Origin of the sequence: Pseudomonas sp. 13B_2.1_Bac1 (assembly GCF_025466155.1) — a bacterium.
Classification (GTDB): domain Bacteria; phylum Pseudomonadota; class Gammaproteobacteria; order Pseudomonadales; family Pseudomonadaceae; genus Aquipseudomonas; species Aquipseudomonas aylmerensis.
Window position 1 is genome coordinate 115344 of record NZ_JANLOH010000109.1, and the last position, 56866, is coordinate 172209.

Here is a 56866-nt window from a genome sequence, read left to right on the forward strand (position 1 = left end):
GAACCAGTTCTTCCCGTCGTCGGACCGCCCGGAAATCCTCGTCGACCTCAACCTGCCGCAAAACGCCTCGATCAACGAGACGCGCAAGGCCGTCGACCGCCTCGAAGCGATCATCAAGGACGACCCGGACATCGCGCGTTGGAGCACCTACATCGGCCAGGGCGCGATCCGTTTCTACCTGCCGCTGGACCAGCAATTGGAAAACCCCTACTACGCGCAGTTGGTCATCGTCAGCAAGGGCCTGGAAGAGCGCGGGGCGTTGATTGCGCGTCTGCAAAAACGCCTGCGTGATGACTTTGTCGGCGTCGGCAGCTTTGTGCAGCCGCTGGAAATGGGCCCGCCGGTGGGACGCCCGATCCAGTATCGGGTTTCGGGCAAAGACACCGACCAGGTACGCAAGCACGCCATCGAGCTGGCGACCCTGCTGGATAAAAACACCCACCTGGGCGAGATCATCTACGACTGGAACGAGCCGGGCAAAGTCCTGCGGGTGGACATCGCCCAGGACAAGGCGCGGCAATTGGGGCTGTCGTCGGAAGACGTCGCGCAGCTGATGAACAGCGTGGTCAGTGGTGCTTCGGTGACCCAGGTGCATGACGATATCTACCTGATCAACGTGGTCGGCCGCGCCGAAGACGCCGAGCGCGGCACCCCGGAAACCTTGCAGAACCTGCAGATCGTCACGCCTAACGGCACCTCGATTCCGCTGCTGGCGTTTGCCACCGTACGATACGAACTGGAACAGCCGCTGGTGTGGCGCCGCGACCGCAAGCCGACCATCACGATCAAAGCGTCGGTGCGCGATGAGATGCAGCCGACCGACCTGGTCAAGCAGCTCAAGCCTGAGATCGACAAGTTCAGCGCCGGCCTGCCGGTGGGCTACAAGGTCGCCACCGGCGGTACCGTGGAAGAAAGCGGCAAGGCCCAGGGCCCGATTGCCAGCGTGGTGCCGCTGATGCTGTTCTTGATGGCCACCTTCCTGATGATCCAGCTGCACAGCGTGCAGAAGATGTTCCTGGTGGCGAGTGTCGCGCCGCTGGGGCTGATCGGCGTGGTGCTGGCGCTGATTCCCACGGGCACGCCGATGGGCTTTGTGGCGATCCTCGGGATTCTGGCGCTGATCGGCATCATCATCCGCAACTCGGTGATCCTGGTGACCCAGATCGATGCCTACGAGCGCGACGGCTACACGCCGTGGGACGCCGTGGTGGAAGCCACCGAACACCGGCGCCGGCCGATCCTGCTGACGGCGGCGGCGGCCAGCCTGGGCATGATCCCCATCGCCCGCGAGGTGTTCTGGGGCCCGATGGCCTACGCGATGATCGGCGGGATCATCATCGCCACGTTGCTGACACTGCTGTTCCTGCCGGCGCTGTATGTGGCTTGGTACAAGATTCGCGAGCCGAAGCCAGAGCAACAGGAAAAACGCGGTTGAAAATGTCCAGGCTTGCTGTGGTGGGCAAGCTTGCTTGCGTTGGGGTGTGGAGCGCCGCCTGAAAAGCCGGGGGCGCGCTGCGCAGTCAGTGGGAGCAAGCTCCCGTGCCACGCGTGGATCTCACCGGCCTTGAGGCATGTATGAAACTTCCCGAATTAGCGTGTACAGCTCTTGCACGCCATCGAGTGGTTTACCCTGCCGACTTCCACTTCGTCCGGGCCGAATCCCATGCGCTACCTGCGTTCAATAACATTGCTCTGCGGTCTCCTGCTCTCGCCGCTGACATTCGCCACCGTCCTGGAAAACGCCCTGTGGCGGGTCGAAATCGAGCCGGCCACTCTAGCCATCCGTGCTACACCGAACGGTCAACCGGGCGTAGAAGCCTCCAGCGGCGTAGCGGCCCGTGCTGTCAGCCAGCTTGAACAGCGCGATCAGCAAGCGAGCTGGCATTGGGACGACGGCGCCTTTCAGTTGAGCGCCAGCCTTGAGCAGCGTGACCTGAAGTTGACCCTTCGCGCGCGTTCGCCGGGCAAGTTGACCATTCTTCAGCAACCCGCCAGTGCCCTGGGCAAAGGGCTGATGTGGCCGTTGGCCGAAGGGCATTACGTGCCGGCCGATAATGCTGTGTGGAAAGCGTTTTTGCTGGAGCAAGGTGATTTCAACACGACCCAGGACCTCAGCCTGCCTCTGTGGGGGTTGGACCACGGGCGGTTCACCTTGAACTGGTTGCTGACCAATCCCTACAACAATCGCCTGCGCTGGCAGGCAGGATTGGCGCTGTCAGTGGCCCATGAATTCACCGCGCTCGACCCGGACGCACCGATGACCCTGCTGCTGCACCTGGGGGAAGCCGATCCCTTGGCCGGCGCCAAGCGCTACCGTCAATGGTTGGTGGAGCAGGGCCGTTATGAACCCTTGGCGGACAAACTGCGAAGCACGCCCGAAGCCGAAAAGCTGCTGGGCGCCAGTCATGTCTACCTGTGGGGCAATGACCTGCTGGGGTCGGAGGATGTGCGTGACTGGCCGCTGCTGGTGAAGGTGCTGCGCGGTCATGAGCTCAAGGGCAGATTGGACAAAGAGGCCGCACAGGTGCTGGCCCAAACCGGCACGTTGGATCGCTATCAAAAGTCCGTGCTGCTGCGCGGCTTCAACGCGGCGATCAACCAAAAGGCCCGGCAAACCTGGCTGGCCACCGACGAGCCGGACATGCTCAAACTGGCCGAAGGTTATGGCGTCTTGCGCCGTGAATTGGCGATGGCGTTCGCGGGCGCCTTGAGGGATAGCCCCGAGACCTGGGGCAGCACGCTGTCGGCCAAGACCGTCCAGGCGCTGCAAGATGCTGGGCTAAAGCGCCTGCTGCTGACCCTGGGTGAAGGCTGGGAGGGCGGCCTCTGGCACCCGGAAGCGATTCAGGCGGGCGTCAACGCCGGTTACCTGATGGCCCCGTACGACTCCTATGAAACCGCGTTATCCACCACCGAAAATCCGGACTGGACCACCGCCCACCTGGGCAGCAAGGCCTATCGCGACTGTGCCATTGTGCTGAAAGACGGCACGTTCAAGACCGGCTTCCAGCAATCCGGCCATTACACCGACCCGCGCTGCGTACGGCCGCTGCTGGAAGCGCGGGTGAGGGCGGTGCAAGCCAAGGCGGGTTTCAACGCCTGGTTCCTCGATGCCTACGCCACCAGCATGCTGTTTGACAGCTACCGTGACGGCGCGCCAATGACCCAGGCGCAAAATGCCGAAGGCAATGTTGACGCGTCCCGCTGGCTGAATACTGCGCTGAAGCTGCCTGCCGGTTCCGAGGATGGCAACGCTGTCACCGCCCAGGGCATTCTGTTCGCCCACGGTATGCAGACGCCGGTGATCGGTTGGGGCGATCGCCAGATGACCCAGGACAAGCAGTCGCCCTATTACGTCGGCAACTGGTACCCGCCTGAGCAGCCGACGGTGTTCTTCAAGGCGGTCCCGCTGAATGAGCCGTTTCGTACCGTGTATTTCGCGCCGACCATGCGCCTGCCGCTGTACCAGGCGGTGTTCCACGGCTCGGTCATCACCACTCACCATTGGCTGTTCGACAGCCTGAAGCTGACCAATGTGCAGGCTGAGAATGAGCTGACCCAACTGCTGTACAACGTGCCGCCGTTGTATCACCTGAGTGCTTCGACGATTGAGCAGCGGCTGCCGCTGATACAGCGCCAGGATCGGTTTTTCCGGCCGTTGCACCAGCGGCTGGCAACCCAGGCGATGACGGGGTTTCGTTGGCTGACGGCGGACAGGCAAGTGCAGGAAACCACCTTTGCCGATGGCGCGCGGTTGGTCGCGGATTTTGCCGCGCGGAGTGTGACGGCGTTAGTCGAGGGGCAGCCGCCCCAGGTCTATCAGGTGGGCTCCTACTGAGGTTTGCGCCACACACTCGCCAGCCACGGTTGCTGCTCCCGAGGTAACCCGGCCGGCCGATAGTAATGCTCCAACTCCACGAACCCTGCCGCCGTCAGCAAGGCCTGCCACGCTTGCAGGTCGTGATAAGACCCATAGCGCGGCCCATTCCAGCCCTCGCGATTTTCACCACGGGGATTGGAGCTGAACAACACACCACCAGGCTTCAGCGCGCCATGCAGCTGTTTGAGCACGCGCGGCAATTCCTGCTTGGGAATATGAAACAGCACCGCATTGGCGAATATTCCGTCGAAGCGCTCGACCGGCAGGTCCAGCTTGAGGAAGTCCTGCTGCAACACCTCACAACCACTGTCCTCGCGCGCCATCTGCGCAAAGCGCTCGGAGCCGTCGAGGCCGACAGCGATGTGACCCAGGCGGGTAAACGTCTGCAAATCCCGGCCCGGCCCGCAGCCCAAATCCAGCACGGTGAACGGCGCCGTCCCCTGGATATGCCGCAGCAGCGCGTCGATGTTCTGGCTCACATCGTGGTCGCGGGTACCTTCGCGGAAAGACTCGGCCACGCTGTTGTAGTGGCCGAGGGTGGTGGACGTGATCTGGTCGAGGTCGTCGGGCTTGAGAGGCATGGTGAGCAATACCGGGCACTGAGAGGGCCCGACTATACCCCAATCGGTCGACCCACCCTGTGGCGAGCGGGCTTGCCACGCGCCCGGCTGTACAGCAGCCCCCAATACTCAGCGCTTGTTCAGCACCCGCGCCAACCGGTCGCCACCCAACTGAATCACCGCCACCAGAATCACCAGCAGCACGATGACCGTGAGCATGATCTGCGTGTCAAAGCGCTGGTAACCATAGCGGTACGCAATGTCACCCAGGCCACCCGCACCAATCGCGCCCGCCATGGCCGACGAGTTGATCATGGTCACCAGGGTAATCGTGAAACCGCCGACAATCCCCGGCAGCGCCTCCGGCAACAGCACATGCCAGATGATGTGCCAGCGCCGGCAGCCCATGGCCTGCGCCGCTTCGATCAGGCCGTGGTCGACCTCACGCAGGCTCACCTCGGCGATGCGCGCAAAGAACGGCGTAGCGGCGATGGTCAGCGGCACGACCGCTGCCCATACGCCATAGGTGGTGCCGACGATCAGCCGGGTGAACGGGATCAGCGCCACCATCAGGATCAGGAACGGAATCGAGCGGAACAGATTGACGAACGCCCCCAGCACGCGGTTCAGCGCCGGGGCCTGATAGATCCCGCCCTTGTCGCTGGTGACCAGGAACACCGCCAGCGGAATCCCCACCAGCAACGCGATCAACGAAGACACGCCGACCATCAACAGGGTGTCGATGGCGCCTTGTACTAAACGATCAAACCACATAACCCAGCACCTCCACCTGTTGTGCCCAGTTACCGGCGCGGCTGCGCAGCACGTCGGCGTCGTGCGGTGAACCATTCACCGCCAGCAGCAATTGCCCCAGCGCGTGGCCCTGGATGCGTTCCACGCCGCCCTGCAGCAAGCGCACACGCCCGCCGAGGGCCGCGAACAAGGCGGCCAGGTCCGGCTCGTCGGTGTCGTTGCCGGTGAACTGCAAGCGCAGCACGACTGCCGCGTCCGCCTGGCCGGGCGTGGGCTGCAGACGGTTTTGCAGCTCTTGCGGCAGCCCGTGTTGCAGCGGCGCCAGCAGGGTCTTGCTGACCTCATGCTGCGGGTTGCCAAACACTTCCCAGACCGGGCCTTGCTCGACGATGTGCCCGTACTCGAGCACCACCACGCGGTCGCAGATTTCGCGGATCACCGCCATCTCATGGGTGATCAATACGATGGTCAGGCCCAGGCGCTGGTTGATCTCGCGCAGCAGGCCGAGGATCGACTGGGTGGTCTCCGGATCGAGGGCCGAAGTGGCCTCGTCGCACAGCAGGATCTCGGGGTCGTGCACCAGCGAACGGGCGATGCCCACGCGCTGTTTCTGCCCGCCGGAAAGCTGCGCCGGGTAGGCCTTGTGTTTGTCCTGCAGGCCGACCAGTTCGAGCAGCTCGCGCACCTTCTGCTCACGCTGGGGCTTGGGCACGCCGGCGACCTTGAGGGGCAGCTCGACGTTCTGCCACACGGTCTTGGCCGACATCAGGTTGAAGTGCTGGAAGATCATGCCGATGCGCCGCCGCAGCGCCACCAGGCGGTCTTCATCGAAGTCGCCGATGTCCACCTGATCGATCAGCACCCGCCCGCTGCTCGGTTGCTCCAGGCGATTGATGGTGCGGATCAGCGAGGATTTACCGGCGCCGCTGCGGCCGATGATGCCGAATACTTCACCGCGCTGGATTGCCAGGTCGATGCCTTGCAGGGCATGCACGTTGCCGTCATAGGTCTTGCCCAGGTTGATAAAGCGCACGTGCGCGCGGTTCAGGTCAGGGTGCAGTTCTGTCTGCTCGGCGTCCCTGGGCGGCAAGCCCAGGTCGCGCAGTTGAGAGTGGGCGGCGGTCATTTTTTATCTTCCCAGCCCACTTGGTAGAGCTTGCCAAGGGATTTATCCAGCGCGGCGCGCACCACCGGCGAGTGCTGGTAGATGTCGACGAACTTGATCACACGCGGGTCGGTTTTGCTCTTGGGCTGGATCACGAACTGGATCACGTATTCCGGGTGGTCGAGGCCGTCGAACAGCAGCGCCGACTCGGCATCGAAGGTCTTGGACAGGCGGATATACGCCGGGTAGCCCTGCACCAGGTCGGCGTCGTCATAGGCGCGCACCAGTTGCACGGCCTCGACTTGCAGGATCTTGATCTTCTTCGGGTTGGCGACGATGTCTTCTTCAGTGGCCTTGTAGCCCACGCCCGGCTTGAGCGTGATCAAGCCGGCCTTGGCCAGCAGTTGCAGGCCGCGACCGCTGTTGATCGGGTCGTTGGCAATCGCCACGCTGGCGCCCTGGGGCAGGTCGTTGATGCTCTTGTACTTCTTCGAATACAGCCCGACGTTGTTGATGATGCCTGGCGCGTACGGCACCAGGTCAAAGCCGGCGGCTGCCTTGGCATTTTCCAGGAACGGGATGTGCTGGAAGTAGTTCACGTCGATGTCGCCGGCGGCCAGGCTGACGTTGGGCGCGATCCAGTCGGTGAACTCCACCAGTTCGACTTTCAGGCCTTGCTTGCCGGCTTCGGCCACGGCGGCTTCGAGCGGAATCGCGAAGGCGGCGGTAGTGCCGATTTTCAACGGCGCATCGGCCGCGAACACCGCCGAGCTGAACAAGCCGAAGGCCAGGACCAGTGCTTTGACTGGGTGAGTGAAGAGCGTCTTTTTCATAGTGGTTTTCCAGTCATAAGGTGTCGATGTTAATAACGCGATCAACTGTAGGAGCCGGCTCCTCCAGGGTTCAGTGGCGGTAGGTGGAGCCGGTGTGCTGTCCGGGCAGGCGGGCAGTGCCGCGGAAGACTTTTTCCCGCAGCGTCCCTTGCGCATATTCGGTTTTGTACGACCCGCGCTTCTGCAACTCCGGCACCACCAGGTCGATGAAGTCGACGTAGCTTTCCGGGGTGACGATGCGCGTGAGGTTGAACCCATCCAGGCCGGTTTCGCTGATCCACGATTCCAGCTCGTCGGCGACTTGTTCGGGCGAGCCGACCAAGGTGATGTAGCGACCGCCCAAGGCGTGTTGCTCAAGCAATTTGCGCCGGGTCCAGTCGTTGTTTTGCAGATTCTTGGTGGCGGATTGGATCGCGTTGCTCTTCACGTACTGGATCGGTTCGTCGAGTTCGTACTGGGCAAAATCAATCGCGGTGGACGCCGAGAAATGCGCCACGCCCGCCTCCGGGCTGGCGTAGCTCAGGTACTCGGCGTGCTTCTTCCAGGCGAGTTCCTCGGTCGCGCCCACGATCACATTGAGGCCCATGAACACCTTGATGGCGTCCGGGTCGCGCCCGGCCTCGACCGCGCTGGCGCGCACCTTGTCCACCTGGACCTTGGTCGCGGCCTTGTTCTGCCCGCTGATGAACACGCACTCGGCGTGGCGCCCGGCGAACAGCAAGCCACGCTCCGAACTGCCGGCCTGGAACAGCACCGGCGTGCGTTGTGGCGAAGGCTCGCAGAGGTGATAACCCTCCACCTGGTAGAACTCGCCATGGTGCTCGACCTTGTGCACCTTGCCCGGCTGCGCATACACCCGCGCCTGTGGGTCGTTGAGCACCGCGTCGTCTTCCCAACTGCCTTCCCAGAGTTTGTAGAGCACCTCCAGGTACTCATCGGCCTGGTCGTAGCGCCGGTCATGCTCGACCTGCTCGGTAAGGCCCATGGCCTTGGCGGCGCTGTCGAGGTAGCCGGTGACGATGTTCCAGCCGACCCGGCCACGGCTCAGGTGGTCGAGGGTGGACATGCGCCGGGCGAACAGATACGGCGGCTCGTAGGTGAGGTTGGCAGTCAGGCCGAAACCGAGGTTCCGGGTGACCGCCGCCATCGCCGAGACCAGCAGCAGCGGGTCATTCACCGGCAGTTGGATCGACTCCTTGAGCGGCACATCGATGGAGTTCTGGTACACGTCGTACACGCCGACGATGTCGGCGATGAACAAACCGTCGAACAGCCCGCGCTCCAGGGTTTGCGCGAGGTCGGTCCAGTACTCGAGGGTTTTGTATTGGGTCGAGGTGTCCCGTGGATGGGTCCACAGGCCGTGGTTGATATGCCCGATGCAGTTCATGTTGAAGGCATTGAGCAGGATCTTTTTCTTCGCCATCAGAGGGTCCCCCGCAGTGGCGGGTTTTCATCGTTGAGGTAGTAGTTGCCGACCGCGTGGTACTTCCAGCGCACCGGATCGTGCAGGGTGTGCACGCGGGCGTTGCGCCAGTGCCGGTCGAGGCCATGCTCGGCGAGGGTGGCCTGGCTGCCGGCGAGTTCAAACAGCGTGCTGCCAGCGGCCAGGGAAATCTCGGTGCTCAGGGCGCGCACTTCAGCGACGGCGATGGAGGCTGCCGCCACGGTCTCGGCGTTGCTGTCGGCCTGGGCGCGGTCGAGGAATTCGCCAGAGCGCTCCAGCAATGCCTCGGTGGCGTGCAGGCGAATACTCAGGTGGCCGAAGCTCTTGAGGGTCAGCGGGTCTTCGGTGGCCTTGTCGTTACCGGAGTCAATCCACGGGCGGGTCTTGGTGCGCACAAAGTGCAGCGCATCCTCGAAGGCGGCGCGGGCGATGCCGGTGTCGATGGCGGCGTGGAGGATCTGCGCCAGCGGGCCGACGGTGGTCGGGCGCTCGAAGGCGCTCTGGAACGGGATCACGTCTTGCGCGGCGACCCAGACGTTATCGAACACCACCGAACCGCTGCCGGTGGTGCGCTGGCCGAAGCCGCTCCAGTCGTCGATCACGCTCAGGCCTTCGCTGTCGCGGGGGACAAACGCCAGTTGCTGCACGCCGTGTTCATCCACCACTGAGGTGGGGATGCGCTGGGCGTAGATCGCGCCGGTGGAGTAGAACTTGCGACCGGTGATGCGAAAGCCGTCGCCGTCGCGGGTAATTCTGGTGACGCGGTCATGGGCGGTCTTGGTGCCCAGTTCCGCCAGGGCATTGCCGAAACGCTGGCCCGCGAGCACTTCGGCGTACAGGCGGCGTTGCTGCGCCGGCGTGCCGTTTACGCGCAGCACTTCCAGGGCATAGAAATGGTTTTGCGGAATCTGGCCCAGCGAGGCGTCGGCCTGGGCGATCAGTGCGATGACCTTGGCCAGCGTGACGTTGGACACACCGGCGCCGCCGTATTCCTTGGGCACGCTGATGCCCCACAGGCCGGAGCGCGAAAACACGTCCAGTTCAGGCAGCGGCAGGCGGCGCTCGCGGTCGCGCTGGGCGCTGTCGCGGCGGAAGTCTTCGGCCAGGTCGTTGGCGACAATAAGGGCTTGTTCGTCGCTGGTGATAACCGCGACGTGATGAGAAAGGGTCATGCGTATTCTCCAGAGGTCTGGTCGGTTAAATCCAGGAGTGACGAGCCGGCAAGGTGCCGTTCAGGCGATAAGCGCCCACCGCGTGATACTTCCAGCGCACCGGGTCGTGCAGCGTATGCACGCGGGCATTGCGCCAGTGACGGTCGAGGTTGAATTCGGCGAGGGTGGCGCGGCTGCCGGCCAGTTCGAAGAGCTTTTCGCTGACCAGCAGCGACACTTCAGTGGTCAGCACCTTGGCTTCGGCGACGGCAATCGACGCACGGGCGGCGGACTGCGCGGTGATCGGCGCGGCACTGACCTGGTCCAGCACCTGGCCGGCCTTGCGCAGCAGCGCTTCGGCGGCGTGCAGTTCGATTTTCAGCTTGCCGATATCGGCGATCACGTACAGGTCATCGCTGGCCCGTTCGACCTTGGCGTCGATCCACGGGCGCGAGCGCTCACGCACGAAGGCAATGGTGTCATCCAGCGCGCCACGGGCGATGCCGGCATCGATGGCGGCTTGGATCAGTTGCGACACGGCGCCCTGGATGGTCGGGGTTTCGCCGAGGCGCCAGTTCTCGACCACCAGCTCGGCGTCCACCGGTACCCGGTCCAGCAGCACGGTGCCGCTGGCGGTGGTGCGTTGGCCAAAGCCGGACCAGTCGTCGACGATGCGCAGCCCCTCGGTTCCACGGCGCACGAACGCCATGACTTGCTTGCCGTCATCGTTGAGCGCCTTTACCGCAACCCAATGCGCAAACAGCGCGCCGGTGGAGTAGAACTTCTGGCCGCTGATCACGTAGCCGTCACCCTCGCCGGTGATGCGGGCCTTGAGTTCCAGGGTGTTCTTGGTGCCGCGCTCCGGGCCGGCGTTGCCGATGCGCCAGCCGTCGAGCACGCTCTGGAACAGCTGTTTTTTCTGGCGTTCGGTGGCGGCGCCCTGCAACACGTGGAGGATGCCGAAATGGTTCTGCGGGATCTGCCCGAGGGCCGGGTCGGCCGCGCTGATGATCGCGAACACGTCGGCCAGGGTGGTGAATGACACCTGTGGGCCGCCGTATTCGCGGGGAATGGAAATACTGCCCAGCCCACTGCGGGTGAACTGCTCGATCTGTGCCCACGGCAACTTGCGTTGCTGGTCGCGCTTGGCGGCTTGCAGGCGCGCAGCCTGGGCCAGCTCATGGGCGGCGTTCAGCGCCTCTGCATCGTTGCGCAGCACGACGGCCGGCAACAACAGAGGGGCTACGTCCAGATCACTCTGGGGGGGTGTTAGAGCCAAGTTAGACATCAGCGCCGCTCCTTGGCTGCACGTAATGCCCTGGCGTTATGCACCGGGGTAATTCTGACCATACCGACCTCGCATTCAATGAAATAACAACAGGAAAATCAGGAATGTCCGGTGGTCCGGTGCATATACCCTAAGCGTGTTAAATATTTAAATAAACTAACTTTTGGGAATATGCATAGAAGGTCTGTCACCCAGGTTCGCAGGGTGAACCGAGGGGGCGTGGCTGATAGCTCTGCGCGGCCCCGCCGGCGCGGGCGGGTACCCAGGCGGCGATCCTCAACGTGCGGGCGGGTGCCCAGCGGGAATTGTTGCCGACGCGGTCAAGAATGCAGTACGTCACCTCCAGCCGGCAGTCGTCGCCGGCTTCGACAATCACCGTCGACGGCACCCAGACCTGCACGGCCAGGCCGACGGCCTTGGCCTGGATGCTTGGCAGGTCCATGCGCACATCGCCCCAGCGCAGGGTGATGGCATCGCCGGTGGTCATGTGCTGGTAGGGTTCGATGGTCAGCGGAATTCCGCGCCGCACCTGGCTGCTGTTGACGCCGTAGCGGCGGATCGTCTCGGGCAGGCCGACGGGGGCGAGGTTGTGGTTTTCGTCGCTGTACAGCTGTGCAGGCTGCCCGCCCGGGCATTGGGTCTTGACGCGCACCTGCGTGGTCGCCGAGCGTGCAGGGCCATGGCCGATCTGCATGACCTGATAGTGCACCTGCGCCGGGCCGTCCTGCACAAAACTTTCCGGGACGCGCAGGCGCGTCGACGTGCCGACCTTGCCGGCCGTGATTCGCCGTGAAGCCGCAAAGCAGTTGTTCCAGAACAGCTCGATCAGGTCGCCTTCATCCATGCCGGGGTACGGTGCGATATCGACCTGCAGCTGAGTGGCGGCGAGGGCATTGATGCCGTTGCGAAGTGCCTGGGGCAACGTCGGGGCGTGGAGCATGGCCGGGGTGGCGGTGCGCGTCATAAGTAATCTCCTTGATGCAGCCAGCAGCAATCGTTCCGGCCCCTTGGCGCGGGTGCGCACGGGGTCGAAATGAACGATTCAGAAAATAGCCGGGATAGGATCCAATCCTCTGAGTGCTAGATAAGAGGGTTGGCCAAGGGGCGTCAATGGCGGCAAAGGGCTAAACGGCGGGTTGCTGCAGATTCAGAAGGGTCTGACTGTGAGGGGGATTTCAGCGGGTGTGTGGCGGGGCGTTTTACTCGTTGAAACGAGGACTTCGCGTAGGAACGCGCTCAGGTGGGAGCAGGGCTTGCCCGCGATGCAGGCACCTCGGTGGATCCGCCGCACCGCAGTGATGCTATCGCCGGCAAGCCAGCTCCCACACAAGCTCGGGAGGGTGTCAGTGGGCGAGGAATTTGCTCAGGAACTGCTTCGTGCGTTCTTCCCTCGGGTTGGCGAACAACGCCTTGGCTTCGCCTTGCTCCACGATCACCCCTTTGTCGAAGAAGATCACTCGGTTGGCCACGTCACGGGCAAAACTCATCTCGTGGGTGACGATCACCATGGTGCGGTTTTCCTCGGCGAGGCTGCGGATGGTTGCCAGTACTTCGCCGACCAACTCCGGGTCGAGCGCCGAGGTCGGTTCGTCGAACAGGATCACTTCCGGCTCCATGGCCAACGCGCGGGCAATCGCCACGCGCTGTTGCTGGCCACCGGACAGACGCCGAGGGTAAGCGTCTTCCTTGCCCGCCAGGCCAACCCTGGCCAGCAGCTTGCGGCCCAGGGCCTCAGCGGCTTCGCGCGGCATCTTCTTGACCACGGTCGGCCCTTCAATGACGTTTTCCAGCGCGGTGCGATGGGGGAACAGGTTGAAGTTCTGGAACACAAAGCCGACGTGCTGGCGCAGGCGTCGCACCAGGGTTTGCTGCTGGTTGATCGGCTTGCTGCTGTCGATCTCGATGTCACCGACCTTGATGCGGCCGCTGGTGGGTTGTTCGAGGAAATTCAGGCAGCGCAGGAAGGTGGTCTTGCCGGAACCGCTGGGGCCGATGATGGCGACGACTTCGCCTTCCTTGACCTCAAGGTCGATGCCGTTGAGTACCACCTGACCCTTGAATTGTTTGGTCAGTTTTTCAACCACGATCATGCTTCAGGACTCCAGGTCATGCCGGTTGACCCGGTCTTCCAGACGATTTTGAAAATGCGCCAGGATGCTCGCCAGGATCCAGTAGATCAGGGCTGCAGAGAGATACATGGTGAAGATTTCGAAGGTGCGTGCCGACACCAGTTGCGCCTGGCGAAACAGCTCGGGCACCTGGATGGTGGCCGCCAGCGCGGTGTCCTTGACCAGCGAAATAAAGCTGTTGCCCAAGGGCGGCAAAGCCGTGCGCATTGCCTGCGGCAGGATGGCCCGGCGCAGGGTCTGCGCACGGGTCATGCCGATACTGGCCGCGGCTTCCCACTGGCCACGCTCGATGGAGCTGATGGCCGCGCGCAGGATTTCACAGGCGTAGGCGGCCATGTTCAGCGAGAAGCCGATCAGGGCCGCCGGGATCGGATCCAGCTCGATGCCCACTTGCGGCAAGCCGTAGTAGATCAGGAACAGCTGCACCAGCAAGGGCGTGCCGCGAAAGAACGACACGTAGACGCGGGCAAGCAAGCTCACTGACTTGAAGCGCGACAGGCGCATCAAGGCGAGGCCGAAGCCCAGCAGCAAGCCGAAAAACATCCCGCCAAGGCTAAGAATCACCGTGTAGTACGCGCCCTTGAGTAGAAAGGGCGCGGAGTCCAGCGCGAGTTGGAAACCTGCTTCCATTATTGAGTGACGTCAGCGTTGAAGTACTTCTCGGACAGCGTCTTCAAGGTGCCGTCGGCGCGCAGCTTGTCGAGGGCCTTGTTCACCGCGTCGAGCAGTTCAGGCTCGCCTTTGCGCAGGGCAATACCGGCTTCCTGGCGGGAGAAGGCATCGCCGGCGGTGGCGGTGTCCGGGGCTTTCTTGGCGTATTCCAGGGCGGCCAGGCGGTCGATCAGAATGGCGTCGATGCGGCCGATGCGCAGGTCCTGGAACTTGGTAGGGTCATCGTTGTAAGTCTTGATGATGGCTTTAGGCTGGTTGTCCTTGAGCCATTGCTCGTAGTTGGTGCCCAGGCCCACACCGACTTTCTTGCCGGCCAGGTCGTCGGCGGTCTTGATGCTGTCGACATTCTTCTTCAGCACCAGCGCTTGAATACCGGAGACGGTGTAAGGCTTGGAAAAATCGTATTTCTTCTTGCGCTCTTCAGAGATGGTCACCTGGTTGACCACGGCGTCCAGGCGCTTGGATTCCAGGGCGGCGAGGATACCGTCCCATGGCGTGGCTTGCAGTTTGACCTTCACGCCCAGTTCTTTGGCCAGCGCCTCGGACAGCTCGACTTCGAAACCGCTGAGCTTGCCGCTTTCATCGACAAAGCTGAACGGTGGGTAAGTGCCTTCGAGACCGATCTTGATCTCGCCGGCTTTCTTGATGCTGTTCAACTGCTCGCCGGCCACTGCCTGGCCGAGCAGGCCAGCCCCGAGTGCCAGGCCCAAAGTGCCAACCAACAACGTGCGACGCAATACAGAAATAGTCATGAAGAGCCCCTGTGTTTTTTATGTTGAGCGAAGCAGGTGACGCAGTAGTAGTATCCTGCCTTAAAGCGCGTAGCGAGTCTTCGCCTACGGCGCGATGATAGAGCGGGTTTTTAAGACTTGAAAATAATATAAATCTAAATTGATATTCGATTATTGAATATACAACCTATTCAATGTGGGAGCTGGCTTGCCTGCGATGGCGCTCTGTCAGCTACCGATGTGCTGACCTTTGCACCGTTATCGCAGGCAAGCCAGCTCCCACATTTTTGAGTCCGCGTTAATTCAATTGAATACCGAGTTGTAGGCAAACAACGCCGGCGCCCCGCCGGTATGCAGGAAAATGATCGGACCCTCTTCAAAACGTTGACGCCCGATCCCATCCAACAAGCCGGCCATGGCCTTGCCAGTGTAGACCGGGTCCAGCAGCAGGCCTTCCTGGCTGGCGAGCAGCTTGATGGCCGCCAGCGTACCGGCGTTCGGCTCGCCATAACGGGGGCCGAAGTATTCGTCCCAGAGAATCACCTTGAACGCCTCGGGCACCGTTACGCCCAGCAACTCGGCGGTGCGTTCGGCCAGGCCCTGCACTTTCGGAAACTGTGCTTCTTCGGTACGCGACACGGTGACGCCAACCACCGGCAGGTTCGGCAGCACGTCGCTCAAGGCCAAGGCGAGGCCACTGTGGGTGCCCGCACTGCCGGACGCCAGCACCACGGCGGAAAACTCGATGCCGCTGTCTTCAATTTGCGCCGCCAACTCAAGGCCGGCACGCACGTAACCCAAGGCGCCGAGGGCGTTCGAGCCGCCGATCGGTACCAGGTACGGCTTCTTGCCGTTGCTGCGCAGGCGGTCGGCGAGGGCATTCAGTTGGTCGTCGACATTGTCGAGGTTTTCCACCAATTCGACCTTGGCGTCGAAGAGGTCCAGCAACAGGCGGTTGCCGTTGCCCAGGTAGTTGGGGTCTTCGGTGCCGGTGGGGTTTTCCAGCAGCGCTACGCAACCCAGGCCGAGCTTGGCGGCGAGGGCGGCGGTCTGGCGCACGTGGTTGGACTGGATCGCGCCGGCGGTCACCAGGGTGTCGGCACCCTGGGCGAGGGCATCGGCCGCCAGGTATTCGAGTTTGCGCAGCTTGTTGCCGCCCATGGCCAGCGGCGTGGTGTCATCGCGCTTGACGTAGATGTCCCTGCCCAACCAGGCCGACAGCCGCTCGAGTTTTTCCAGGGCGGTGGCACCGCCCAGCAGTTCCAGGCGGTTAAAACGGTCGAGCTGTTGTTTGATCATGGCTACGCACGGTGACTGAGTGATTGGCCGACTATAGGCAGGCACTTTTCATCGGGCAACCGCCAATCGCTTATTCCGTGAAGTTCTTAGCATCGCACCATTGGTTCTTAAGGGCCGCCAGGGTGCATACCGTAAAGTGATGGCCATTTCGTCAGGAGTGAAGACCGTGAGTGAGCGTTCCAGTCATTGGCAATTACAGACCATCGTCAGCCAACTGCGCGGCGCCCGGGACCAGTGGCGAACGCGCAATGGCCGCTTGAGCGGCGAGCATGGCGGCCGCGAGTTGCCGTCCCGCGAGGCCGTCGCGCAGATTCTCGAGGCACTGTGCGGTGCGCTGTTCCCCATGCGCCTGGGGCCGGTGGACCTGCGTGAAGAAAGTGAAGATTTCTACGTCGGCCATACCCTCGACGTCGCCCTGAATGCCTTGCTGGCACAGGCGCGCCTGGAGCTGCGCTACGCCGCGCGCCAGGGCGGCCAGGATGACAGCGCGGTCGACGCCCTGGCCATCCGCCTGATCCAGGATTTTGCCCTGGCCTTGCCGTCCCTGCGCAGTCTGCTGGACACCGACGTGCTGGCCGCCTACCACGGCGACCCGGCCGCGCGCAGTGTGGATGAGGTGCTGCTGTGCTATCCGGGGATCCTCGCGGTGATTCACCATCGCCTGGCGCACCATCTGTATCGCGCCGGTTTGCCGCTGCTGGCGCGGATCAGCGCGGAAATCGCCCACTCGGCCACCGGTATCGACATCCACCCGGGTGCGCAGATCGGCCCGAGTTTCTTTATCGACCACGGGACCGGCGTGGTGATTGGCGAAACCGCGATCATCGGCGAGCGGGTGCGTATCTACCAGGCCGTGACCCTGGGCGCCAAGCGCTTCCCGGCGGATGAGGATGGGCAGCTGCAGAAGGGCCATCCGCGTCACCCGATTGTCGAAGATGACGTGGTGATCTACGCCGGGGCAACGATCCTGGGGCGGATCACCATCGGTAAGGGCTCCACGATTGGCGGCAATGTGTGGCTGACCCGCAGCGTGCCGGCGGGGGCGAATATCACCCAGGCGAATCTGCAGCATGATGATGGGGCGCAGAAGTAGTCTTGAGCCAAACACCGGGCAACTGTGGGAGCAGGCAAGCCCGCTCCCACAGTTGGAATGCATTCCAGATCTAAGCGGATTTCTCCCGAAAACCGCTGAACGTTTTACCTCCCGCACCCGTCATACCAGTCCTTGAGCTAGTGTAGGAATTATCTACCACTCAGCCCTGCGATTAGTCCCAGACCGCCTATCCATGTTTAACTTGAATGTTCGTTCAAGTTAAACCGGTGGTTCGCTGCCCGCTCACAACAGGAGGCTTACCTTTGCTGAGTCCGTTTTTTACAGCCACATCTCCCGCCCGAGGGGTGCATCGTTCATGAGTGCATCGTCGACCCCAGCCAGCGGCCTGGTGCGCATGAATGCGCCCGTCTTCTACTTTGCTGCAACCTTCATCTTGCTGTTCGGCATCACTGTCATCGCTATCCCGCAACAGGCCGGCGCCTGGCTGCTGGCCGCGCAAAACTGGGCGGCCAATACGGTCGGCTGGTACTACATGCTGGCGATGACCCTGTATCTGGTCTTCGTGGTGGTCACCGCGCTATCGGGCTACGGCAAGATAAAACTCGGTGCCGACCACGACGAGCCCGAATTCAGTTACCTGTCCTGGGCCGGCATGTTGTTCGCCGCCGGGATCAGCATCACGCTGTTCTTCTTCTGCGTTTCCGAGCCGCTGACGCACCTGGTGCAACCGCCCCAGGGCGCACCGATGAATGCCGACGCCGCGCGCCAGGCCATGCAGATCCTGTTCCTGCACTGGGGCCTGCATGGCTGGGGCGTGTTCGCCTTTGTCGGCATGGCCCTGGCGTACTTCGCCTACCGGCATAACCTGCCGCTGGCGCTGCGTTCGGCGCTGTACCCGCTGATCGGCAAGCGCATCAACGGCCCCATCGGCTATGCGGTGGATGGCTTCGGCATTATCGCCACGGTGTTCGGCCTGGGGGCCGACATGGGTTTTGGTGTGCTGCACCTCAACTCTGGCCTCGACTACCTGTTTGGCATTGCCCATACCCAGTGGATCCAGGTCGGATTGATCACCTTGATGATGGGCGCGGCGATTCTTGTCGCGGTGGCCGGCGTCGACAAGGGCGTGCGAGTGATGTCCGACATCAACATGCTGCTGGCCTGTGCGCTGCTGCTGTTCGTGTTGTTCGCAGGGCCCACCCAGCACCTGCTCAACACGCTGATCCAGAACATCGGCGACTACCTTGGCGCGTTGCCGACCAAGAGTTTTGACGTGTACGCCTACGACAAGCCGAGCGACTGGCTCGGCGGCTGGACAGTGTTCTACTGGGCCTGGTGGATCGCGTGGTCGCCGTTTGTGGGCCTGTTTATCGCGCGGATTTCCCGCGGCCGGACCATCCGTGAGTTCGTCTTCGGCGTGCTGCTGATCCCGTTGGGCTTCACCCTGGCATGGATGTCGATCTTCGGCAACAGCGCTATCGACCAGGTGCTCAATCACGGGCTGACGGCACTCGGTCAGTCGGCCATCGATGACCCGTCGATGAGCCTGTACCTGCTGTTGGAAACCTACCCGTGGAGCAAGACGGTCATCGCGGTCACCGTGTTTATCAGCTTCGTATTCTTCGTGACCTCGGCCGACTCCGGCACCGTGGTGCTCTCGACCCTGTCGTCCAAGGGCGGCAACGCCGATGAAGACGGGCCGAAATGGCTGCGGGTGTTCTGGGGCGCGATGACGGCGCTGGTCACCAGCGCGCTGCTGTTTGCCGGCAGCATCGACTCGTTGAAATCAGCCGTGGTGCTGACCTCGCTGCCGTTCTCGATGATCTTGCTGCTGATGATGTGGGGGCTGCACAAGGCCTTCTACCTCGAGTCGCAAAAGCAGATCGCGCAGTTGCATTCGTTGGCGCCGATCTCGGCCTCCCGCAAGGGCCGAGGCGGCTGGCGCCAGCGCTTGAGCCAGGCCGTGCATTTCCCGTCACGCGATGAGGTGTACCGCTTCCTCGAATCGACGGTGCGCCCGGCGATCGAAGAAGTGACGGCGGTGTTCGTCGAGAAGGGCCTGAGCGTGGTCACTCAGCCGGACCCGGCCAACGACAGCGTCAGCCTTGAAATCGGGCATGGCGAGGAGCATCCATTCATCTACCAGGTGCAGATGCGCGGCTACTTCACGCCGTCGTTCGCCCGGGGTGGCATGGGTTCCAAAGAGATCAACAACCGTCGCTATTACCGCGCGGAAGTGCACCTGAGTGAGGGCAGCCAGGACTACGATCTGGTGGGCTACACCAAGGAGCAGATCATCAACGACATCCTCGACCAGTACGAGCGCCACCTGCAGTTCCTGCACCTGGTGCGCTGACCTGTAACTCCCCGCAAAGCCCCGTTCTACGGGGCTTTCTTAAATTTAATTTCATTCGTCAAACCCTCGGTTTGACGCGCAACTGTCATCTGGCCACTGCGTAATTGTGTGAAGCGTTTGACGCTTTCATTTCAAAACAGTGACGGAGACCGGTAACAATGAAGACGTTATTAAGCCCTATGGTGGGTGCCGCCATGGCGAGCTTTATGCTGTCCGCCCATGCCGATTTTATCGATGACAGCCACGCCGACGTGACCCTGCTCAATCGCTATCTCAACCAGCAGGGGCGTGATGTGGTCAACAGCAACGCCAAGGCCCACAGCATTCGCGATTGGGGCCAGGGTTTCGAGTTCAACTTCAAGTCGGGATATACCGAGGGGCCGGTGGGTTTCGGCTTGGATCTGCAGGCGTTCTACGGGCTGAAACTGGATTCCGGTGGCGACCTCAACGACAAGGATCACCAGGGCCGCTACCCCGGCAGCATGTTCCCGCTGGACAACGGCAAGTCCGCCGACCAGTTCGGCGTGCTCAGCCCGACGTTCAAGATGCGCTTTGCCCAGGACGAGCTACGCGTCGGTACGCTGTACGGCAACAACCCGGTCCTGGCCAACACCGACGGGCGCCTGTACCAGCAGACCAATACCGGCGTGCAACTGGTGTCCAAGGACCTTACCGACTTCACCTTCACCGGCGGCGATATCCTCAAGACCAAGATCCGTAACGAGACCGGCGACCAAGGCATGATCACCGCCGGCGGCACCAAGGAAAGCGATCGCTTCCTCTTCGGCGGTGCGGACTACACCGGCATCCAGAACACCACCGTCAGCCTCTGGTACTCCAACCTTGAGGACTACTACCAGCAGTTCTTCCTCGGTGCCAAGCGCCATGACGCTTTGTCGGTCGGCGCGATCGACACCGATGTGCGGGTGTTCCGCAGCCTGGGCGTGGGCGGCAACGCCGACGGTGACAAGGACTTCGCGGCGGCGGGGCTCTACGGTGACGGCGTGAACAAGGGGCGCATCAACCAGACCACCGCCAGCTTGCTTGAGAGCTACAGCCTGGACGGCCATACCGTCGGCCTGGGTATCCAGAAAAACAGCGGCGACAGCGACTTTCCCTACCTGGATTCCGGCTTGAACAGCGGCGACAACCGCCAGGGCCCAGGTTCAGGTGCCGACACTCCGGCCCTGACCAACATGCAGTTGAACAAATTCCAGCATGCCGGCGAGCGCACCTGGCTGGCGCAGTACAAATATGACTTCGGCAAACTCGGCCTCACCGGCCTGACGTTCTCCGCGGCGTATGCCCACGGCGATGACATCCGCACCGCACAAGGCACCACCAGCGAATGGGAACGTAACGTTGCCGTGGCGTATCAAGTCCCCACCGGCACCCTCAAAGGGCTCGGTGTGACCTGGAAAAATGCCCACGCCAGCCCGGACATCAGCGGTGCCACCGTGCAAGATGAAAACCGCTTTTATGTCAGCTATGTCGTTCCACTCTGGTAGGCAATTGCTGTAAAACGGAAAGGCAGACTTAAGCGATTCAGCTGGTTAAAAGGCCTGGGAATAACCTTATTCCCAGGCCTTATTTGCCTACGTCCAAGAGAGGATTCGATGACTTACATTGCTGCCGAAAACCGCTATGAATCTATTCCGTATCGCCGCGTAGGCCGCAGTGGACTGGTGCTGCCGGCACTGTCCCTGGGGCTGTGGCACAACTTTGGCGACAGCACCCCGATCGACACCCAGCGCGCCCTGTTGCGCACCGCGTTCGACCTGGGGATCAACCACTTCGACCTAGCCAACAACTACGGCCCGCCGTACGGCAGCGCCGAGATCAACTTCGGCCGTTTGCTGCGCGAAGACTTCAAGCACTACCGCGACGAATTGATCATCTCCAGCAAGGCCGGCTGGGACATGTGGCCCGGCCCCTACGGCCAGGGCGGCGGTTCGCGCAAATACGTGCTGGCCAGCCTCGACCAGAGCCTGCAACGCCTGGGCGTCGACTACGTGGATATTTTCTACTCGCACCGGTTTGATGCCGACACCCCCCTGGAAGAAACCGCCAGCGCCCTCGCCACCGCCGTGCAGCAAGGCAAGGCGTTGTACATCGGCATCTCTTCCTACTCCGGGGTAAAAACCCGCGAAATCGCCGCGCTGCTCAAAGAGTGGAAAGTGCCACTGTTGATCCACCAACCGGCCTACAACCTGCTCAACCGTTGGGTGGAAAAAGACCTGCTGGACACCACCGAAGAACTCGGTGCCGGGGTGATTGCATTCACACCGCTGGCTCAAGGGCTGCTGACCGACAAGTACCTCAACGGCGTGCCGGCCGACGCACGAGTGAATCGTCCGGGTGGCGGTTCGTTGCAGGCCAAGCACCTGTCTGAAGCCAACATCGCCCATGTGCGCGCGCTGAATGAAATTGCCCAGCGCCGTGGCCAGAGTCTGGCGCAACTGGCCCTGGCCTGGACCTTGCGCGACCCACGGGTGACCAGTGCGCTGATCGGTGCGAGCCGGCCGGAGCAGATCATTGAAAACGTCGGGGCTTTGAAGAACCTGAGCTTCAGTGCCGAAGAACTGGCGGAGATCGATCGGTTCGCGCAGGAAGGCGGGATCAACTTGTGGGAGAAGCCGTCTACTGCTGAGTAATCTGCAGTAGTCGGTCACTGTGGGAGCCGGGCTTGCCCGCGATGGCGGTGGGTCAGTTGATGATGGTGTTGGCTGGGCTACCGCTTTCGCAGGCAAGCCAGCTCCCACAGTTGATCTTCAGTGGGGCGAATTTCCTTGGCCCGACTCGGTCACTGTGGGAGCCGGGCTTGCCTGTGAGGGTGGTGTGTCAGTCGATGAAGGTGTTGGCTGATCCACCGCTTTCGCAGGCAAGCCAGCTCCCACAGTTGATCTTCAGTGGGGCGATTTTTTTCGGCACGATCCAAATCACTGTGGGAGCCGGGCTTGCCCGCGATGGCGGTGGGTCAGTCGATGAAGGTGTTGGCTGGGCTACCGCTGTCGCAGGCAAGCCAGCCCCCTCCCTCGATCATCTGTGTGATCTAGAACGGCACATCCCCCAAGATCGTCGCCCGGTGCATCACTCGCCGTTGCGGCCGGTAGTCATCTACCGCGTAATGCTGAGTCACGCGGTTGTCCCAGAACGCCACGTCATTTTCCTGCCAACGCCAGCGAATGGTGAACTCCGGGCGGGTCGCGTGAGCAAACAGCAGCTTCAGGATCGCTTCGCTTTCGGCAGGTTCGAGCTCATTGATCCTGGTGGTAAATCCATCGCTCACAAACAACGATTTACGCCCACTCACCGGATGCGTGCGCACCACCGGATGCGACAGCGGCGGGTTTTTCTTGCGGGTTTCTTCCCAGCGCGCCAGGTCTTCGGCGGTGTTGCCGAAGCGTTCCAGCGGGAAGGATTTGGTGAAGTCGTGGGTGGCGGTAAGCCCGTCGAGCAAGCGCTTCAACGGCTCGGACAGCGCCTCATACGCCGCGATGCCACTGGCCCACAACGTGTCGCCACCAAACGCCGGCAGCAGTTTGGCGCTGAGCACCGCGCCAAGCGCCGGGGTGGGCAGGAACGTCACATCGGTGTGCCACACGGCGTTGTCACGCACGTCGGTGACGGCGGTGTCGAGGATCAGCACTTCGGGCTGTTCCGGCACGTTGGGGTAAATCGGGTGGATATGCAGGTCGCCGAAATTCGCCGCGAACCGCGCCTGTTGCTGCGGGGTGATCGGCTGGCCTCGGAAGAACAGCACCGAGTGCGTGAGCAACGCCTGTTCGATGGCGTCGCGCTGTTCGACGTTCAGCGGCTGGGTGATATCGACGCCACTGATCTGGGCGCCCAGGGCGGTGCTTAATGGCGTAACGGTCAGGCTGCTCATGCGGTTCTCGTCAATAAGTGCTTAGTGTGCCTGGCCATGCCAAGGCACCAATTTGCGCTGCAGGGCGCGCAGGCCCATTTCCATGGCGAAGGCGATCAGTGCGATCACCAGGATCCCCAGTACCACCACATCGGTGACCAGGAACTGCGCCGCCGACTGCACCATGAACCCCAGGCCGCTGGTGGCCGCGATCAGCTCGGCAGCAACCAAGGTCGACCAGCCCACACCCAGGCCGATGCGTACGCCGGTGAGAATGTCGGGCAGGGCGCTCGGCAGGATCACATGGCGAATCAACTGGGCGCGGGTCGCACCCAGCGACTGTGCCGCGCGCAGTTTGGCCGGGTCGACGGTGCGCACACCGGTCGCGGTGGCGATGGCAATCGGGGCAAAGATCGCCAGGTAAATCAGCAGTACCTTGGACAGCTCGCCGATGCCGCACCAGATCACGATCAGCGGCAGATACGCCAACGGCGGAATCGGCCGGTAGAACTCGATCAGCGGGTCGAGAATGCCACGCGCAATACGGTTGGCGCCGATGGCAATACCCACCGGCACGGCGGTCAGCACTGCAAAGCCCAGGCCCAGGCCGATACGGCTGAGGCTCGCGCCCAAGTGCTGCCATAGGGTGGAATCCATGTAGCCCGTGGTCGCCAGCAGCCAGCCTTTTTGCAGCACGGCAGACGGCGGCGGCAGGAACAGTGGCTCGATCAGGCCGGTGGCGGTCACGGCCCACCAGATGGCCAGCAAGGCCACCAGGGTCAGCAGGCTGATCCAGCGCGTGCTCAGGCTGCGGCGCACGGGGATAACGGCGTGCGTCACCGGCTTGGTCGCGGTGGCGGGAAGTTCGTAGCTGCTCATGCGGACACCTGCCGTTGCGAGAACACTTTGCCCAGCACGTGTTCGCGGGTTTCGATAAAGCGCGGGTCGGATTTGATCGCCCGCGCCGACTCACCGGCGGCGTAGCGTTGGCCAAAGTCCAGGTGCAGGCGTTCGACGATCTGGCCGGGGTTGGGCGCCAGCAGGATCAAGTCAGTGGCGAGAAATACCGCCTCTTCGATGTCATGGGTGATCAGGAATACCGGCTTGGCCGTGCGCCGCCAGACTTGCAGCAACAGCTCCTGCATCTGCTCGCGGGTAAAGGCATCGAGGGCGCCGAAGGGTTCGTCCATCAGCAGCACGCGCGGGTCTGCTGCCAAGGCGCGGGCCAGGCCGACGCGCTGTTTCTGGCCGCCGGAGAGCTGCCAGATGCGGCGGCTGTCGAAACCGGCGAGGTCCACCAGTGCGAGCATTTCCCGGGCGCGCACTTCGCGTTGAGCCTTGGCCACTCCGGCCAGTTCGAGGCCGAAGCCGACGTTGGCAAGCACGTCCTGCCAGGGCAGCAGGGCGTCGTCCTGGAACACCACGCCACGTTCGGCGCTCGGGCCTTTGACCGGCACGCCATCAAGGGTGATGCGCCCGGCGGATGGTTCGACAAAGCCGGCAATCAGATTCAACAGCGAAGTCTTGCCACTGCCGGACGGGCCGAGGGCCACCAGCAATTGCTGGGGCCCAAGCTCCAATGAAATATCAGACAGTACCGGTTCTGTGGCGCCTGGGTACTGTGCGCTGATGCGCTCCAGTTGTAGCAAGGCCATCGCGATGAACTCCTGAATCAGTTAGTGATGAACTTGGCGCTGACGTAAGGGGCGTAGTCCGGCAGCACGGCGTCGACCTTGCCTTGCTCCTTCAAGAACGCTGCAGTGTCGGTCACCGCCTTGGTGGTCGGGGCGCCCAGCAGGGTCACCTGGTCAGCCGCCAATGGATAGACGTTGCCTTGCAGCAGCAGCGGGATATCACTGGCCTTGGCGCCGGAGAGCTTCACCAGTTTGTCGACGTTGCCTTTGTCAGCGATCCAGGCTTGTGGGTCTTTGCGGTACGCGGCGTAGGCGTCCAGGGTGACCTTGGCGAAGGCCGTGACGATTTCCGGGTGCTTCTCGGCAAAATCCTTACGCACGATCCACGCATCGAAGGTCGGCGCGCCGAACTTGGCCAGTTCGCCGGAGGTGATCAGCACCTTGCCGTTTTCCTTGGCCACGCCCAGGGCGGGGTCCCATACGTAAGTGGCATCGATGTCAGCGCGCTTCCAGGCGGCGATGATTGCCGGCGGGGCGAGGTTGAGGATGGTCACTTTCGAAGGGTCGATGTTCCAGTGCTTCAGCGCAGCCAGCAGGCTGTAGTGACCGGTGGACACGAACGGTACCGCGACTTTCTTGCCGACCAGGTCCTGCGGGCTGTTGATCCCCGAGCCGTTGCGCGCTACCAGGGCTTCGGCACCGCCGATCTGGGTGGCAACGAGGAAGGTTTCCACCGGCACTTTGCGCGTGATCGCTGCGGTCAGCGGGCTGGAACCGAGGTAGCCGATCTGCACGTCGCCGGAGGCGATGGCGGCGATGATGTCGGCGCCGTTGTCGAATTTGCGCCAATCGATCTTGGCGTTGGTGGCTTTTTCATAAGCACCGTCGGCCTGGGCGACTTTCGCCGGGTCCACGGTGGTCTGGTAGGCGATGGTTACATCCGCCGCTTGGGCAAACAGACTGGCACCGGCCAAGGACAACGCCGCCAGGAGGCGCAGTGGGGTCAAAAGTTTCAAAGGGAAGCTCCTCAATCAGGCGGCCGAGGGTCGGCGTGTGAGGAGACTAAATGATCTAAGAATCCGAAAATAAATAACATTTTCGAATTAGCTTATGAGGAGAAGAATGAATGCTGGTGTTGAGGGCGCATTGGCCAAATGTGCGAGCTGGCTTGCCTGCGATGCTCATGACTCGGTAGTTCAGATCTACCGGGTTGATGCTATCGCAGGCAAGCCAGCTCCCGCGGGGACGGCGTGATGCCTTAGTTACTGATCGCCAGGATACTGGCCTGGTACGACCCGACAAACACGTCAAAATCGCCCACTTCGTTCTGTTCCAGCTCCGCCTGTTGTGCCAGCGACGTGCGCGCCAGCTCTTCAAAGCGCGCCTGCTCTTCGGCTGGCAATGGCTCGCGGCGAAAATGCTCAGCGTGGACCTCGCTCTGATGCAGGGAGAACTGCGCAAAACTCTCTTTGCGCTCGGCCATCGCCGCCAGCACTTGGGCCGATGGCGTCAGGGACGGGTCCTTGACCTTGGCCAGTTGGGCGTCCAGCGCCTCGCTGTGTTCGCTGATGCCGTGGCTCGCATCCAGCAGGGCCGCCAGCGGTGCAATCTGCTCGAGCAATTCGGTGGCCCATTCCTTCATGTCCACTGCCTGGCCCTGGCGTTGCAATTGCAGGCCCGGACGCCGGCCTTCCTTGACCACGCTGAGGAAGTTGGACGTGGCGTTGCCGCATTCGTTATTGGCGAACAACGGGCTGTCGTTCAGCGCGCAGTACAGCAGGAACGCGTCGAGGAAGCGCGACTCCGGCAGGTCGATACCCATCGGCAGGAACGGGTTGATGTCCAGGCAGCGTACTTCGATGTACTGGATGCCACGCGCCATCAGCGCCTGGATCGGCCGTTCGCCGGTGTAGGTCACGCGCTTGGGGCGGATGTTGGAGTAGTACTCGTTTTCGATCTGCAGGATGTTGGTGTTGAGTTGTACCCATTCACCGTCCTTGTGCGTGCCGACTTCGACGTAGGGCGCGTAGGGCGTTGCCACCGCTTCGCGCAGGCTGTCGGTGTAGCTGGCCAGATCGTTGTAGCACGGCGTCAGGCCGGCCTGGGCGTTGCTCTGGTAACCCAGGTCGCTCATGCGCAGGCTGGTGGCGTACGGCAGGTACAGGGTGTCGGCGTCGAGCACTTCCAATTGATGCGAGCGACCGCGCAGGAAGCCCGCGTCCAGTGCCGGCGAGGCCCCGAACAGGTACATCAACAGCCAGCTGTAGCGGCGGAAGTTGCGGATCAGCGCGATATAGGCAGTGGACTGGTAGTCGCGGTCGGTGCCGACAAAACCTTCCGTCTCCTTGAGCAGCGGCCACAACTGTTCCGGCAGCGAGAAGTTGTAGTGGATACCGGCGATGCACTGCATGGTCTTGCCGTAACGCAGGGCCAGGCCCTTGCGGTACACGTACTTGAGCTGTCCGATATTGGAGGTGCCGTAGTAGGCAATCGGAATGTCTTCCTCGGCCGGCAACGGGCACGGCATCGAAGGGCTCCACAGGTATTCGCTGCCGAGCTTGGTGTAGGCAAAGCGATGGATCTTGTCCAGGCTGCTCAGGGTATCGGCCGGGTTGGGCAGGGCTGGGGTGATGAACTCCAGCAGCGATTCCGAGTAGTCGGTGGTGATCTGTTCATGGGTCAACGCGGCGCCCAGGGCTTCGGGGTGCGGCGTTTGCGCCAGGCGACCCTCGCCGGTGACACGTAGGCATTCACGCTCGATGCCGTGCAAGCATTGCTCTAGCAGGGAGAGGTGTTCGCGCTTGCCGAGCAGGGCCAGGCGGCGGTTGAGAAGTTCGCTCAAGTTAGATTCCTTCACGCGTCAGTCGCCCCAATATGGGGGTGGGCAAGACGGTCTACAAGGGTGAAGTTAAAACTGGCGTTATCGCCTGGTTTTGAGTCGATTTGACTCGCTTTGGAAAAGCCTACTTCACTCCTTGAATTGGGCTATAGCGCAGCAAGAAAATTCCGACGCTGTTGTCGCAGCGCCGAAATTAACTCAAATCGAGGGCGGGGAGCTATAGGACAGCGAAGGTGCCTTGTGCTTTTGCGACCAGTTTTTCGTCCTGGTACACGTCGGCCTCGACCACCAGGGTGCGTCGACCGGCGTGAATCACGCGGCTGGTGCATAACACGTCACCGTCGGAGACCGCGCGAATGTAATTGATCTTGCATTCGATGGTCGCGCTTTGCTGGTCGAACCCATGGGAACTGGAACAGGCCAGCCCCATGGTGATGTCCACGAGGCTGAAAATCGCCCCGCCATGGAGCTTGCCTGCGCGGTTGCGCAGTTGCGGCTCCAGGGTCAGGGCCACCTCGGCAACGCCTTCGTCCAGGCGTTGCAGGCGGCAGCCGATCAGTTCGCTGAAGGCGCTCTGGGTCAAGCCGGCTGGGATTTCCATCAGCGTTTCTTCAACTGTTTGGCGTTGGCGAACAGCGAGGCCATGGCGTTGTTGGACGGCGCGGCGGTCGCGGTTTCCTTGCGCGGCGCGTTGTTCTGCGACTGGCGCGGCGCCGAGCCTGGGCGGGCACCGCGAGCCCCGTCGATTTTCTCGCCGGGGGTGTCGCTCATGCGCATCGACAGGCCGACGCGCTTGCGCGGGATGTCGACTTCCATGACCTTGACCTTGACCACGTCACCGGCTTTCACCGCTTCACGCGGGTCCTTGATGAATTTCTCCGAAAGCGCAGAGATGTGCACCAAACCGTCCTGATGCACGCCGATGTCCACAAAGGCACCGAAGTTGGTCACGTTGGTCACCACACCTTCGAGGATCATGCCCAGTTGCAGGTCCTTGAGGTCTTCGACGCCGTCCTGGAACTCGGCGGTCTTGAACTCGGGACGCGGGTCACGGCCGGGTTTTTCCAGCTCTTGCAGGATGTCGGTGATGGTCGGCACACCGAAGGTTTCATCGGTGTACTTTTTCGGATCCAGGCGCTTGAGGAACGCGGCGTCGCCGATCAGCGAGCGGATGTCGCGGTCGGTCTCGGCCGCAATGCGCTGCACCAGCGGGTAGGCTTCCGGGTGAACCGCCGAGGCGTCCAGCGGGTTGTCGCCATTCATCACGCGCAGGAAGCCGGCGGCCTGTTCGAAGGTTTTTTCACCCAGGCGTGCGACTTTTTTCAGCGCGGCGCGGGTTTTGAACGCGCCGTTCTCGTCACGGTGGGTGACGATGTTCTGCGCCAGGGTCGAATTGAGGCCGGAGATCCGCGCCAGCAGCGCCACGGAGGCGGTGTTCACGTCCACGCCCACGGCGTTTACGCAGTCTTCCACGACCGCGTCCAGGCCGCGCGCCAGTTTCAGCTGCGACACGTCGTGCTGGTACTGGCCGACACCGATGGATTTAGGGTCGATTTTCACCAGTTCGGCCAGCGGATCCTGCAGGCGACGGGCGATGGACACCGCACCACGGATCGACACGTCGAGGTCCGGGAATTCCTTGGACGCCAGCTCCGACGCCGAATACACCGAAGCACCGGCCTCGGAGACCATGACCTTGGTCATCTTCATGGCTGGGTATTTTTTGATCAGTTCGGCGGCCAGCTTGTCGGTCTCACGGCTGGCGGTGCCATTGCCGATGGCGATCAGGTCCACGGCGTGCTTGGCGCACAGGGCCGCCAGGATCGCCAGGGTCTGGTCCCACTTGTTGTGTGGCACGTGCGGGTACACGGTCGCGTGGTCCAGCAGCTTGCCGGTGGCATCGACCACGGCGACCTTGCAGCCGGTACGCAGGCCCGGGTCGAGGCCCAGGGTCGCACGCGGGCCGGCCGGGGCGGCCAACAGCAGGTCGTGCAGGTTGTGGGCGAAGACGTTGATCGCTTCGGTTTCGGCGCCGTCGCGCAACTCGCCCAGCAGGTCGGTTTCCAGGTGGGTGTAGAGCTTGACCTTCCAGGTCCAACGCACCACTTCGCCCAGCCACTTATCTGCAGGACGGTTCTGATTTTGAATGCCGAATTGTTGACCGATCATGCCTTCGCACGGGTGCATGGTGCCCGGCAGCTCGTCGCCGACTTTCAGCGCGGAACTGAGAATGCCTTCGTTGCGGCCTCGGAAAATCGCGAGCGCGCGGTGGGACGGCATGCTTTTCAGCGGTTCGTCGTGTTCGAAATAATCGCGGAACTTGGCGCCTTCTTCCTCTTTGCCGGCGATGACGCGGGCGCTGAGGGTGGCTTCCTGCTTGAGGTAGGTGCGCAGTTTTTCCAGCAGGCTGGCGTTTTCGGCAAAACGCTCCATGAGGATGTACTTGGCGCCTTCGAGGGCGGCCTTGACGTCGGCGACACCTTTTTCGGCGTCGATAAAGCGCGCGGCTTCGGTTTCCGGGGTCAGCGACGGGTCGTTGAACAGGCCGTCAGCCAACTCGCCGAGGCCGGCTTCCAGGGCAATCTGGCCCTTGGTGCGGCGCTTCTGTTTGTACGGCAGGTACAGGTCTTCGAGACGGGTCTTGGTGTCGGCGAGCTTGATGTCGCGTTCCAGTTGCGGGGTCAGCTTGCCCTGTTCCTCGATGCTGGCGAGGATGCTGATACGCCGTTCGTCGAGTTCTCGCAGGTAGCGCAGGCGCTCTTCCAGGTGTCGCAGTTGGGTGTCGTCGAGGCTGCCGGTCACTTCTTTACGGTAACGGGCGATGAAGGGCACCGTGGAGCCTTCATCCAGTAGAGCGACGGCCGCTTCGACCTGTTGTGGGCGTACACCGAGTTCCTCGGCGATGCGGCTGTTGATGCTGTCCATAAAACCACCTGAAATTCTTAGAAGCAGCCCGCAGGCCCGGAAAACAAGGCCTTGCGCGGCTGGTTGAGCGGCCCGACTGGCGCCGCTGCCTGGGTCAAGAGGCTGCCTATTGACCCTCGAAATCGAAAAAATCACGACAAGCGGGTGAAAAAAGCCCGGCAGTAAACGGTAACGATCTGACGTTGCCCTGCACGACGGCGCCGCATTATAACCAGCGTTCTGTCCTTGGGGGGTACTGCGCCCGTGGTTGTGGGACGCGGGTTCGCTGGCAGTAGAGGAAAAATCTGCTAACAATGCACACGGTGCGTATAACGGCAGCTACGCCATAATGCGCGCCGAGATAAGAGGAGCATCCAATGAGCAGCACTGCACAAACTGCTGAAGGCGAAAAAATTCTCATCGTTGATGACGATCCGGGGCTGAGCAGCCTGCTGGAGCGTTTCTTCAACTCCAAGGGCTATCGTGCCCGCGCGGTGCCGAACACCGAGCAAATGGACCGCCTGTTGGGGCGTGAAGTGTTCAACCTGGTCGTGCTCGACCTGATGTTGCCCGGCGAAGACGGCCTCACCGCCTGCAAGCGCCTGCGCAGCGCGAACAACCAGATTCCGATCATCATGCTCACCGCCAAGGGTGATGAGTTGAGCCGCATCAAGGGCCTCGAACTGGGCGCTGATGACTACCTGGCCAAGCCGTTCAACCCTGACGAGCTGATGGCCAGGGTCAAGGCCGTGCTGCGTCGCCAGGCCGCTCCGGTACCCGGTGCCCCAGGCAGCGAAGACGAGAGCGTCACATTTGGCGACTACGAACTGTCGCTGGCCACTCGTGAGCTCAAGCGCGGCGATGAAGTGCACATGCTCACCACCGGCGAATTCGCCGTGCTCAAGGCGCTGGTGATGAACGCGCGCCAGCCGCTGACCCGCGACAAGCTGATGAACCTGGCCCGTGGCCGGGAGTGGGACGCCCTGGAGCGCTCCATCGACGTGCAGATCTCCCGTCTGCGTCGGATGATCGAGCCGGATCCGTCCAAACCACGGTACATCCAGACGGTATGGGGCGTGGGCTATGTGTTTGTGCCGGATGGCACCGCAACAAAGTGACCAATGATTTGCAGGGCGGGCATTCCAACGTTTGACTCCATGAGGGTCGACGGGATGCCCGGCGTCTGCAATTCTGCGAGCGCCGCTCGTTCCTGCCAGGTGTCCAGCTGTCTTCTATGAAAACCCCTCTTTGGTTCCCGCAAAGTTTTTTCTCCCGCACCCTTTGGCTGGTGCTGATCGTCGTTCTGTTTTCCAAGGCGCTCACGCTGGTTTATCTGTTGATGAACGAAGACGTGCTGGTGGATCGGCAGTACAGCCACGGTGTCGCCCTGACATTACGTGGCTATTGGGCAGCCGATCCCGAGAGTCGTGAAAAAATCGCCAAGGCGTCGACATTGATTCGGGTTGACGGGGCCGGCGTGCCGGAAGGCGAGCAACATTGGCCTTACAGCGAGATCTACCAGCGCCAGATGCAGGCCGAGCTGGGCGAGGACACCGAAGTTCGGTTGCGCATGCATGTATCACCCGCATTGTGGGTGAGGGCGCCGAGCCTGGGGGATGCCTGGATCAAGGTGCCGCTGTACCCGCACCCGCTGCGGGGGCAGAAGATCTGGAACGTGCTGGGCTGGTTCCTGGCGATCGGGCTGCTCTCAACCGCCTCGGCGTGGATTTTCGTGCGCCAGCTCAACCAGCCACTCAAGCGCCTGGTCTTTGCTGCGCGCCAGCTGGGGCAGGGTCGCAGCGTGCGCTTGCCGGTCAGCGATACGCCCAGTGAGATGACCGAGGTGTATGGCGCGTTCAACCAGATGGCAGAGGACGTTGAACAGGCCGGGCGCGAACGCGAGCTGATGCTGGCGGGCGTGTCCCATGACCTGCGCACACCGTTGACGCGCTTGCGGCTTTCTCTGGAACTGATGGGCAATCATTCCGACCTGACCGATGACATGGTTCGCGATATCGAGGACATGGACGCGATTCTCGACCAGTTCCTGGCGTTTATCCGCGATGGTCGTGACGAGGTGGTGGAGGAGGTCGACCTGACGGACCTGGTGCGTGAGGTGGTAGCGCCTTACAACCAGAACGGCGAACAGGTACGCATGCGCCTGGAACCGATCCAGCCGTTTGCGCTGCGCCGGGTGTCCATGAAGCGTTTGTTGAACAACCTCATCGGCAACGCCTTGCACCATGCCGGCTCGGATGTGGAAGTGGCGGCGTATGTGTCCGGCGACAGCGCGGCACCTTATGTGGTGCTGAGTGTGATGGACCGTGGCACCGGCATTGACCCGGCCGAGCTGGAAGGCATCTTCAACCCGTTCACCCGTGGCGATCGTGCGCGGGGTGGCAAGGGCACTGGTCTGGGGTTGGCAATCGTCCGCCGGATCGCCTCGATGCACGGCGGCAATGTCGAGCTGCGCAACCGCGAAGGGGGCGGCCTGGAAGCGCGCGTACGGCTGCCGCTTGGCCTGATGTTGCCCCGCGACGCGGTGTAGCGGCAGGTCCAGCTTCAAGCTTCAAGCTATAAGCTGCAAGAGCAAGGCAAGCCGATTTGCTCTTTCTTGCAGCTTGAGGCTTGCAGCTTACAGCTTGAGACTAGCCTTTGCCCTTGGTCCTGGTCATGTTCGGCCCGCCATTTTTCTCCAGGTGCTGGATGATGATCCCCGCCACGTCCTTGCCGGTGGTGGTCTCGATGCCTTCCAGGCCCGGTGATGAGTTCACTTCCATCACCAGCGGGCCATGGTTGGATCGCAGGATATCCACACCCGCCACGCTCAACCCCATTACCTTGGCTGCACGCAGCGCGGTCATGCGTTCTTCAGGGGTGATCTTGATCAGGCTGGCGCTGCCGCCACGGTGCAGGTTGGAGCGGAACTCACCGGGCTTGGCCTGGCGCTTCATGGCGGCAATCACCTTGTCGCCCACCACGAAGCAACGGATATCCGCGCCACCGGCTTCCTTGATGTATTCCTGCACCATGATGTTCTGCTTGAGCCCCATGAACGCCTCGATCACCGACTCGGCGGCGGTCGCGGTTTCACACAGCACCACACCGATGCCCTGGGTGCCTTCCAGTACTTTGATCACCAACGGCGCGCCGTTGACCATCTCGATCAGGTCAGGGATGTCATCGGGCGAGTGGGCAAAGCCGGTTACCGGCAGGCCAATGCCGCGACGCGAGAGCAATTGCAGCGAGCGCAGCTTGTCCCGTGAGCGGGCGATGGCCACCGATTCATTGAGGGGGAACACGCCCATCATTTCAAACTGGCGCAACACTGCGCAGCCATAGAACGTCACCGAGGCGCCGATCCGCGGGATCACCGCATCAAACCCTTCCAGCGGCTTGCCCCGGTAGTGGATCTGCGGCTTGTGGCTGGCAATGTTCATGTAGGCACGCAACGTGTCGATCACCACCATTTCGTGGCCACGTTCGGTGCCGGCCTCGACCAGGCGGCGGGTGGAATACAGACGCGGGTTTCGCGACAGCACAGCAATCTTCATGCAGCACCTGGGGCAGAAATAGTAGAGACCGGGAACACCGGCTTGTCTTGAACGTACTTGACGCCGGGATTGACCACCAGATGGCCGTCAATCAGCGCCTTGGAACCCAGCAACAGGCGGTAACGCATGGCCTTGCGGCAGGCCAGGGTGAACTCCACCCGCCATACCCGATCCCCCATCGCCAAGGTGGTGCTGATCACATAGCGAACCTGCGCATGGCCGTTGGAGCTCTTGATGGTTTTCATCGTCACCAGGGGCGCTTCGCAGCGGCGGTGACGCAGTTGCACCACGCTGCCCAGGTGGGCGGTGAAGCGCACCCACTTCTCACCGTCGCGCTCAAACGGCTCGATATCGGTGGCGTGCAGGCTGGAGGTGCTGGCACCGGTGTCGATCTTCGCGCGCAGGCCTGCCACTCCCAGATCGGGAAGTGCCACCCACTCACGCAGACCCACAACGGTCAAATGGTCAAATGTCTTCAATATGGGTAACCGGTCAATTCGCCCAGGCGCGCGGGGAAACCTCGGCCAGGGCTTTGAATGCGGGCTTGGCGAACCAATAACCCTGCATCAGAAATATTCCGCAGTCGGACAGGAAATCGCGTTCGCCGGCACTTTCGATGCCTTCGGCGATGACAGTAACCCCCAACTGCTCACAGATTGTGACAATCCCCTGGACGATCACCTGACGGACACGGTCCTGATCGACATCGCGGATCAGCGCCATGTCGAGTTTGATCAAGTCAGGTTGGAAATCGGCCAGCAGATTCAGCCCCGAATAGCCCGCGCCGAAATCGTCGATGGCGGTCTTGAAGCCGAATTCACGATATTCACGCAGAATATTGGTCAAATGGCGATAGTTATCTACGTGCTCGCTTTCCAGTGTCTCGAAAATCAGTTGGTCCAGCGGAAAATTGTGCGCGCGAGCCGCCTCCAGGGTGCTGCGGATGCACAACTCCGGACGGTATACGGCGTTGGGCATGAAGTTGATGGAAAGGTGGGTTTGCATGCCCAGTGCGCTGGCCTGGGCAATTGCCTGGGTCCGGCAGCGCTGGTCGAAACGGTAGCGGTTGCTGTCGTTGACCTGCTCTAGTACCGACATCGCGCCTTCGCCATTGATACCGCGCACCAAGGCTTCGTTGGCAAAAATCGTATGGTCTCGCAGGTCTACGATAGGTTGGTAGGCAAAGGCAAAGTCGAAACCCAAGGGCTCGCTTTGCTGGCACCCCACGCACCGTTGGTTAGGCGAGGTGAGTGAAATAGGAAAGTCGGTCACGGTGAATCCTCGCGAAATCAGGGTGCTACCTGGCGTATCTTAGGTGAGCCTTGGGGTTTATGCGTCGAAGGGTTTCAACGGTAAAGTTGCGACATTTTTCAGAGCGGGGAATTCAAGTGGCTCAAAAGCAGGAAGAGGAAGAAAAGGTCCGTCTGGACAAGTGGTTGTGGGCCGCGCGGTTCTACAAAACACGTGCCCTGGCCAAGGCTGCCATCGAGAGCGGCAAGGTGCATCATCGCGGCGAGCGCTGCAAGCCGGGCAAAGAGCCACGTGTCGGTGATGAGTTGCAGATTCGTACAGGCTTTGACGAGAAGACCGTAGTGGTCCAGGCGCTTTCGATTGTGCGCCGTGGTGCGCCCGAAGCGCAGGCGTTGTACACCGAGACCGAAGCGAGTATCGCCAAGCGCGAAAACGCGGCGGCCATGCGCAAGGCGGGCGCCACCGGCATGACCACCGATGGCAAGCCGAGCAAGAAGCAACGCCGCGACCTGTTCAAGTTTCGCGGCAGTGGCAATGACGACTAGCTCCGCCGGCGACCCATATCTGTCCCAGTGCTGCAGCGGACTTGTTGTGGCGAGCGGGCTTGCCCCGCGTTGGGCTGCGCAGCAGCCCCATCAAGGCCCCTCCGCCTGTTTCCCTGCACAGTGAGGCGTCTGTTTTCAGGGCTGCTTCGCCGCCCAACGCGGGGCAAGCCCGCTCGCCACGGTCGGTTATTGCGGCGAGTTCATGATGCTCAGTCGGCCGATCAGCGGCACCCGCTGAAACAGTCCGAACACCGGCGCCGTCAGCCGCAGCAACCCATTCGACACCTTCGCCGCAAACGGCGTGTAATAGCCCCAGCCCAGTGCCAACAGCGCCAGCAGTACACCGCCGATGTAATCATCCTGCCCCCAATGCGCGCCTGCTACCAGTCGCGGCATCATGAACAACAGCGCCAGGCCCCAGATCACCAGGATCTGGCCGATGCGTTTGGCAAACACGGTCATGAACATCGCCCAGATCAACAACACCGAAGCATGATCCCCCGGGAAGCTCTGGCTTGAGCGGTCCTTCAATTCCCAAGTCTTCTCCAGCCCCGGAAAATAGTCACTCATATGAATCGCGCCGCTGATCACCATCGACGGGCTGCTGTGTTGCCAGCCCATTTGTGCCGCAAGTTTGGAAAACAGCATGCGGATAAACAGCAACAGCAGCAGAATGCCGACAAAACCTAACACTGCCTGGCGCACTTGCACGGCCTTGAATACCCACTCACCGCGAATCAGCAGCGTCAGCAGAATCACCCCGACTACCGCATCAAATGGCCGCAAACTGGCCACGGCCCACACATGCAGCCACGTTGAGTTGCTCGCCAGCGGATCATTGAGCAGATGAAACAGCCACTCGTCGAAAATCACACACAGCATCTGGCCCGTGGGCCACAGCCAAAAACACAGCAGCCCGATAGCGAGTAGATTGCAAAGAGCCCATCGCCGGAGGTTCCACTTGGCTTGGAACAAACCCGGATTGTTCATAAACTGTCCCTCTCGCTCAATTAAGCTCTCTGTTTCCAGGAGAAAGCCGCACCAAGATGGTGCTAAAGCGTTTAATTTTATAAACCTTGTAATCAATTTGTCATCAATTCAGATACCCAGACCTATGACTGATCTACCGGATACCGACTTCACCCAACGCTTTATCTTTGACGAGAACGACGCCCGCGGCGAACTGGTCTCGCTGGAGCGCAGCTATGCCGAAGTCCTTGCCAAGCACCCCTATCCGGAGCCGGTCGCGCAACTGCTCGGTGAGTTGATGGCGGCGGCTGCGCTGCTGGTCGGCACGATGAAATTCGATGGTTTGCTGATCCTGCAGGCCCGTTCCGAAGGCCCGGTCCCGATGCTGATGATCGAGTGCTCCAGCGAGCGCGAAATCCGTGGCCTGGCCCGTTACGACGCCGACTTGATTACTCCAAACGCCACGCTTTCCGACCTGATGGCCAACGGCGTACTGGCGATCACCGTCGATCCGACTGAAGGCCAGCGCTACCAGGGCATCGTCGACCTCGACGGCGAAACCCTGTCGGACTGCTTCACCAACTATTTCGTGATGTCCCAGCAAGTCGGCACCAAGTTCTGGCTCAACGCCGACGGCAAGCGCGCCCGTGGCCTGCTGCTGCAGCAATTGCCGGCTGACCGCATCAAGGACGACGACGAGCGTACCGATAGCTGGCGCAAACTCACCGCCCTGGCCGGCACCCTGACGGCTGAAGAGTTGCTCGCCCTGGACAACGAAACCATCCTGCATCGCCTGTACCACGAAGAGGCCGTGCGCCTGTTCGACGCACAGACCCTGCGCTTCCATTGCAGCTGCTCGCGCGAGCGTTCGGCCAATGCCTTGGTGAGCCTGGGCCTGGAAGATGCGCAGAATCTGGTGGTGGAGCACGGTGGCCATATCGAGATCGACTGCCAGTTCTGCAACCAGCGCTACCTGTTCGATGCCGCCGATGTTGCTCAGTTGTTCGCCGGTGCAGGTATCGACACCCCTTCCGACACCCGCCACTAAAACGTTTAAGCACAGGTAAATCACCTGACGAATGCCGGATTAGCGCTGTTCTGACGGGAGGGCCCTACTCTTTTTGGGCTTTTCTGGCATAATCCGGCCCACTTTTTTCGCGGTAGTAGTGCGCAACTTTCTACTACAAAACGTTTGGAGCACTCGGCCATAGGCCGACGGGGAACCTCATGACGCAAGCCAATAACGCCGTATACACCGATCTGAGTGTTGACGATCTGGTCAAAGAAGCCCTGCAGCGCGGTGAAGGCGTGCTTGCCGATACTGGCGCGCTGGTCGTAGAAACCGGTCACCGTACCGGTCGTTCGCCAGTCGATCGTTTCATCGTTGAAGAGCCTTCCACCCAGGATTCCATCGCCTGGGGCCCGATCAACCGCAAGTTCCCGGCCGACAAGTTCGATGCCCTGTGGGCTCGCGTCGAGGCATTCAACAACGCGCAAGAGCATTTCGTTTCCCACGTTCACGTAGGGGCTGCAGAAGACCACTACCTGGCCGTCAAAATGACCACCCAGACTGCCTGGCAGAACCTGTTCGGTCGTTGCCTGTTCATCAACCCGGCCCAGTACAACCCAGCCGGTCGTGAAGAGTGGCAAGTGCTCAACGTAGCCAACTTCGAGTGCGTGCCTGAGCGTGACGGCACCAACTCCGACGGTTGCGTGATCCTCAACTTCGCCCAGAAAAAAGTCCTGATCGCCGGCATGCGCTACGCCGGTGAAATGAAAAAAGCCATGTTCTCGGTGCAGAACTACCTGCTGCCAGCTTCCGACGTATTGCCGATGCACTGCGCCGCCAACATTGGCGAAGCAGGCGACGTGACCTTGTTCTTCGGCCTGTCCGGCACCGGCAAGACCACCCTGTCCGCAGACGAAAGCCGTTACCTGATCGGTGACGATGAACACGGCTGGGGCGAGGGCGTGGTGTTCAACATCGAAGGCGGTTGCTATGCCAAGTGCATCGACCTGTCCGAGAAGAACGAGCCGGTCATCTGGAAAGCCATCAAGCACGGCGCCGTGCTGGAAAACGTAGTGATCGACGATGCCAAGCACGCCGACTACGCCGATGTCAGCCTGACCCAGAACAGCCGCGCTGCCTACCCGCTGGAGCACGTTGCCAAGCGTTCCGAGCAGAACCTGGGCGGCGAGCCAAATGCTGTGATCTTCCTGACCTGCGACCTGACTGGCGTACTGCCTCCAGTGTCGATCCTCAGCGAAGAGCAAGCGGCCTACCACTTCCTGTCCGGCTACACCGCACTGGTGGGTTCAACCGAAATGGGCTCGGGCGCCGGCATCAAGTCGACCTTCTCCACCTGCTTCGGCGCGCCGTTCTTCCCACGTCCGGCCGGTGAATACGCTGAGCTGTTGATCAAGCGTATCCGTGGCTTCGGCTCCAAGGTCTACCTGGTCAACACCGGCTGGACTGGCGGCGGCTACGGCGTCGGCAAGCGCTTCAACATCCCGACTACTCGCGGCGTGATCGCAGCGATCCAGAGCGGCGCGTTGATTGGTGCGCAAACCGAACACCTCGACACCATCAACCTCGACGTGCCACTGGCCGTACCGGGCGTTGAAACCGGCCTGCTGAACCCACGTAACACCTGGGCTGACAAGGCTGCCTACGACGAAGCAGCGAAAGCGCTGGCTGGTCTGTTCATCGAGAACTTCAAGAAGTTTGAAGTGAGCGATGCGATCAAGGCTGCGGGTCCGAAGTTGTAAGATTCGGTCGCTGTAAAAACGCCGCCCCTCGTGGGCGGCTTTTTTGTGGGCGTTGGATCAGTGTGCGATATGCAAAACCACCGCGCCGGCCAGCACCAGCACAACCCCGAGCACCTGCACTGCTGACAGCCGCTCCTTGAAAAACACGAACCCCAGAATCGCCGCAATCCCACCTGACAATGTACTGATCACCGTCACTACAGACACCGACCCTGCCATCGCCCCCCACGAAAATGCCGAGAACCCGCCCAGGTTCATCAAGCTCGCGCCGGTCAATGTCGCGCAGTTTTTCAGCGGCGGAATCTTCAGGCCATCCTTGATCTTCAGCACCATCACCACCAGAACGCAGAGGCCGACCAGATAGCCCAGCCAGAGCATGGTGATCGGCCCCAGCGCACGCAGTGTGTAGCGGCCTTGCAGCCAGAAGCTGGTGCCGTACAGCGTTGCGGCGAGCATGGCGTAGGCGATGGAGTGGTTAGAGCTGTTGTGAGGAACGCCGTTGTCCTTGTGGATGCTGGAGAGGACTACGCCGATCACGCACAGGCCGATGCAACCGAGTTGGACCAGGCTGATGTGTTCACCGGTCGCCCAGGACAGCAGGGTGGTGACCACGCCGTAGGACGTCACCAGCGGCGCCACAATGGCGGCTTTGCCCAGCGCAAAGGCCTTGGACAAGGCAAGCGCGCCGGAGACCGTGAACAGCGCGGCAGCAATGCCCAGCAGCCAGACGCTCAATGAGGCATCCAGGGATTTGACCAGCAAGGCGGGGAAGATGACCAGCAGCAGGGTCATGATCAAAAAGCCCAGGGCCTGGCCGAAATACACTGCGCGTTTAACGCCCACGGCGCGGGCATTGAGGCCCACCAGAAAATCCGTACCGCCCCAGAGCAGGGCGGCCAGCAGGCCCATCATTACGTCCATGTAAGGTCCTTGGTATGTAGGCAGTTCACCAGGTTAGCGCATAACCAAATGTGGGAGTGAGCTTGCTCGCGAATGGGGTATATCAGTGAGAAATTACTCAACCTGACCCAGCGCATTCGCGAGCAAGCCCGCTCCCACATTTGATGTTCGGTGCTCTTGGGACTAGCTCAGGTTTTCCAGGGTCTGCGTGTCCCAGCTGTTGGTTTTGATGGCCAGGTAGAGCATGCCGATGGTCAGCGGCACCTTCTCACCACGGCCCTTGGCCCGACGCTTGAGAAACACATCAAACACCGGCGGGTTGAAGTAACGATAAGTGTCGTAGTCGCCCAGGTCGAGGGCAAATTCCTGCTCCAGTGCTTCCATGAGTTGCTTGGCCTCACTGCCGTCGCAGCCCAGGTCGAAGTTGAGTGAGGTCTGCAGGCGAAGGGTCTTGTGTTTCGGCAGTCCGATCTCCTCGTGCAGCAGTTGCAGGAGTTGCCGCATGACGGGATCTTCGGGGAAGTTGGGCGCGAGGTTCATGGTGGGAGCACGCAGGAATGGGTGAGGGGAATGGTTGCGTTGGGAGCGGTGTGTGTTTCGGGTGATAAAGAGTGCCAAGCCTATCAAGAATAGGAAGACAGGTATAAAAGGCATTCTGAGGATCACTTGCACATAGGGTAGAAGGAGTGTCAAAAGAAGGCCTGCTGTGAGGAATGTGAGCGCGAAGCGCTTTCTGAGGGTGCAGTCGTTAATTTGATAGTGAAGTACCAGGTAGAAACCGAGGAAGCACATTGCTTGCAGGTAGACATTCACGGTTTCTGATATCCCTTCGTTTCGAGTGCCTGGGTATCCCAGGACTTGGCTTTTACAGCGTGGTAGAGCATGCCAACGGTTAAAGGGCGCTTTCCCTCGCTGCCTTTTTCCACATATCGCAAATACGCGTCAAAGCCTCGACGCTTGAAGTAGCGTTTGTCGTTGTAGTCCCCTAGGCTCATGCCGAATTCAAGCTTCAGTAGTGCCATCAATTGCTTGGCTTCGGCACTGTTACACCCGAGGTCATGGTTGACTGATGTGTCGAGGGTGATGGTTTTGTGTTTGGGCAGGCCGATGCCCTCATGCAAAATTTGCAGGAGATGGAGCATGAGCGGGTCATCAGGGAAGTCCGGCGCAAGGTTCAAGGTTGGGGCGATGAATAAAGGGTGATGGGTTTTAGCCCTGCAATATATATTTTGGGTGCTCAATAACCCGATGCCTGTCACGAAGGCGATTATCGGCAGGCTTTCAAGCTGTGTCTCTCTGATCCAAGAGGTGGCATACAGCAGGAGCGCCGGGCCGGCTACCAGGAAGTAGAATCCAAGCCATATTCTGAGTAAGGGGCGCTTTATTGTTCTGTCGACAATTCCAGCCAGTACGAGAAGGAGAAGCAGGTTGATCCACTGAATGTATTCATTCATTGCATTAACCACCCTGGAATTGCCGGACCATGGCCGACAGTGATCGCTGAGGACCAATTCCGCCGCTTACTTGTGCGTCGAGGCCGATAGCCACATCACCAGCGTGATAGCTACGAATGATCCCTTTAATCGCCAGGCCTGCAGCGGCTCCAGCGGCGAGCCCCGCCGCAGGCGATGCCAGGCTCATTGGTGCGGACACGGCGCCGCTGATTAATCCTGCAACGGTCTCCCCACGAATGTTGAGTAATTCAGCCTGTTGTCGGGTCAGCGGTTTGGAGATGGCCACAGTCATCCTGCAAGGCAAATCGCGAGCGAGCATTTTTCTGTAGAGATCTACGAGTCTTCGGCGCACCTCGTTTGCAGAAATACCTGCTTCCAGCAAGCAGAGGTTTGCCAGTACAAGGTGATTGGAAGGCGGGACGATAAGACGCAGCACCGTGAAGGTGACGCCGTAGTGGCCATTGTATTGAGTCCTTTCGATATTCACGGATATATGCCGGGAGCTGTTGAAAGGGCGTTAGTTTCAGTCAGAGAAAGGTAAGTTTTATAGGGGGGCGGGCAGGAGTTTTAAGCAGTTTCGGAAGGGGATGGCGCGACATTTGGAGGTTTCTTACAGGGCTTTCCGAGATTTTTCGGGTGACCAAACCCAGTCGCTGATTTGGCGGCGACACCGCGAACCTTAGAACTGAGTTGGTTTTCGACAATAAACAGATAGTTTAAGTGCGCGGGGTTCGCTCAAGCACCGACAGGCCGATTGATACACCGCTCAAAAATCGCCTCCAGCCCCCGATAATCACACGCCACTGCGTCAATATTCGCCGGTATCCACGCCGCGTGTTTCACCAGCCACCAATTCACCGAAAATCCCGCATTCACGATGATCTGTTCAAACAGAATCCGCTGCGCCCGGCCGTTGCCCTCACGGAAGGGGTGGATAACGTTGAGGTCGCCATAGGCCTCGGCGATCTTGCTCACCAGCTCAGCCTGGCTCACGCCGACGAACCAGTTCGCGTCCTCCATAGGCCGGATGATTTTCGCGGCTTCCGGTGGAATGCGTTCCGGGGTGCAGAACAGGGTGTCGCCTTTCTGGAGATTGACGCTGCGCAGCTCGCCAGCCCACTCGTAGAGGTCACTGAACAGCGTGCGGTGGATGTGTTGCAAGCGTTCGAGGTCGTAGGGCGGGGGAAAGAGGGGGAGGTTGCCTACGGCGATTTCGGACAGTTCGCGCTCGGCCTGGTGCAGGTCAGCTTCGTCGAGCAAATCGAGGCGGTTGCGCAGGACACTGCTACCGGGATAGCAGTAAGGATCCTGGCCCACCCCGTATTTGTCGAGCATCAGCGCGAATTATTGCGGTACTTGGCGAGCACGGCCTCGCGGGTCGGCAGGGGCTTGTCGACGTCGGTCGGTTGGGTATCAAACCCTTCCAGACGCAGGCTGGCCAAGTAATTGGAACGGCGGATCTTGTGGTAATGATCCTGTTTTTGCTCAAACGTCAGTTCGCTCATCGCAGCGTACTCCTGGGTAGCAAGGTTTGATTGTAGCGCAATGCTTGCGTCGCCAGGCGGGATATAAACCACGTCACATTCTGTACAAAAAATCCTCCGGCGGGCGGAATTCAGCGTATGTTTCACCGCAAAATCTTGTAGGGCAATTTCGCCCGCTACTTAAAGGGAGTTAAGCATGGGTTTGCTTCGTGTCGCCTCGGCGATGTCTTTGTGTGCAGTGGCCTTTTCCATCCAGGCTGCGCAGTTGCCGATCGAGGTGCTCAGCGCGGTGGTCAAGGACCAGAAAATCGCCGATGCCGAAGTGCTGTTGCAGCGCAACGGCGCACAGAACGTCGTGGGCCGCACCAACGCCCAGGGCCAGGTGACGCTCACCAGCGAAGCCGCTGACGATGCCAGCAACCTGCTGATCATCAAGAAGCCCGGCTACTCGAACCTTGTGGTGAAGTGCCCGTGCGCAGGCATGACCTACGCCATTAGCCCCGTGATGGAAAACCTCGACGGCCTGCGCGTCGTACTGACCTGGGGCAAAAACCCGGAAGACCTCGACTCCCACATGATCTTCCCGGGCAACAATATTTACTTCGAAAACAAGACGGGCACCGACGCCGAGCTGGACGTGGATGACGTCGACAGTTATGGCCCGGAAACCATCACCCTGCAGAAAAAGCACTACGGCGAAAGTTACGTCTACGCTGTGCATGACTTCACCAACCGCGGCAATCCAGGTTCGCGCCAGTTGTCCAATAGCGAAGCCAAGGTGTTCGTGTACATGGGCCAATCGCTGGTGCGCACTTACTACGTGCCGCAAAACCGCAGTGGCAACCTGTGGACAGTCTTCCGCATGACCGGCAGCGGCGACTTCCAGGACATCAACACCTTCAGCGGTGTCACAGTGAATGCTGCGAACGTGCTCAATGAAGTCAAACCCCTGCTGGATGACAGCGTGGCGGTCACGGCGGTGGCTGTCAGCTCTTCCGCACAGACCGATGCGAAACGTCTGAACGTGCAAGGTGAAGCGGCCTACCAGGCTGGCAAGCTGGACCAGGCCATTGACCTGTTCCGCCAGGCTATCGAATTGGACAACGGCTTCGGCAAGGCCTACGGCAACCTGGGCCTGGCGTATCAGAAGGCTGGCAATACCGCCGAGTCGATCTGGGCCAACCGCAAGGCCATCGCCCTGGCGACCGGCGCGAATGCCGCCACCGTGCGTGCCGGTGCTTACTACAACATCGCGCGGATCTACGAAGCGGCGGGGCAGTTCCCGGATGCGTTGCGTCACTATCAGTTGGCCAAGGAGCAGAAGGCCAACCCGGTGTACGACGCGGCGATCGAGCGCGTGCAGAACCGCTGATTCAGGCGTAATACAGCGCTAAAAATGTGGGAGCGGGCTTGCTCGCGAAGGCGGTTTATCAGTCAGTGCTCTATCGACTGACACACCGTCCTCGCGGGCAAGCTAACTCCCACTTTTGGTTTGTGATGTTCTTACAAAACCCCGCGAAAAATCCCACTTCGGCCCTAGGCCATCCCTCAGTCTGTGTATCATCCTGTCTCTTTTTTCCATGCGACCTTTCTCGATTCGCTGAAGTTTTCGGGCTATGTTTTTGAGCCAACTCAGCGGTCAATGGAGTGACAGCGAATGCACGACACCCTCCAGCAGGTCTTTGGTTATCCACAGTTTCGTTTAGGCCAGGAACAAACGGTCAGCGCCGTACTGGCCGGCCGTTCGGCCGCAGCCATTTTCCCTACCGGGTCGGGCAAGTCCCTGTGTTACCAGCTGCCTGCGGTATTGCTGCCGCACCTGACGCTGGTAGTGTCGCCGTTGTTGGCGTTGATGCAGGACCAACTGGGTTTCCTGCAGCGCCACGGCATTTGCGCGGGCAGCATCGACTCGGCGCAAAGCCGCGATGACGCCAATGATGTGATGGCCCGCGCGCGTTCGGGCGAGTTGAAAATCCTGATGATTTCCGTGGAGCGCCTGAAGAACGAGCGTTTTCGCAACTTCCTGCAGAGCGTGCAGATCTCGCTGCTGGTGGTGGATGAAGCGCACTGTATTTCCGAGTGGGGCCATAACTTCCGTCCGGACTACCTCAAGCTGCCGGACTACCAGCGTCAGTTCAATATCCCACAGGCGCTGTTGCTGACTGCGACGGCCACGCCCAAGGTGATTGCCGACATGCAGGCCAAGTTTGCCATCGCGCCGCAGGATGTGGTCACCACGGGCTTCTACCGGCCCAACCTCAACCTGCTGGTTGAGCCGGTAGCCGGCGCCGACAAGCGTCGGCGGCTGGTGCAGTGGATGGCCGAGCGCGCCGATCAGCCGAGCATCGTCTACGTGACCTTGCAGAAAACCGCCGAGCAGATCGCCGAACATCTGAATCGCAATGGCATCCAGGCCGAGGCGTACCACGCCGGTTTACCCAGCGATAAACGCGAAGGTATCCAGCAGCGATTCATGAGTGGGCGCTCCAATTGCATTGTCGCCACCATCGCGTTTGGCATGGGCATCGACAAGAGTGATATCCGCAATGTGGTGCACTTCGACCTGCCCAAATCCATCGAGAACTACAGCCAGGAAATCGGTCGTGCCGGGCGTGATGGGCAGCCCTCCGACTGCCTGGTGCTGGCCAACCGCGACAGCCTCAACGTGCTGGAAAACTTCGTGTACGGCGATACCCCCGAGCAGGACGGTATTCGCCGTGTGCTGGAGGAATTGCAGGCCGCGCGCAGTGAGGGGCAATGGGAGTTCCTGCTGCGCTCATTGTCGGACCACAGCAATATCCGCGAGCTGCCCCTGAAGACCCTGCTGGTGCAATTGGAGCTCAGGGGCGTGATCGCGCCGCGCTATGCGTTTTATGCCGAGTACCGCTTCAAGTACCTGATTGAACCGGAGGCGTTGCTTGCACGATTTTCCGGCGAGCGGCAGCAGTTTGTCGCGGCGATTGTCCAGGTGTGCAAGCGCGCGAAAACCTGGGCTACCGTGGATTTTGACGCGCTTTATCAACAGCACAATGCCGAGCGCAATCGGGTGGTGAAGGCGCTGGATTACTTCCAGGAACAAGGTCTGATCGAGCTGGAAAGCAAGCAGATGACCGAGGTCTACAGCCTGCTCAATATCGATTTTGACCCACAGGCGCTGAGCGCCGAGTTATACACAGGCTTCAAGCAGCACGAGGTGGGAGAGGTGGCGCGGATTCACGCCATGCTTGATCTGTTCGCCACCGAACAGTGCCTCGGCCAGCGCCTTGCGCAGTATTTCGGGGATGAAAAAGCGCCCCAGCGTTGCGGACATTGTTCGGTCTGCCACGGTGACGTGGCGCATCTGCCAGCACCGCCCAGTCTGCCGCCGCTTGTGGATAAAAACTTCATGGGCCTGTGCGGTGACTTTATCCACAGGCATCATGAACATACCGGCCAACTGCCCGGCGCCGAGCGGCTGACGCGGTTCCTGGGCGGCATCAGCGTGCCGCTGTTTACCAAGCTGAAGGCGCGGGGCATTCCCGGTTTTGCTGCGCTGGAGGACTACCCCTACGCCGATGTGCGTGAGTGGGCCCAAGCCCATCTGAATGACTTGTAAACCTACTTTCAGTGAGACCTGCCCATGCCTGAGTCAATGCCGCAACGCGCTGATTACCGTCACTTCCAGCCGATCATCACGCGCTGGCACGACAACGATGTGTATGGCCATGTGAACAACGTGACCTACTACAGCTTCTTCGACACCGCGGTGAATACCTACCTGATCGAGCAGGGCGGGTTGGATATTCATGAGGGTGAGGTCGTGGGGTTTGTGGTGAGTTCGGCGTGCGATTACTTTGCCTCGATTGCCTTTCCGGACCGTATCGACATTGGCCTGCGCGTGGGCAAGTTGGGCAACAGCTCAGTGCAGTACGAGTTAGCGGTGTTCAAGGCTGGCGAAGAAGACGCCTGCGCAGCGGGGCGCTTTGTGCATGTGTTTGTCGATCGCGGGACGAACCAGCCGGTGGCCATTCCGGGGAGGCTGCGCGAGGCGCTGCAGCGGTTGGTAGTGTGACGCCATTTATGTCGGCGCCGGCTTGCCCGTGATGGTTGGTTGCCAGACGGTCAGTCTGAGCCTGATCCAACGCTATCGCAGGCAAGCCAGCTCCCAGTGGCCTGGTGAGTCCTTCAGGTCGCTGAATTACCGATGACGGTAGTGATGCTTGTTCTTGCGATGCCCGTACGCATGGCCACGGCCGCGATGGTCATCACGGTCATAACGACGGTTATCACGCCCACGGGAGCGACGATCGTCATCATCGCTCTTGTTGCCCATGTAGTTACCCAGTGCGCCACCTGCGCCACCGCCGGCGGCTGCGCCGATCAGGCTGCCGGTGTTGCCGCCCATGCTGCGGCCCACGACGTTACCGCCGGCTGCGCCCAGGGCGCCGCCAATGGCGGCTTCGCCACGGCTGCGTTTGTCGGCACCGACCGCACTGCCGCCCGCACCGCCGAGGGCTGCGCCGATGGCCGAACCGGTATTACCACCGATCTGCTGGCCTACAACTGAACCGAGTACCCCGCCCAATGCGCCGCCCACACCGGCTTCGGTGGTGCCACCGGCCATGGCTGCGCCACTGACCAGGCCAAGGGACAACAAGAGAATCGAGGAGAACTTCATAGAGAGACCTCAAGAGGATGACGGCGCGATCCTGAGGTTGTATCGAGGCACTGACAATCGAAAACCGACCAGTGGTATGGGTTGTATACAATTTGCTAAGTTGCTGTTTTTTATGGGGAACTTAAGTAATTTTTGCGAGTCTCTAGTTACTTCGGAACGGCCGCTTTTATGCAAAAGCGGCCTTTTTTTTGCCCGCGATTTGGGCTCTAGAGTGCTTTGTAATGGGGTGGGCGGGCTTGTCCCGTGTTGGGCTGTGAAGCGGTCCCGAGACCAGGTGATTGGGGTCTGACTGGAACTGTGCGCTGCTGTTATTGGGGCTGCTGCGCAGCCCAACGCGGGGCAAGCCCGCTCGCCACAATAACAAGCTCGCTCGCCACAGTGACGAGCCTGCTGGACACAGCAACAAATCGGCAGGACACAACATGGTGTCCTGTCACAGCACGCGGGCTTGCGCCGTGTGTCAGGCTGAGCGGGCCATGATCAAGCCACTGTCGCTCGCCGCTTCCAGGCAAATCGCCACGAATTTCGAGGTTGGCGTGTGGCTGCCATCGCCGGTGCTTTCCAACGGCACCAGTGGGTTCACTTCTGGATAGTAGGCCGCTGCCTGCCCGGCGGGGATATCGAACGCGAGCAGGGTGAAGCCTTTCACGCGGCGCTCGCGACCGTCTTCCCAAAGCGACACGATGTCGGCCTTCTGCCCCGGCTTGAAGCCCAGGCGGATGATGTCGGCTTCGTTGACGAACAACACGTCACGCTGGCCCTTCACCCCGCGATAGCGATCGTCCAGGCCATAAATGGTGGTGTTGTACTGATCGTGGGAGCGCATCGATTGCATGATCAGGTCCGGCACGCGGCCTGTGGCGTGGGTGCGTTCGTGGATCAGGTCTTTCGGCAGGATATTCGGGCGGAAGTTGGCGCGGCCCGACGGTGTGTTCCAGCGGCGTGCACCGGCGGAGTTGCCCAGGTAGAAACCACCCGGGTGTTTCAGGCGTTCGTTGAAATCCTTGAAGCCCGGGATGGTGTCGGCGATCAGGTCGCGAATACGGCTGTAGTCCGCCACCAGCCAATTCCAGTCTACCGGTTTGCTGCCCAGCGTCGCGGCGGCGATACCGGCGAGGATGGCCGGTTCCGACTTCATCAGCTTCGACAGCGGTTGCAACTGGCCGTTGGAGTCGTGGACCATGCTGAACGAGTCTTCCACCGTCACCGCCTGCGGGCCTTCGGCCTGGATGTCGATGTCGGTGCGGCCCAGGCACGGCAGGATCAGTGCGTCTTTACCGTGGGTCAGATGGCTGCGGTTGAGCTTGGTGCTGATCTGCACGGTCAGGTCGCAATTGCGCAGGGCTTCGAAGGTGCGCGGGCTGTCCGGCGTGGCTTGGGCGAAGTTACCGCCCAGGCCGATAAACACCTTGGAGCGACCTTCGAGCATCGCGTGAATCGCTTCTACCACGTTGTGGCCATTGGTGCGCGGCACCTGGAACTGGAAGCGGCGCTCCAGGGAATCGAGGAATGCCACCGGTGGGCGTTCGTTGATGCCCATGGTGCGGTCGCCCTGCACGTTGCTGTGCCCACGTACCGGGCACAGGCCGGCGCCAGGGCGGCCAATGTTGCCGCGCAGCAGCATCAGGTTGGCGATTTCCTGGATGGTCGGGACTGAGTGGCGATGCTGGGTGATGCCCATCGCCCAGCACATGATCACGTTCTTGCCCTTGGCGTACATGCGCGCCGCTTGCTCGATCTCGACCAGCGTCAGGCCGGACTGCGCGACGATTTCATCCCAGGAGGTGTCGTCGATCTGACCCAGGTAGTCGAGCACGTTGGCCGTGTGTTCGTTGAGGAAATCGTGGTCGAACACCGCTTCCTTGCCTTCAGCCTGGGCCTGGCGTTCCCACAGCAGCAGGAACTTGGCCATGCCGCGCAGGATGGCCATGTCGCCCCCCAGCGCCGGACGGAAGTAGGCGGTGTTGGTCGGCTTGTCACCGTTGGTGAGCATTTCCAGCGCGTGTTGCGGGTGCTGGAAGCGTTCCAGGCCGCGCTCTTTGAGTGGGTTGATACACACCACCTGTGCGCCGCGCTTAACCGCTTCGCGCAGCGGTTCAAGCATGCGCGGATGGTTGGTGCCGGGGTTCTGGCCCCAGACGAAAATCGCATCGGCATGTTCGAAGTCGTCAAAGGTCACGGTGCCTTTGCCGACGCCCACACTTTGCGCCAGGGCCACGCCGCTGGCCTCGTGGCACATGTTGGAGCAATCCGGGAAGTTGTTGGTGCCGTAGGCGCGCACGAACAGCTGGTACAAATACGCCGCTTCGTTGCTGGCGCGGCCCGAGGTGTAGAACTCGGCCATGTCCGGGCTGGGCAGCGCATTGAGATGCTTGCCGATCAGGTCGAATGCCGCTTCCCAGCTGATGGGCTTGTAGCGGTCGGTCTCGGCGTCATAGCTCACCGGCTCGGTCAGGCGGCCTTGATATTCCAGCCAGTAGTCGCTCTGCTCCAGCAGCGCGGTCACGCTGTGCTTGGCGAAGAATGCAGCGTCGACGCGGCGCTTGGTGGCTTCCCAGTTCACCGCCTTGGCGCCGTTTTCGCAGAACTTGACCATGCCGCTTTCCGGCGAGTCGCCCCAGGCGCAGCCCGGGCAGTCGAAGCCGCCGTTCTGGTTGGTCTTGAGCATCATGCGGATGTTTTTCAGCGCGTTGTCGCTGGTCAACCACGCCTGCGCCACGCTGATCAATGCACCCCAGCCGCCAGCCGGGCCTTTATAAGGCTTGTAGCGCGGGGTCGGGGTTTGGTCGGCTTGGTGATGATTGCTCATGGCTGGTACTCCATCGCAGGGCTATAGACCCGCGGCGCGCTTTTCTGCGGCAGGTGGATGAGATTGAGGTTGTGCCGGCGCGCCCATTGCAGGGCGAGGCCGGTGGGCGATGACAAGCTGACGAGGGTCTGGATGCCCGCGCGCAGGACTTTCTGGATCAATTCGAGACTGCAACGGCTGGTGACAATCGCCAGTCCACCGTCAGTCGGAATCTTTTGGCGGATCAGTGCGCCGATCAACTTGTCGAGGGCGTTATGCCGGCCGATGTCCTCGCGGCCCATCAGCAGTTCGCCCTGGTTGTTCATGAACACTGCCGCGTGCACGGCGCCGCTGTATTGGCCCAGCGGCTGGAACGCACTGATGCGCTGGCGCAGGCCGTCGAGCCATTCGGCAGGTGGCAAGGGCGCGCCTGGCAGCACTTGCAGGTCGGGCAGTGCCTGTTCTACCGCTTCTACGCCGCACAGGCCGCAGCCGCTGGTGCCGGCCAATTGGCGGCGCTGCTGCTTGAGGTTCCAGAAGGCGCGGCTGGAGATTTGCACCTGGGCGTATTGGGCTGAACCCGAACCGCTGAGTTTCAGATCATAAATGTCGCTAACGTCGGCGATAATGCCGCTGCCGATACTGAATCCGACAATAAAGTCTTCCAAATCCGTCGGCGTAACCAGCATGACCGCCTGGCTGATGTCGTTATAGGCAATCGCCAACGCCACTTCTTCCGCCAACGCTGTGCGGGCGACTTCAGTGTGTTCGAGGTTGCAAAACTGGTAGCTCTGGCTGGCGGCGGGCGCGGGTGTTTCAGGGGCGGGCGCCGCGCAGACTGGGCGCTTGGCGTTCATGGGGCTGTACCACCGACGGATTGATCAGTGTTTAGACTAGGCGCGACAAAGCGTCGCGTCTAATTGCCAGTACTGATCTACCGATAGATGACGTCGATCAAGGCGTTGTTTGCGATTTCTGATACAGCGCGAAACACGCTTCCGCCAGCGCTGAACGCGGCGCGCTGCGGCGCATGATCAGCCCCAGGCGTGCCAGGGTGTGGGCGTCTTCGATCGGTTGCAGGCGTAGATGCTCGGTGAGTGCGTCCAGGCCGCCGTCCAGTGGCATTACGGCGCAACACAGGCCGCCGTGCACAGCTTGTAACAATTGGTGGACGGCGTCGGTCTGCAGCAGCGGCTGCGGGTTCAGGTTTCGGCTGTGGAAGTTATGGTCGATGGACTGACGAAAATGCATGCCACTGGTGAGCATGCCCAGGGGTAGCTCGGTCAGGGCCTCCCAGCTCAACGGCGTGTCGCCGAAGCTGAAATAGCGCTGGTCATAGAGCAGGCCCATGCGGGTTTCACCGAGGGCAAAGGAGTCGAAGCGCTCGGTGTCGAGGCGCTCCAGGTACGACACGCCAAGGTCCAGGCGATTGCTCGCCAGCTGTTCGAGGATCTGTTCGGAACTGAGTGCCGAGAGTTCGAAGCGCAGGCTCGGGTGCTCCTTGTGCAATTGTTGCATCAAGGCCAGGGGATCGAAGCTCGACAGCGGCACCACACCCAGGCGCAACGTACCGACGAGGTTGCCGCGACAGGCCGCGGCTTCGGCCTGCAAGCCGTCGTAGGCCGCCAGCACCGTACGTGCCCACGCCAGCACGCGTTCACCAGGCGCGGTAAAGCCCTCGAAGCGCTGGCCGCGATTGACCAGTGGCAAATCCAGCTCTTCTTCCAGGCTGCGCAGGCGCATCGACAAGGTCGGCTGCGTGATGTGGCAGCGCGCAGCCGCCTGGCCGAAGTGACGGGTCTCGTCGAGGGCGATGAGGAATTTGAGTTGCTTGATGTCCATCTTCGCTCCAGGGCTTATTCCAATGGCGGGGGGATTCTAGCGCGTTTGGGTCTGTGGCCGGGCCGGAACCCAAATCCGTCGGACTGGTCTAGTCTTGAGCATCTGGACATCAACTACCAAGGAGAGCGCACCATGAGTCTTTTTAGCTTTGTTAAGGAGGCCGGCGAGAAGCTGGTCAAGCTGCTGACACCAGGCAATGCCAACGCTGGTGAAGATTTGAAAAAGCATATCGAGGATGTCGGGTTGGGTAACCCTAACGTTCACGCTACCGTCGAGGGTGACAAGGTCACGATTTCCGGCGAGGTAGCGACGCAGGAGGAGAAAGAAAAAATCATCCTGGCAGCGGGCAATATCGCCGGTGTTGCCAGCGTCGAGGACCAGATTACAGTTTCCGGTCCTGCCGTGGCGGCAGCCCGTTTCGTCGTGGTGAAAAAGGGCGACACCCTCAGCGCGATTTCCCTGGCGGTGTATGGCAACGCCAACCAGTACAACAAGATTTTCGAGGCCAACAAGCCGCTGTTGTCGCATCCGGACAAAATCTACCCAGGGCAGACACTGCGTATTCCTGAGTAATACACAACGTAGAAATGTTGGAGGGGGCTTGCCCCCTCCCACATGGTTCAGAGTCCGACAATGAGATCGCGGTAATCACCCACTGCTGCAAATTCAGCCGTGTCCTTCGGCCCCTTCTGGCTATCCGGCTCCTTCACTGCCAGTAAATGCCCCACGCCAAACGCGCGGGCGCTGCGCAGGATCGGCAAGGTGTCGTCGATAAACAGGCTGCGCGCCGGGTCGAAGGCAATGTCGGCTTGCAGGGCGTCCCAGAACTGCGGGTTTTCCTTGGCGAAGCCGTAGTCGTGGGAGCTGATCAATCGCTCGAAATACGGCGCCAGTTCAATGCGTTCCAGCTTCAACGACAGCGAGTCACGATGAGCATTGGTGATCAGGATCACCCGCTTGCCGGCCTGTTTGATCGCCGCCAGGAACGTGTCGGCATCCGGGCGCAGGGCGATCAGGTGGGCGGTTTCCAGCTTGAGCTCGCGCACTGGGATATTCAGCTCGGTGCTCCAGAAATCCAGGCAATACCATTGCAACTGTCCGGCATTACGCTCGAACAGCGGCTGCAATTCCATCTCGGCCATGGCCCGGCTCACCCCGTGCAGCTCGGCGTAACGCTGGGGCAGGTGTTCCATCCAGAAGTGATTGTCGAAATGCAGGTCGAGCAGCGTGCCGTCCATGTCCAGCAGGACGGTGTCGATGGCGTGCCAGGGCAGAGAGGGCATGGAGTGGTCTCATGTAAGTAAAGATATCCGACACAGACAATCGGAAAAGCCACGGTATAGTAACCCGATCACGCCAAGGAGCCGCTTATGCGCCAGAAACCCACCGTCCTCGCCCGCGAAATAGTCGCCAGTAGCCGTTTGTTCCGCGTGGAGGAAGTGCAATTGCGCTTTTCCAATGGCGTGGAACGGACCTACGAGCGCCTGGTAGGCCGCGGCGCCGGTTACGGCGCGGTGATGATCGTGGCGATGATCGACGACGAGCACGCGTTGCTGGTGGAAGAGTACTGCGGCGGCACGGACGAGTATGAATTGTCGTTGCCCAAGGGCTTGATCGAGCCCGGTGAGGATGTGCTGGCGGCGGCGGACCGCGAGCTCAAGGAAGAAGCGGGCTACGGTGCGCGTCAGCTGGAGCATCTGACCGAGCTTTCGCTGTCGCCTGGCTATATGAGCCAGAAGATCCAGGTGGTGCTGGCCACTGATCTCTACGAAGAACGCCTGGAGGGCGATGAGCCCGAACCAATGCGCGTGGACAGGGTCAACCTGCACGAGCTGTCGCAACTGGCGCAGAACGAGCAATTCAGCGAAGGCCGCGCCCTGGCCGCGCTGTATCTGGTACGAGATTTGTTGATTCAGCGTGGAGCGTTTATCGCATGAGCGAACTGTTTTTAGGCCACCCGTTTATCGCCCCGGTGATTGAGCTGGCTCGCCAGGCGGGTGAAGTGATCCTGCCGTATTGGCGCGCGGATGTGGCGGTGACGTCCAAGGCCGATGATTCGCCGGTGACGGCGGCAGACCTGGCCGCCCATCACCTGATCCTCGCCGGCCTCACGGCCTTGGACCCGAGCATTCCGGTGCTGTCCGAAGAGGACGCCGATATTGACCAGAGCGTGCGCGCCGGTTGGCAGCGCTGGTGGCTGGTGGATCCGTTGGATGGCACCAAGGAGTTTATCGCCGGCAGCGAGGAATTTACCGTCAACGTGGCGTTGATCGAACAGGGCCGCGTGGTGTTTGGTGTAGTGTCCATGCCCACCAGTGGCCGTTGCTACTTTGGTGGCGCGGGCCTCGGTGCGTGGCGCTCGGATGTCAACGAAGCCCCCAAGCAGATCCAGGTACGCGAGTCGCCGGCCGTGGGCGAGTCCTTCACCGTCGTGGCCAGCCGTCGGCATACCAGCCCCGAGCAGGAGCGTTTGCTGGACGGCTTGAGCGAAGGCTTGGGCGCCTTGAAGCTGGCCAATATCGGCAGCTCGTTGAAGTTCTGCCTGCTGGCCGAGGGCAGCGCCGATTGCTACCCGCGCCTGGCGCCAACCTCGCAGTGGGATACCGCAGCCGCCCAGGGTGTGCTCGAAGGGGCGGGCGGTGAGGTACTGGAGTTGAGCGGCGAGCCGTTCAGCTACCCGGCGCGGGCCTCATTGTTGAACCCATTCTTCCTGGCATTGCCAGCCAAGGCTGCCTGGCGGGACCGCCTGCTCACCCTGGCGCGTTCCTGAGTCGGTCGGAGATTTATTTAATGTGGGCTGGCTCCCACATTCGAACGGCGCCACCTTGGAGGCGATTGCGGTGGGTCAGCCAGCTTAGCCGGTTCTGATCCACCGCCTTCGCGGGCAAGCCCGCTCCCACATTTTTGAACGGTGTGAAGCTTCGCGTTTGGCTGTGCGGTTGAAATTGCCGGGCCTTGCGCCGCAGCAATGGAAGACGCTTCTCAATGTGGAAGCGGGCTTGCCCGCGAAAGCGGTATGCCAGTCACCGAACATGTTGGCTGATCCACCGCAATCGCGGGCAAGCCCGCTCCCACATTTTTGATCGGTGTGAAGCTTCGCGTTTGGCTGCGCGGTTGGAATTGCCGGGCCTTGCGCCGCAGCAATGGAAGACGCTTCTCAATGTGGGAGCGGGCTTGCCCGCGAAGGCGGTATGCCAGTCACCGAACATGTTGGCTGATCCACTGCTTTCGCGAGCAAGCCCGCTCCCACATTTTTGCTCGGTGTGAAGCTTCGCGTTTGGCTGTGTGGTTGGAATTGCCGGGTTGCACCGCAAGAGCGGACGACGCATCCCCCAATGTGGGAGCGGGCTTGCCCGCGAAGACGGTATGCCAGTCACCGAACATGTTGGCTGATCCACCGCCTTCGCGAGCAAGCCCGCTCCCACATTTTTGAACGGTGTGAAGCTTCGCGTTTGGCTGTGCGGTTGGAATTGGCGGGTTGCACCGCAAGAGCGGACGACGCATCCCCCAATGTGGGAGCGGGCTTGCCCGCGAAGGCGGTATGCCAGTCACCGAACATGTTGGCTGATCCACCGCTTTCGCGAGCAAGCCCGCTCCCACATGGCAACTGCGTCGGGCGCGGGGTTCAGGCTAGGCCGCTCCCACGCTTATGCTTTTAGCGGTGCAGGACGTACTGGCCAGTAAACGCCACCGCGCGCGCCTCGCTGCCCTCATTCACAATCCATGTCTCCAGGGTCAAACGCGCTCGGCCATAACGCTTATAGGTGGCGACGAAGCGCTTCCACACCTTTTCTTCCGGCGCTGCGCACATCACCGTCGCATCCTGCGCCACCGGCAGCGGATAGCTGATCTGCCCTTCCTGGATCACGATATGCCCGTCTTCAATGCCTTCCTCGCGCAGCTGCAGGTGCAGCCAACCCCAACCCGCCAACACCGCGCCGCAATAGAGGCTGCCGCCGAACATGGTGCTCTTGTGGTTGATATTGGCCTGCAAGGGCAGGTGCAGCTGCAATTGGCCGTGTTGCCAGTCGAGCACCTTGAGGCCCATTTCCCGGGTGAGGGGAATGTCGTGGTGAAGGATGGATTCCAGGTAACGGCTGTCGCGGCTCATGGGTGCCTCTTGATGGGTGGGCGGGGTCATTCGTCGTCGGTA

At 61.2% G+C, this 56866-nt stretch carries 53 protein-coding genes (2 of these 53 only partly in view); 17 read left to right on the forward strand and 36 right to left on the reverse strand.

Annotated elements, in window-relative coordinates; all coding sequences use genetic code 11:
- Positions 1 to 1435 carry the 3' portion of an efflux RND transporter permease subunit gene (locus tag NTD80_RS28050; protein ID WP_065899572.1) on the forward strand. 1631 nt of this gene lie to the left of the window's left edge, so the window shows 1435 of its 3066 coding nt (coding positions 1632-3066); the start codon falls outside the window, past its left edge; its stop codon occupies positions 1433 to 1435.
- Positions 1436 to 1663: 228 nt separating this feature from the next.
- A complete protein-coding gene (locus tag NTD80_RS28055) occupies positions 1664 to 3838 on the forward strand; it encodes a glycoside hydrolase (protein WP_262135636.1) in 2175 nt (724 codons plus the stop codon).
- Here the strand turns inward: NTD80_RS28055 and NTD80_RS28060 are convergent.
- The 12 genes from NTD80_RS28060 to NTD80_RS28115 all read right to left on the reverse strand — a co-directional run bounded on the left by NTD80_RS28060 (position 3832) and on the right by NTD80_RS28115 (position 15845).
- Positions 3832 to 4461 (reverse strand): class I SAM-dependent methyltransferase, encoded by a 630-nt coding sequence (locus tag NTD80_RS28060; protein ID WP_262135637.1) that lies wholly within the window; start codon positions 4459 to 4461, stop codon positions 3832 to 3834. The genes NTD80_RS28055 and NTD80_RS28060 overlap by 7 nt on opposite strands.
- Before the next feature lie 108 nt (positions 4462 to 4569).
- The gene (locus tag NTD80_RS28065) at positions 4570 to 5214 is read right to left on the reverse strand and encodes a methionine ABC transporter permease (RefSeq protein WP_016974994.1); all 645 of its coding nucleotides are present in this window, start codon (positions 5212 to 5214) and stop codon (positions 4570 to 4572) included.
- Complete coding sequence (locus NTD80_RS28070; protein ID WP_106805453.1) at positions 5204 to 6319, reverse strand: methionine ABC transporter ATP-binding protein; 1116 nt, start codon at positions 6317 to 6319, stop codon at positions 5204 to 5206. Before NTD80_RS28070 ends, NTD80_RS28065 begins: the two co-directional genes overlap by 11 nt.
- Positions 6316 to 7131, reverse strand: a complete 816-nt coding sequence (locus NTD80_RS28075; RefSeq protein ID WP_262135638.1) for a MetQ/NlpA family ABC transporter substrate-binding protein — start codon at positions 7129 to 7131, stop codon at positions 6316 to 6318. Before NTD80_RS28075 ends, NTD80_RS28070 begins: the two co-directional genes overlap by 4 nt.
- A 70-nt stretch (positions 7132 to 7201) precedes the next feature.
- Complete coding sequence (locus NTD80_RS28080; protein WP_262135639.1) at positions 7202 to 8554, reverse strand: LLM class flavin-dependent oxidoreductase; 1353 nt, start codon at positions 8552 to 8554, stop codon at positions 7202 to 7204.
- Positions 8554 to 9747, reverse strand: coding sequence for an SfnB family sulfur acquisition oxidoreductase (locus NTD80_RS28085; protein ID WP_262135640.1), 1194 nt, complete (start codon positions 9745 to 9747; stop codon positions 8554 to 8556). Before NTD80_RS28085 ends, NTD80_RS28080 begins: the two co-directional genes overlap by 1 nt.
- 25 nt (positions 9748 to 9772) lie before the next feature.
- Complete coding sequence (locus NTD80_RS28090; protein WP_262135641.1) at positions 9773 to 11014, reverse strand: SfnB family sulfur acquisition oxidoreductase; 1242 nt, start codon at positions 11012 to 11014, stop codon at positions 9773 to 9775.
- A gap of 187 nt (positions 11015 to 11201) precedes the next feature.
- Complete coding sequence (locus tag NTD80_RS28095; RefSeq protein ID WP_262135642.1) at positions 11202 to 11978, reverse strand: hypothetical protein; 777 nt, start codon at positions 11976 to 11978, stop codon at positions 11202 to 11204.
- A gap of 379 nt (positions 11979 to 12357) precedes the next feature.
- The gene (gene tcyN, locus NTD80_RS28100) at positions 12358 to 13104 is read right to left on the reverse strand and encodes an L-cystine ABC transporter ATP-binding protein TcyN (RefSeq protein ID WP_065899581.1); all 747 of its coding nucleotides are present in this window, start codon (positions 13102 to 13104) and stop codon (positions 12358 to 12360) included.
- A gap of 3 nt (positions 13105 to 13107) precedes the next feature.
- A complete protein-coding gene (tcyL, locus tag NTD80_RS28105) occupies positions 13108 to 13773 on the reverse strand; it encodes a cystine ABC transporter permease (protein WP_065899582.1) in 666 nt (221 codons plus the stop codon).
- Positions 13773 to 14567, reverse strand: coding sequence for a cystine ABC transporter substrate-binding protein (gene tcyJ / locus NTD80_RS28110; RefSeq protein ID WP_262135643.1), 795 nt, complete (start codon positions 14565 to 14567; stop codon positions 13773 to 13775). The genes tcyL and tcyJ overlap by 1 nt, the downstream gene beginning before the upstream one ends.
- A 282-nt stretch (positions 14568 to 14849) precedes the next feature.
- Entirely contained in the window at positions 14850 to 15845 is a 996-nt protein-coding gene (locus NTD80_RS28115) for a D-cysteine desulfhydrase (RefSeq protein WP_065899584.1), read from the reverse strand.
- A gap of 166 nt (positions 15846 to 16011) precedes the next feature.
- Between NTD80_RS28115 and epsC the strand changes: the two genes are divergently transcribed.
- The 4 genes from epsC (at position 16012) to mgrA (ending at position 21909) form a co-directional block, all read left to right on the forward strand.
- Positions 16012 to 16938 (forward strand): serine O-acetyltransferase EpsC, encoded by a 927-nt coding sequence (gene epsC, locus NTD80_RS28120; protein ID WP_065899585.1) that lies wholly within the window; start codon positions 16012 to 16014, stop codon positions 16936 to 16938.
- A gap of 355 nt (positions 16939 to 17293) precedes the next feature.
- Complete coding sequence (gene betT / locus NTD80_RS28125; protein ID WP_162946137.1) at positions 17294 to 19255, forward strand: choline transporter BetT; 1962 nt, start codon at positions 17294 to 17296, stop codon at positions 19253 to 19255.
- Between the two features lie 179 nt (positions 19256 to 19434).
- On the forward strand, positions 19435 to 20763 hold the full coding sequence (locus tag NTD80_RS28130; protein WP_083221307.1) for an OprD family outer membrane porin: 1329 nt from the start codon (positions 19435 to 19437) through the stop codon (positions 20761 to 20763).
- Positions 20764 to 20871: 108 nt separating this feature from the next.
- Complete coding sequence (gene mgrA, locus NTD80_RS28135; protein ID WP_010214105.1) at positions 20872 to 21909, forward strand: L-glyceraldehyde 3-phosphate reductase; 1038 nt, start codon at positions 20872 to 20874, stop codon at positions 21907 to 21909.
- Positions 21910 to 22307: 398 nt separating this feature from the next.
- Here the strand turns inward: mgrA and tauD are convergent, their stop codons facing one another.
- The 7 genes from tauD to NTD80_RS28170 all read right to left on the reverse strand — a co-directional run bounded on the left by tauD (position 22308) and on the right by NTD80_RS28170 (position 30521).
- Positions 22308 to 23144, reverse strand: a complete 837-nt coding sequence (gene tauD / locus NTD80_RS28140; protein WP_106805446.1) for a taurine dioxygenase — start codon at positions 23142 to 23144, stop codon at positions 22308 to 22310.
- Between the two features lie 21 nt (positions 23145 to 23165).
- Entirely contained in the window at positions 23166 to 24002 is an 837-nt protein-coding gene (gene tauC / locus NTD80_RS28145; RefSeq protein ID WP_065899592.1) for a taurine ABC transporter permease TauC, read from the reverse strand.
- Positions 23999 to 24778 carry a taurine ABC transporter ATP-binding subunit gene (tauB, locus tag NTD80_RS28150; protein ID WP_120447387.1) on the reverse strand — a complete coding sequence of 260 codons (780 nt, stop codon included), beginning with the start codon at positions 24776 to 24778 and terminating at the stop codon, positions 23999 to 24001. The genes tauC and tauB overlap by 4 nt, the downstream gene beginning before the upstream one ends.
- A gap of 17 nt (positions 24779 to 24795) precedes the next feature.
- Positions 24796 to 25773, reverse strand: coding sequence for a taurine ABC transporter substrate-binding protein (tauA, locus tag NTD80_RS28155; RefSeq protein WP_262135644.1), 978 nt, complete (start codon positions 25771 to 25773; stop codon positions 24796 to 24798).
- A gap of 242 nt (positions 25774 to 26015) precedes the next feature.
- Positions 26016 to 27599 (reverse strand): glutamate--cysteine ligase, encoded by a 1584-nt coding sequence (gshA, locus tag NTD80_RS28160; RefSeq protein ID WP_065899595.1) that lies wholly within the window; start codon positions 27597 to 27599, stop codon positions 26016 to 26018.
- 214 nt (positions 27600 to 27813) lie between these two features.
- On the reverse strand, positions 27814 to 28197 hold the full coding sequence (locus NTD80_RS28165; RefSeq protein ID WP_106805443.1) for a PaaI family thioesterase: 384 nt from the start codon (positions 28195 to 28197) through the stop codon (positions 27814 to 27816).
- Positions 28197 to 30521 (reverse strand): Tex family protein, encoded by a 2325-nt coding sequence (locus NTD80_RS28170; protein WP_065899597.1) that lies wholly within the window; start codon positions 30519 to 30521, stop codon positions 28197 to 28199. The genes NTD80_RS28165 and NTD80_RS28170 overlap by 1 nt, the downstream gene beginning before the upstream one ends.
- A gap of 356 nt (positions 30522 to 30877) precedes the next feature.
- Here NTD80_RS28170 and ompR point away from each other — a divergent pair, with 356 nt between their 5' ends.
- Together ompR and NTD80_RS28180 are read left to right on the forward strand one after the other, a co-directional pair.
- Positions 30878 to 31618, forward strand: a complete 741-nt coding sequence (gene ompR, locus NTD80_RS28175; RefSeq protein WP_065899598.1) for a two-component system response regulator OmpR — start codon at positions 30878 to 30880, stop codon at positions 31616 to 31618.
- 116 nt (positions 31619 to 31734) lie between these two features.
- Positions 31735 to 33048 carry an ATP-binding protein gene (locus tag NTD80_RS28180; protein ID WP_065899599.1) on the forward strand — a complete coding sequence of 438 codons (1314 nt, stop codon included), beginning with the start codon at positions 31735 to 31737 and terminating at the stop codon, positions 33046 to 33048.
- A gap of 100 nt (positions 33049 to 33148) precedes the next feature.
- Here NTD80_RS28180 and rimK read toward each other — a convergent pair whose 3' ends face one another.
- From rimK to NTD80_RS28195, 3 genes are read right to left on the reverse strand one after another with little or no spacing between them, the layout of a single operon-like run.
- Positions 33149 to 34054 (reverse strand): 30S ribosomal protein S6--L-glutamate ligase, encoded by a 906-nt coding sequence (gene rimK, locus NTD80_RS28185; protein ID WP_003187674.1) that lies wholly within the window; start codon positions 34052 to 34054, stop codon positions 33149 to 33151.
- Positions 34051 to 34515 (reverse strand): ATP-dependent zinc protease, encoded by a 465-nt coding sequence (locus NTD80_RS28190; RefSeq protein ID WP_371856063.1) that lies wholly within the window; start codon positions 34513 to 34515, stop codon positions 34051 to 34053. The genes rimK and NTD80_RS28190 overlap by 4 nt, the downstream gene beginning before the upstream one ends.
- Before the next feature lie 31 nt (positions 34516 to 34546).
- Complete coding sequence (locus tag NTD80_RS28195) at positions 34547 to 35326, reverse strand: EAL domain-containing protein (protein WP_106805442.1); 780 nt, start codon at positions 35324 to 35326, stop codon at positions 34547 to 34549.
- Between the two features lie 116 nt (positions 35327 to 35442).
- On the opposite strand from NTD80_RS28195, the gene NTD80_RS28200 reads away from it, so the two are divergent.
- Positions 35443 to 35850, forward strand: coding sequence for an RNA-binding S4 domain-containing protein (locus tag NTD80_RS28200; RefSeq protein WP_078046385.1), 408 nt, complete (start codon positions 35443 to 35445; stop codon positions 35848 to 35850).
- A 186-nt stretch (positions 35851 to 36036) separates the two neighbouring features.
- Here NTD80_RS28200 and NTD80_RS28205 read toward each other — a convergent pair whose 3' ends face one another.
- Positions 36037 to 36840, reverse strand: coding sequence for a phosphatase PAP2 family protein (locus tag NTD80_RS28205; protein WP_065899603.1), 804 nt, complete (start codon positions 36838 to 36840; stop codon positions 36037 to 36039).
- 124 nt (positions 36841 to 36964) lie between these two features.
- Between NTD80_RS28205 and hslO the strand changes: the two genes are divergently transcribed.
- Positions 36965 to 37867 carry an Hsp33 family molecular chaperone HslO gene (gene hslO / locus NTD80_RS28210; protein ID WP_065899604.1) on the forward strand — a complete coding sequence of 301 codons (903 nt, stop codon included), beginning with the start codon at positions 36965 to 36967 and terminating at the stop codon, positions 37865 to 37867.
- 179 nt (positions 37868 to 38046) lie between these two features.
- Complete coding sequence (locus NTD80_RS28215) at positions 38047 to 39588, forward strand: phosphoenolpyruvate carboxykinase (protein WP_065899605.1); 1542 nt, start codon at positions 38047 to 38049, stop codon at positions 39586 to 39588.
- A 57-nt stretch (positions 39589 to 39645) separates the two neighbouring features.
- Here the strand turns inward: NTD80_RS28215 and NTD80_RS28220 are convergent, their stop codons facing one another.
- The 6 genes from NTD80_RS28220 to NTD80_RS28245 all read right to left on the reverse strand — a co-directional run bounded on the left by NTD80_RS28220 (position 39646) and on the right by NTD80_RS28245 (position 43447).
- Complete coding sequence (locus NTD80_RS28220) at positions 39646 to 40497, reverse strand: DMT family transporter (protein ID WP_262135675.1); 852 nt, start codon at positions 40495 to 40497, stop codon at positions 39646 to 39648.
- A gap of 174 nt (positions 40498 to 40671) precedes the next feature.
- Positions 40672 to 41028, reverse strand: a complete 357-nt coding sequence (locus tag NTD80_RS28225; RefSeq protein WP_065899606.1) for a DUF1493 family protein — start codon at positions 41026 to 41028, stop codon at positions 40672 to 40674.
- 269 nt (positions 41029 to 41297) lie between these two features.
- Entirely contained in the window at positions 41298 to 41942 is a 645-nt protein-coding gene (locus NTD80_RS28230) for a DUF1493 family protein (RefSeq protein WP_262135645.1), read from the reverse strand.
- Positions 41943 to 41946: 4 nt separating this feature from the next.
- Positions 41947 to 42429: a hypothetical protein gene (locus tag NTD80_RS28235; RefSeq protein WP_262135646.1), complete on the reverse strand. Its 483-nt coding sequence runs from the start codon at positions 42427 to 42429 to the stop codon at positions 41947 to 41949.
- A 248-nt stretch (positions 42430 to 42677) separates the two neighbouring features.
- Positions 42678 to 43277 carry a putative adenosine monophosphate-protein transferase Fic gene (locus tag NTD80_RS28240; RefSeq protein ID WP_262135647.1) on the reverse strand — a complete coding sequence of 200 codons (600 nt, stop codon included), beginning with the start codon at positions 43275 to 43277 and terminating at the stop codon, positions 42678 to 42680.
- A complete protein-coding gene (locus NTD80_RS28245) occupies positions 43277 to 43447 on the reverse strand; it encodes a YhfG family protein (protein ID WP_106805439.1) in 171 nt (56 codons plus the stop codon). Before NTD80_RS28245 ends, NTD80_RS28240 begins: the two co-directional genes overlap by 1 nt.
- A 175-nt stretch (positions 43448 to 43622) precedes the next feature.
- On the opposite strand from NTD80_RS28245, the gene NTD80_RS28250 reads away from it, so the two are divergent.
- The 3 genes from NTD80_RS28250 (at position 43623) to NTD80_RS28260 (ending at position 47477) form a co-directional block, all read left to right on the forward strand.
- A complete protein-coding gene (locus tag NTD80_RS28250; protein WP_262135648.1) occupies positions 43623 to 44798 on the forward strand; it encodes a tetratricopeptide repeat protein in 1176 nt (391 codons plus the stop codon).
- 285 nt (positions 44799 to 45083) lie between these two features.
- A complete protein-coding gene (locus NTD80_RS28255; protein WP_262135649.1) occupies positions 45084 to 47021 on the forward strand; it encodes an ATP-dependent DNA helicase RecQ in 1938 nt (645 codons plus the stop codon).
- A 24-nt stretch (positions 47022 to 47045) separates the two neighbouring features.
- On the forward strand, positions 47046 to 47477 hold the full coding sequence (locus tag NTD80_RS28260; RefSeq protein ID WP_262135650.1) for an acyl-CoA thioesterase: 432 nt from the start codon (positions 47046 to 47048) through the stop codon (positions 47475 to 47477).
- A gap of 126 nt (positions 47478 to 47603) precedes the next feature.
- Here the strand turns inward: NTD80_RS28260 and NTD80_RS28265 are convergent, their stop codons facing one another.
- The 4 genes from NTD80_RS28265 to NTD80_RS28280 all read right to left on the reverse strand — a co-directional run bounded on the left by NTD80_RS28265 (position 47604) and on the right by NTD80_RS28280 (position 52713).
- Entirely contained in the window at positions 47604 to 48083 is a 480-nt protein-coding gene (locus NTD80_RS28265) for a glycine zipper domain-containing protein (RefSeq protein WP_065899612.1), read from the reverse strand.
- A gap of 460 nt (positions 48084 to 48543) precedes the next feature.
- Positions 48544 to 50892 carry an FdhF/YdeP family oxidoreductase gene (locus NTD80_RS28270; protein ID WP_262135651.1) on the reverse strand — a complete coding sequence of 783 codons (2349 nt, stop codon included), beginning with the start codon at positions 50890 to 50892 and terminating at the stop codon, positions 48544 to 48546.
- Complete coding sequence (fdhD, locus tag NTD80_RS28275) at positions 50889 to 51728, reverse strand: formate dehydrogenase accessory sulfurtransferase FdhD (RefSeq protein ID WP_065899614.1); 840 nt, start codon at positions 51726 to 51728, stop codon at positions 50889 to 50891. The genes NTD80_RS28270 and fdhD overlap by 4 nt, the downstream gene beginning before the upstream one ends.
- Positions 51729 to 51825: 97 nt before the next feature.
- Entirely contained in the window at positions 51826 to 52713 is an 888-nt protein-coding gene (locus tag NTD80_RS28280) for a LysR family transcriptional regulator (RefSeq protein ID WP_065899615.1), read from the reverse strand.
- A 132-nt stretch (positions 52714 to 52845) separates the two neighbouring features.
- Here NTD80_RS28280 and lysM point away from each other — a divergent pair, with 132 nt between their 5' ends.
- Positions 52846 to 53286 carry a peptidoglycan-binding protein LysM gene (lysM, locus tag NTD80_RS28285; protein ID WP_065899616.1) on the forward strand — a complete coding sequence of 147 codons (441 nt, stop codon included), beginning with the start codon at positions 52846 to 52848 and terminating at the stop codon, positions 53284 to 53286.
- A gap of 47 nt (positions 53287 to 53333) precedes the next feature.
- On the opposite strand, the gene yrfG is transcribed toward lysM, so the two are convergent.
- Positions 53334 to 53996: a GMP/IMP nucleotidase gene (gene yrfG, locus NTD80_RS28290; RefSeq protein ID WP_120447393.1), complete on the reverse strand. Its 663-nt coding sequence runs from the start codon at positions 53994 to 53996 to the stop codon at positions 53334 to 53336.
- An 87-nt stretch (positions 53997 to 54083) separates the two neighbouring features.
- Here yrfG and nudE point away from each other — a divergent pair, with 87 nt between their 5' ends.
- Together nudE and cysQ are read left to right on the forward strand one after the other, a co-directional pair.
- Positions 54084 to 54650: an ADP compounds hydrolase NudE gene (nudE, locus tag NTD80_RS28295; RefSeq protein ID WP_065899618.1), complete on the forward strand. Its 567-nt coding sequence runs from the start codon at positions 54084 to 54086 to the stop codon at positions 54648 to 54650.
- Positions 54647 to 55483, forward strand: a complete 837-nt coding sequence (cysQ, locus tag NTD80_RS28300) for a 3'(2'),5'-bisphosphate nucleotidase CysQ (protein WP_065899619.1) — start codon at positions 54647 to 54649, stop codon at positions 55481 to 55483. The genes nudE and cysQ overlap by 4 nt, the downstream gene beginning before the upstream one ends.
- A gap of 885 nt (positions 55484 to 56368) precedes the next feature.
- Here the strand turns inward: cysQ and NTD80_RS28305 are convergent.
- Complete coding sequence (locus NTD80_RS28305; RefSeq protein ID WP_262135652.1) at positions 56369 to 56824, reverse strand: thioesterase domain-containing protein; 456 nt, start codon at positions 56822 to 56824, stop codon at positions 56369 to 56371.
- Between the two features lie 26 nt (positions 56825 to 56850).
- Positions 56851 to 56866: the final stretch of a sigma-54-dependent transcriptional regulator gene (locus NTD80_RS28310; RefSeq protein ID WP_065899621.1), read on the reverse strand. 1370 nt of this gene lie beyond the right edge of the window; 16 of the gene's 1386 nt are visible here — the last part of the coding sequence; the start codon falls outside the window, past its right edge — the gene reads right to left on this strand; it ends in the stop codon at positions 56851 to 56853.

Bases quoted from the DNA above. Each gene is read 5' to 3' on its own strand.
- NTD80_RS28055 (WP_262135636.1), top strand. From the start codon at position 1,664: ATGCGCTACCTGCGTTCAATAACATTGCTCTGCGGTCTCCTGCTCTCG.
- NTD80_RS28060 (WP_262135637.1), bottom strand. From the start codon at position 4,461: ATGCCTCTCAAGCCCGACGACCTCGACCAGATCACGTCCACCACCCTC.
- NTD80_RS28065 (WP_016974994.1), bottom strand. From the start codon at position 5,214: ATGTGGTTTGATCGTTTAGTACAAGGCGCCATCGACACCCTGTTGATG.
- NTD80_RS28070 (WP_106805453.1), bottom strand. From the start codon at position 6,319: ATGACCGCCGCCCACTCTCAACTGCGCGACCTGGGCTTGCCGCCCAGG.
- NTD80_RS28075 (WP_262135638.1), bottom strand. From the start codon at position 7,131: ATGAAAAAGACGCTCTTCACTCACCCAGTCAAAGCACTGGTCCTGGCC.
- NTD80_RS28080 (WP_262135639.1), bottom strand. From the start codon at position 8,554: ATGGCGAAGAAAAAGATCCTGCTCAATGCCTTCAACATGAACTGCATC.
- NTD80_RS28085 (WP_262135640.1), bottom strand. From the start codon at position 9,747: ATGACCCTTTCTCATCACGTCGCGGTTATCACCAGCGACGAACAAGCC.
- NTD80_RS28090 (WP_262135641.1), bottom strand. From the start codon at position 11,014: ATGTCTAACTTGGCTCTAACACCCCCCCAGAGTGATCTGGACGTAGCC.
- NTD80_RS28095 (WP_262135642.1), bottom strand. From the start codon at position 11,978: ATGACGCGCACCGCCACCCCGGCCATGCTCCACGCCCCGACGTTGCCC.
- tcyN (WP_065899581.1), bottom strand. From the start codon at position 13,104: ATGATCGTGGTTGAAAAACTGACCAAACAATTCAAGGGTCAGGTGGTA.
- tcyL (WP_065899582.1), bottom strand. From the start codon at position 13,773: ATGGAAGCAGGTTTCCAACTCGCGCTGGACTCCGCGCCCTTTCTACTC.
- tcyJ (WP_262135643.1), bottom strand. From the start codon at position 14,567: ATGACTATTTCTGTATTGCGTCGCACGTTGTTGGTTGGCACTTTGGGC.
- NTD80_RS28115 (WP_065899584.1), bottom strand. From the start codon at position 15,845: ATGATCAAACAACAGCTCGACCGTTTTAACCGCCTGGAACTGCTGGGC.
- betT (WP_162946137.1), top strand. From the start codon at position 17,294: ATGAATGCGCCCGTCTTCTACTTTGCTGCAACCTTCATCTTGCTGTTC.
- NTD80_RS28130 (WP_083221307.1), top strand. From the start codon at position 19,435: ATGGTGGGTGCCGCCATGGCGAGCTTTATGCTGTCCGCCCATGCCGAT.
- mgrA (WP_010214105.1), top strand. From the start codon at position 20,872: ATGACTTACATTGCTGCCGAAAACCGCTATGAATCTATTCCGTATCGC.
- tauD (WP_106805446.1), bottom strand. From the start codon at position 23,144: ATGAGCAGCCTGACCGTTACGCCATTAAGCACCGCCCTGGGCGCCCAG.
- tauC (WP_065899592.1), bottom strand. From the start codon at position 24,002: ATGAGCAGCTACGAACTTCCCGCCACCGCGACCAAGCCGGTGACGCAC.
- tauB (WP_120447387.1), bottom strand. From the start codon at position 24,778: ATGGCCTTGCTACAACTGGAGCGCATCAGCGCACAGTACCCAGGCGCC.
- NTD80_RS28165 (WP_106805443.1), bottom strand. From the start codon at position 28,197: ATGGAAATCCCAGCCGGCTTGACCCAGAGCGCCTTCAGCGAACTGATC.
- NTD80_RS28170 (WP_065899597.1), bottom strand. From the start codon at position 30,521: ATGGACAGCATCAACAGCCGCATCGCCGAGGAACTCGGTGTACGCCCA.
- ompR (WP_065899598.1), top strand. From the start codon at position 30,878: ATGAGCAGCACTGCACAAACTGCTGAAGGCGAAAAAATTCTCATCGTT.
- NTD80_RS28180 (WP_065899599.1), top strand. From the start codon at position 31,735: ATGAAAACCCCTCTTTGGTTCCCGCAAAGTTTTTTCTCCCGCACCCTT.
- rimK (WP_003187674.1), bottom strand. From the start codon at position 34,054: ATGAAGATTGCTGTGCTGTCGCGAAACCCGCGTCTGTATTCCACCCGC.
- NTD80_RS28205 (WP_065899603.1), bottom strand. From the start codon at position 36,840: ATGAACAATCCGGGTTTGTTCCAAGCCAAGTGGAACCTCCGGCGATGG.
- hslO (WP_065899604.1), top strand. From the start codon at position 36,965: ATGACTGATCTACCGGATACCGACTTCACCCAACGCTTTATCTTTGAC.
- NTD80_RS28215 (WP_065899605.1), top strand. From the start codon at position 38,047: ATGACGCAAGCCAATAACGCCGTATACACCGATCTGAGTGTTGACGAT.
- NTD80_RS28220 (WP_262135675.1), bottom strand. From the start codon at position 40,497: ATGGGCCTGCTGGCCGCCCTGCTCTGGGGCGGTACGGATTTTCTGGTG.
- NTD80_RS28225 (WP_065899606.1), bottom strand. From the start codon at position 41,028: ATGAACCTCGCGCCCAACTTCCCCGAAGATCCCGTCATGCGGCAACTC.
- NTD80_RS28230 (WP_262135645.1), bottom strand. From the start codon at position 41,942: ATGAATGAATACATTCAGTGGATCAACCTGCTTCTCCTTCTCGTACTG.
- NTD80_RS28240 (WP_262135647.1), bottom strand. From the start codon at position 43,277: ATGCTCGACAAATACGGGGTGGGCCAGGATCCTTACTGCTATCCCGGT.
- NTD80_RS28245 (WP_106805439.1), bottom strand. From the start codon at position 43,447: ATGAGCGAACTGACGTTTGAGCAAAAACAGGATCATTACCACAAGATC.
- NTD80_RS28250 (WP_262135648.1), top strand. From the start codon at position 43,623: ATGGGTTTGCTTCGTGTCGCCTCGGCGATGTCTTTGTGTGCAGTGGCC.
- NTD80_RS28255 (WP_262135649.1), top strand. From the start codon at position 45,084: ATGCACGACACCCTCCAGCAGGTCTTTGGTTATCCACAGTTTCGTTTA.
- NTD80_RS28260 (WP_262135650.1), top strand. From the start codon at position 47,046: ATGCCTGAGTCAATGCCGCAACGCGCTGATTACCGTCACTTCCAGCCG.
- NTD80_RS28265 (WP_065899612.1), bottom strand. From the start codon at position 48,083: ATGAAGTTCTCCTCGATTCTCTTGTTGTCCCTTGGCCTGGTCAGTGGC.
- NTD80_RS28270 (WP_262135651.1), bottom strand. From the start codon at position 50,892: ATGAGCAATCATCACCAAGCCGACCAAACCCCGACCCCGCGCTACAAG.
- fdhD (WP_065899614.1), bottom strand. From the start codon at position 51,728: ATGAACGCCAAGCGCCCAGTCTGCGCGGCGCCCGCCCCTGAAACACCC.
- NTD80_RS28280 (WP_065899615.1), bottom strand. From the start codon at position 52,713: ATGGACATCAAGCAACTCAAATTCCTCATCGCCCTCGACGAGACCCGT.
- lysM (WP_065899616.1), top strand. From the start codon at position 52,846: ATGAGTCTTTTTAGCTTTGTTAAGGAGGCCGGCGAGAAGCTGGTCAAG.
- yrfG (WP_120447393.1), bottom strand. From the start codon at position 53,996: ATGCCCTCTCTGCCCTGGCACGCCATCGACACCGTCCTGCTGGACATG.
- nudE (WP_065899618.1), top strand. From the start codon at position 54,084: ATGCGCCAGAAACCCACCGTCCTCGCCCGCGAAATAGTCGCCAGTAGC.
- cysQ (WP_065899619.1), top strand. From the start codon at position 54,647: ATGAGCGAACTGTTTTTAGGCCACCCGTTTATCGCCCCGGTGATTGAG.
- NTD80_RS28305 (WP_262135652.1), bottom strand. From the start codon at position 56,824: ATGAGCCGCGACAGCCGTTACCTGGAATCCATCCTTCACCACGACATT.